General features: G+C 72.4%; 44 protein-coding genes and 1 pseudogene (1 of these 45 only partly in view). 23 read left to right on the top strand and 22 right to left on the bottom strand.

All coding sequences use genetic code 11. The annotated features are described in order from the left end of the window. The first annotated feature begins 158 nt into the window (after positions 1 to 158). Positions 159 to 875 (top strand): RibD family protein, encoded by a 717-nt coding sequence (locus F0L46_RS03505; RefSeq protein ID WP_240539845.1) that lies wholly within the window; start codon positions 159 to 161, stop codon positions 873 to 875. Between the two features lie 29 nt (positions 876 to 904). Then, positions 905 to 1498, top strand: coding sequence for a cytochrome b (locus F0L46_RS03500; protein WP_149815630.1), 594 nt, complete (start codon positions 905 to 907; stop codon positions 1496 to 1498). On the opposite strand, the gene F0L46_RS03495 is transcribed toward F0L46_RS03500, so the two are convergent. Genes F0L46_RS03495 through F0L46_RS03480 form a run of 4 tightly spaced genes read right to left on the bottom strand, consistent with a single transcriptional unit; the run spans position 1442 to position 4645 of the window. After that, positions 1442 to 2284: a class I SAM-dependent methyltransferase gene (locus F0L46_RS03495; RefSeq protein WP_149815629.1), complete on the bottom strand. Its 843-nt coding sequence runs from the start codon at positions 2282 to 2284 to the stop codon at positions 1442 to 1444. The two genes, F0L46_RS03500 and F0L46_RS03495, sit on opposite strands and share 57 nt — an antisense overlap. Further along, positions 2281 to 3327 carry a glycosyltransferase family 4 protein gene (locus F0L46_RS03490; RefSeq protein WP_149815628.1) on the bottom strand — a complete coding sequence of 349 codons (1047 nt, stop codon included), beginning with the start codon at positions 3325 to 3327 and terminating at the stop codon, positions 2281 to 2283. Before F0L46_RS03490 ends, F0L46_RS03495 begins: the two co-directional genes overlap by 4 nt. Beyond that, positions 3320 to 3727, bottom strand: a complete 408-nt coding sequence (locus F0L46_RS03485) for a 6-pyruvoyl trahydropterin synthase family protein (protein WP_149815627.1) — start codon at positions 3725 to 3727, stop codon at positions 3320 to 3322. Before F0L46_RS03485 ends, F0L46_RS03490 begins: the two co-directional genes overlap by 8 nt. Before the next feature lie 48 nt (positions 3728 to 3775). Next, positions 3776 to 4645, bottom strand: coding sequence for a zinc-dependent alcohol dehydrogenase (locus F0L46_RS03480; protein WP_149815649.1), 870 nt, complete (start codon positions 4643 to 4645; stop codon positions 3776 to 3778). A 135-nt stretch (positions 4646 to 4780) separates the two neighbouring features. Between F0L46_RS03480 and mdoH (F0L46_RS03475) the strand changes: the two genes are divergently transcribed. The 8 genes from mdoH (F0L46_RS03475) (at position 4781) to F0L46_RS03440 (ending at position 11636) form a co-directional block, all read left to right on the top strand. Next, the gene (gene mdoH / locus F0L46_RS03475; protein ID WP_240539843.1) at positions 4781 to 6580 is read left to right on the top strand and encodes a glucans biosynthesis glucosyltransferase MdoH; all 1800 of its coding nucleotides are present in this window, start codon (positions 4781 to 4783) and stop codon (positions 6578 to 6580) included. Continuing rightward, entirely contained in the window at positions 6580 to 7332 is a 753-nt protein-coding gene (locus F0L46_RS03470; RefSeq protein WP_149815626.1) for an FkbM family methyltransferase, read from the top strand. The genes mdoH (F0L46_RS03475) and F0L46_RS03470 overlap by 1 nt, the downstream gene beginning before the upstream one ends. Before the next feature lie 181 nt (positions 7333 to 7513). Continuing rightward, positions 7514 to 8467, top strand: a complete 954-nt coding sequence (locus tag F0L46_RS03465; protein ID WP_149815625.1) for a hypothetical protein — start codon at positions 7514 to 7516, stop codon at positions 8465 to 8467. 122 nt (positions 8468 to 8589) lie between these two features. Further along, the gene (locus F0L46_RS03460; RefSeq protein WP_149815624.1) at positions 8590 to 9039 is read left to right on the top strand and encodes a carboxymuconolactone decarboxylase family protein; all 450 of its coding nucleotides are present in this window, start codon (positions 8590 to 8592) and stop codon (positions 9037 to 9039) included. A gap of 26 nt (positions 9040 to 9065) precedes the next feature. Beyond that, positions 9066 to 9482, top strand: a complete 417-nt coding sequence (locus F0L46_RS03455) for a cupin domain-containing protein (protein ID WP_149815623.1) — start codon at positions 9066 to 9068, stop codon at positions 9480 to 9482. A 126-nt stretch (positions 9483 to 9608) separates the two neighbouring features. Continuing rightward, complete coding sequence (gene wrbA, locus F0L46_RS03450; RefSeq protein ID WP_149815622.1) at positions 9609 to 10208, top strand: NAD(P)H:quinone oxidoreductase; 600 nt, start codon at positions 9609 to 9611, stop codon at positions 10206 to 10208. A 70-nt stretch (positions 10209 to 10278) separates the two neighbouring features. Beyond that, positions 10279 to 10884, top strand: coding sequence for a sulfite oxidase-like oxidoreductase (locus tag F0L46_RS03445; protein ID WP_149815621.1), 606 nt, complete (start codon positions 10279 to 10281; stop codon positions 10882 to 10884). A gap of 2 nt (positions 10885 to 10886) precedes the next feature. Beyond that, positions 10887 to 11636 (top strand): FAD-binding oxidoreductase, encoded by a 750-nt coding sequence (locus F0L46_RS03440; protein WP_149815620.1) that lies wholly within the window; start codon positions 10887 to 10889, stop codon positions 11634 to 11636. On the opposite strand, the gene F0L46_RS03435 is transcribed toward F0L46_RS03440, so the two are convergent. Beyond that, entirely contained in the window at positions 11633 to 12565 is a 933-nt protein-coding gene (locus F0L46_RS03435; protein WP_149815619.1) for a LysR substrate-binding domain-containing protein, read from the bottom strand. The genes F0L46_RS03440 and F0L46_RS03435 overlap by 4 nt on opposite strands. Positions 12566 to 12663: 98 nt before the next feature. Here F0L46_RS03435 and F0L46_RS03430 point away from each other — a divergent pair, with 98 nt between their 5' ends. From F0L46_RS03430 to F0L46_RS03420, 3 genes are all read left to right on the top strand, one after another. Then, on the top strand, positions 12664 to 14046 hold the full coding sequence (locus F0L46_RS03430; RefSeq protein ID WP_149815618.1) for an MFS transporter: 1383 nt from the start codon (positions 12664 to 12666) through the stop codon (positions 14044 to 14046). Positions 14047 to 14139: 93 nt separating this feature from the next. Next, positions 14140 to 14637 (top strand): hypothetical protein, encoded by a 498-nt coding sequence (locus F0L46_RS03425; protein WP_149815617.1) that lies wholly within the window; start codon positions 14140 to 14142, stop codon positions 14635 to 14637. Positions 14638 to 14741: 104 nt separating this feature from the next. Then, positions 14742 to 14957: a hypothetical protein gene (locus tag F0L46_RS03420; RefSeq protein ID WP_149815616.1), complete on the top strand. Its 216-nt coding sequence runs from the start codon at positions 14742 to 14744 to the stop codon at positions 14955 to 14957. Positions 14958 to 14977: 20 nt separating this feature from the next. On the opposite strand, the gene F0L46_RS03415 is transcribed toward F0L46_RS03420, so the two are convergent. After that, the gene (locus F0L46_RS03415; RefSeq protein ID WP_149815615.1) at positions 14978 to 17878 is read right to left on the bottom strand and encodes a molybdopterin oxidoreductase family protein; all 2901 of its coding nucleotides are present in this window, start codon (positions 17876 to 17878) and stop codon (positions 14978 to 14980) included. Positions 17879 to 18029: 151 nt separating this feature from the next. After that, positions 18030 to 18281, bottom strand: a complete 252-nt coding sequence (locus F0L46_RS03410) for a hypothetical protein (protein WP_149815614.1) — start codon at positions 18279 to 18281, stop codon at positions 18030 to 18032. Between the two features lie 437 nt (positions 18282 to 18718). Here F0L46_RS03410 and F0L46_RS03405 point away from each other — a divergent pair, with 437 nt between their 5' ends. The 5 genes and pseudogenes from F0L46_RS03405 to F0L46_RS03390 all read left to right on the top strand — a co-directional run bounded on the left by F0L46_RS03405 (position 18719) and on the right by F0L46_RS03390 (position 22117). Next, positions 18719 to 18988: a MoaD/ThiS family protein gene (locus tag F0L46_RS03405; protein ID WP_149815613.1), complete on the top strand. Its 270-nt coding sequence runs from the start codon at positions 18719 to 18721 to the stop codon at positions 18986 to 18988. 4 nt (positions 18989 to 18992) lie between these two features. After that, positions 18993 to 19742 (top strand): annotated as a pseudogene (locus F0L46_RS27625) (HesA/MoeB/ThiF family protein); the annotation flags it as partial. Then, the gene (locus tag F0L46_RS27620) at positions 19725 to 20165 is read left to right on the top strand and encodes a rhodanese-like domain-containing protein (RefSeq protein WP_497849226.1); all 441 of its coding nucleotides are present in this window, start codon (positions 19725 to 19727) and stop codon (positions 20163 to 20165) included. The pseudogene F0L46_RS27625 and the gene F0L46_RS27620, both read left to right, overlap by 18 nt. Positions 20166 to 20216: 51 nt before the next feature. Continuing rightward, on the top strand, positions 20217 to 21722 hold the full coding sequence (locus F0L46_RS03395) for a polysaccharide biosynthesis protein (RefSeq protein WP_149815611.1): 1506 nt from the start codon (positions 20217 to 20219) through the stop codon (positions 21720 to 21722). Between the two features lie 29 nt (positions 21723 to 21751). Then, positions 21752 to 22117, top strand: a complete 366-nt coding sequence (locus F0L46_RS03390) for a hypothetical protein (protein WP_240539842.1) — start codon at positions 21752 to 21754, stop codon at positions 22115 to 22117. A gap of 10 nt (positions 22118 to 22127) precedes the next feature. On the opposite strand, the gene F0L46_RS03385 is transcribed toward F0L46_RS03390, so the two are convergent. The 11 genes from F0L46_RS03385 to F0L46_RS03335 form a co-directional block, all read right to left on the bottom strand. Beyond that, positions 22128 to 22898 (bottom strand): PIG-L deacetylase family protein, encoded by a 771-nt coding sequence (locus tag F0L46_RS03385; protein WP_188311830.1) that lies wholly within the window; start codon positions 22896 to 22898, stop codon positions 22128 to 22130. Then, positions 22898 to 24127 (bottom strand): glycosyltransferase family 4 protein, encoded by a 1230-nt coding sequence (locus F0L46_RS03380; RefSeq protein WP_149815609.1) that lies wholly within the window; start codon positions 24125 to 24127, stop codon positions 22898 to 22900. The genes F0L46_RS03385 and F0L46_RS03380 overlap by 1 nt, the downstream gene beginning before the upstream one ends. A 3-nt stretch (positions 24128 to 24130) precedes the next feature. After that, positions 24131 to 25006 carry a sugar phosphate isomerase/epimerase family protein gene (locus F0L46_RS03375; RefSeq protein WP_149815608.1) on the bottom strand — a complete coding sequence of 292 codons (876 nt, stop codon included), beginning with the start codon at positions 25004 to 25006 and terminating at the stop codon, positions 24131 to 24133. A 286-nt stretch (positions 25007 to 25292) separates the two neighbouring features. After that, on the bottom strand, positions 25293 to 26816 hold the full coding sequence (locus tag F0L46_RS03370) for a YcaO-like family protein (RefSeq protein ID WP_149815607.1): 1524 nt from the start codon (positions 26814 to 26816) through the stop codon (positions 25293 to 25295). After that, on the bottom strand, positions 26813 to 27865 hold the full coding sequence (locus F0L46_RS03365; RefSeq protein WP_149815606.1) for a Gfo/Idh/MocA family protein: 1053 nt from the start codon (positions 27863 to 27865) through the stop codon (positions 26813 to 26815). The genes F0L46_RS03370 and F0L46_RS03365 overlap by 4 nt, the downstream gene beginning before the upstream one ends. 3 nt (positions 27866 to 27868) lie before the next feature. Next, positions 27869 to 29020 (bottom strand): class I SAM-dependent methyltransferase, encoded by a 1152-nt coding sequence (locus F0L46_RS03360; RefSeq protein WP_149815605.1) that lies wholly within the window; start codon positions 29018 to 29020, stop codon positions 27869 to 27871. Further along, entirely contained in the window at positions 29017 to 29925 is a 909-nt protein-coding gene (locus F0L46_RS03355; protein ID WP_149815604.1) for an HD domain-containing protein, read from the bottom strand. The genes F0L46_RS03360 and F0L46_RS03355 overlap by 4 nt, the downstream gene beginning before the upstream one ends. 10 nt (positions 29926 to 29935) lie before the next feature. Next, a complete protein-coding gene (locus F0L46_RS03350; protein ID WP_149815646.1) occupies positions 29936 to 31081 on the bottom strand; it encodes an inositol-3-phosphate synthase in 1146 nt (381 codons plus the stop codon). A 272-nt stretch (positions 31082 to 31353) separates the two neighbouring features. Then, positions 31354 to 33210, bottom strand: coding sequence for a glucans biosynthesis glucosyltransferase MdoH (gene mdoH / locus F0L46_RS03345; protein WP_149815603.1), 1857 nt, complete (start codon positions 33208 to 33210; stop codon positions 31354 to 31356). A 221-nt stretch (positions 33211 to 33431) separates the two neighbouring features. Beyond that, complete coding sequence (locus tag F0L46_RS03340; RefSeq protein ID WP_149815602.1) at positions 33432 to 34295, bottom strand: MBL fold metallo-hydrolase; 864 nt, start codon at positions 34293 to 34295, stop codon at positions 33432 to 33434. A gap of 91 nt (positions 34296 to 34386) precedes the next feature. Beyond that, positions 34387 to 36099 carry an ATP-binding protein gene (locus F0L46_RS03335; protein WP_240539840.1) on the bottom strand — a complete coding sequence of 571 codons (1713 nt, stop codon included), beginning with the start codon at positions 36097 to 36099 and terminating at the stop codon, positions 34387 to 34389. A gap of 290 nt (positions 36100 to 36389) precedes the next feature. Between F0L46_RS03335 and F0L46_RS03330 the strand changes: the two genes are divergently transcribed. The 3 genes from F0L46_RS03330 to F0L46_RS03320 are packed head-to-tail and all read left to right on the top strand — an operon-like array spanning position 36390 to position 38922. Continuing rightward, positions 36390 to 37409, top strand: a complete 1020-nt coding sequence (locus F0L46_RS03330) for an ABC transporter substrate-binding protein (protein ID WP_149815601.1) — start codon at positions 36390 to 36392, stop codon at positions 37407 to 37409. Beyond that, a complete protein-coding gene (locus F0L46_RS03325; RefSeq protein WP_149815600.1) occupies positions 37406 to 38167 on the top strand; it encodes an ABC transporter permease in 762 nt (253 codons plus the stop codon). The genes F0L46_RS03330 and F0L46_RS03325 overlap by 4 nt, the downstream gene beginning before the upstream one ends. After that, positions 38155 to 38922: an ABC transporter ATP-binding protein gene (locus F0L46_RS03320; protein WP_149815599.1), complete on the top strand. Its 768-nt coding sequence runs from the start codon at positions 38155 to 38157 to the stop codon at positions 38920 to 38922. The genes F0L46_RS03325 and F0L46_RS03320 overlap by 13 nt, the downstream gene beginning before the upstream one ends. Here the strand turns inward: F0L46_RS03320 and F0L46_RS03315 are convergent. The 3 genes from F0L46_RS03315 to F0L46_RS03305 form a co-directional block, all read right to left on the bottom strand. Next, positions 38919 to 40400 carry a mannitol dehydrogenase family protein gene (locus tag F0L46_RS03315; RefSeq protein WP_149815598.1) on the bottom strand — a complete coding sequence of 494 codons (1482 nt, stop codon included), beginning with the start codon at positions 40398 to 40400 and terminating at the stop codon, positions 38919 to 38921. The two genes, F0L46_RS03320 and F0L46_RS03315, sit on opposite strands and share 4 nt — an antisense overlap. A 68-nt stretch (positions 40401 to 40468) precedes the next feature. Then, the gene (locus F0L46_RS03310; protein WP_149815597.1) at positions 40469 to 40771 is read right to left on the bottom strand and encodes a hypothetical protein; all 303 of its coding nucleotides are present in this window, start codon (positions 40769 to 40771) and stop codon (positions 40469 to 40471) included. A 102-nt stretch (positions 40772 to 40873) separates the two neighbouring features. Continuing rightward, positions 40874 to 41059, bottom strand: coding sequence for a hypothetical protein (locus F0L46_RS03305; RefSeq protein WP_149815596.1), 186 nt, complete (start codon positions 41057 to 41059; stop codon positions 40874 to 40876). 366 nt (positions 41060 to 41425) lie between these two features. On the opposite strand from F0L46_RS03305, the gene F0L46_RS03300 reads away from it, so the two are divergent. Next, positions 41426 to 41665, top strand: coding sequence for a hypothetical protein (locus F0L46_RS03300; protein ID WP_149815595.1), 240 nt, complete (start codon positions 41426 to 41428; stop codon positions 41663 to 41665). Between the two features lie 135 nt (positions 41666 to 41800). Continuing rightward, complete coding sequence (locus F0L46_RS03295) at positions 41801 to 42226, top strand: organic hydroperoxide resistance protein (protein ID WP_149815594.1); 426 nt, start codon at positions 41801 to 41803, stop codon at positions 42224 to 42226. Positions 42227 to 42282: 56 nt separating this feature from the next. On the opposite strand, the gene F0L46_RS03290 is transcribed toward F0L46_RS03295, so the two are convergent. After that, positions 42283 to 42596: the 3' portion of a hypothetical protein gene (locus tag F0L46_RS03290; protein ID WP_149815593.1), read on the bottom strand. 25 nt of this gene lie beyond the right edge of the window; only the last 314 of its 339 coding nucleotides appear in the window; its start codon lies beyond the right edge, outside the window; the stop codon is at positions 42283 to 42285.

Raw genomic sequence — 42596 nt, 5'->3', positions numbered from 1 at the left:
CGCAAACGCGGAGCACGGCGCCTCTCATCGGCGCCTCGTCCCGTCGAGCCGGATTAAGCCTCGGGGGCTCCCCGCCTACGGTTCCCGACATTAACGCCGGCGTCGTTGGTGGGAAGCGCATTTTGGTGTACGTATGGAACGGAACGGCGGATGAAACGTTGTCTCACCCTTTCGATCCATTTCCCTGCGGCACGGCGGAGCAGCCCTTCGTCATCGCGCAGCTCGGCCAGTCCCTGGACGGCCGGATCGCGACGCCGACGGGCGATTCCAAATACATCAATGGCGGCGCGGCGCTCGATCACCTTCACGCGATCCGGGCCCGGGTCGACGCGGTGCTGGTCGGCATCGGGACGGTGGTGGCGGACGATCCGCTCCTCACCGTGCGCCGCGTGCCCGGCCGCAGCCCCGCCCGCGTGATCCTCGATCCGTCCGGCCGCCTGCCGTGCGATGCCCGGGTGCTCGCGGACGACGGGGTTCCACGCATCGTCATCACCCGCCCAGGCGCGCCCGTGGCGCAAGGCGCCGATTGCATCGCGATCGAGGCGGACGGCGGCGTCATCCCGCCGCGCGCGATCCTGCGGGCGCTTGGCGCCTGCGGCTTCCGGCGCATCCTCGTGGAGGGCGGCGCGCGCACGATCTCGGCCTTCATGGATGCCGGGCTCGTCGACCGGCTGCACGTTCTCGTCGCGCCCCTCATCCTCGGCTCGGGCCGCAACGGGCTCGACCTCGCGCCGATCGGCCCGCTCTCGCAGGCCCTGCGGCCGCGCGCGCGGGCCCATCTGCTCGCCGACGGCAACGTCCTCTTCGATTGCGATCTCTCGGCGGGACGGCTTCCGTCGGAACCTCTGTCGGCCCTCGCGCCCTGGGAGGCCTGAGAGCCGGCCGGCACGGAACGGAGGCAGCGATGGCACGACCCAGGCCCGCGCATTATTCCGGCGCCCAGAAAGCGCTGCACTGGACGATCGCCGCCCTCGTGCTGGCGATGGTGGGGATCGGCCTCACCATGACCGCCATCGGGGAGGGCGCGGCGAGGAACGCGCTCTACGAGATCCACAAGTCGATCGGCGTCATCGTCCTGAGCCTCACCGTCGTGCGCCTGGCCCTGCGGTGGAGGCGCGGCGCGCCGCCCCTAGTGGCCGGGCTGCCGGGCTGGCAGCGGGCGGCGGCGCATGCCTCGCATCTCGCCCTCTACGCCCTTCTCGTCGCCGTGCCGCTCGTGGGCTGGTCGGGCGTCTCGGCCTGCTGCCCGCCCGTGAACCTGTTCTGGACCGTGCCGGTGACGCTTCCCGTCGGGGGCGGCATCGAGGCGGCAAAGCCCATCCTCGCCGTGCACGACGTGCTCGCCCTCTCGCTCGCGGCCGTGGTCGCGATCCACATCGCGGCGGCGCTGCACCATCATCTCGGGCGCCGCGACGAGACCTTGAGGCGCATGCTGCCCGGCTCAGCGGCCGGGCAGCGCCAGGAGGTCGACGTGCCCCACCGTGCAGGCCGCGCCTGAGCGACGAACCGCGAGCCAGCCGGCGATCGTCGCCTCGGGCACGAGCCCCGTCTCGCGCACCGCGCCCGCCGCGCCATCGGCGAGGGCGGCGATGAGGGCAGCCTCGTCCGGCCCGACCCGCCACGGGCTGGGCCCTGTCTCGATGCGGTAGCCCTGCGCCGCGAAGGCTTTCGCGAGCGCCGCCGTCGCCTCGGGCCCGGCGGCCGGGCCGAAGCCCTTGTCGCGGCGCTGGTGAGCGTGGAAGGCGGCGAGCATGGCGGCATCCGCCGGATGCGGCGGGTGCCAGACTTCAGTGCCGTCATAGGTGAGCGCGGTGTGGAACGCCGCCCGGCGCGCCGCCACCGCGCCGGCCACGCGGGCGATCCAGGCCGGGGAGGCGAGGTCGAAGAGGGCCGCGGCCGTGACGAGATCGGGCGCCTCGCCCAGCGCAGCCTCGACATTCGCCGCAAGGTCGGCGCGCATGAACGCCACCTCGATCCGCCGCCCGTTCTTGAGAAGCCGCAGGGTGGCGCCGTCCTCGTGCGCCTCGTCGGCCCAGGCGGAGAGGCGCGCCCGGGCAGCCTCGATCAAGGCCGGGTCATGGTCGACGAGGCGCCAGGACTGGAAGAGCCCGAGCCCCGGTGCCAGCGCCCGCAGGTTCGAGCCGGTTCCGGCGCCGAGATCGACCACGCTCAGCGGAGCGCGGTCCGCGAGCGCCGCGCTTAAAGAGGCGGCGAGCGCGCCGTTACGCGAGCGGTGGTCCACAGGCTCGCGGAGCGCCAGCCAAGCGGGGGAGAAGCCGCTCACGGGGCAACCTCCCGGATGACGTTGGCGATCAGCCGGGCGGTGTCGCTCCAGCGCGGGAGCGCCTGGCCCGCCGCCCAGGCCGCATCGGCGCGGGCGCGGCGCAGGGCCTCGTCCTCGATCATCAACCGCAAGGCCTCCGCCAGCGCGCCCGCATCCCCGGGCGGCACCTTCAGGGCGGCTTCGTCCGGCACCGTGTCGCCCGCCGCGCCGCCTGTCGAGGCGACAAGGGGCAGGCCCCGGGCGAGGGCCTCGGCGAGCGCCATGCCGTATCCCTCGAAGAGGGAGGGCGAGACCATCACGTCGGCGGCGGCGTAGAGCGCGTCGAGGTCGGCGCGCTCGATATTGCCCGCGAGGGTCACACGCTCGCCGAGGCCGGCGGCGCGGATCGCGGCGCGCAGGGCCGCCGCCTCGTCCGGCGCCCGGTCGAGGGCGCCCGCGATGGTGAGCCGCCAGTCGAGATCGCGAACGCCGCTCAGGGCCTCGACAAGCACCCGGAACCCCTTGCGCGGCGAGACCGCGCCGACGGCAAGGAGCCCGACCGGGCTGCCGGTGCCGTGGGCGCGCGGCGCAGGCTCAGTGCCGGGCTCGGCGATGGTGACCCGCGCCATCGGCAACCCGAAATCCTCGACGAGGATGCGCGCCGTCGCGCGGCTCGTGACCACGACGCGAGGCGCGTGGACGAGGGCCGCCCGCTCGCTTGCCAGAAGCGCCGCCGCGCGCCCGGGCGCAAGCCCCGGCTCAAGCCCGAGGGGATGGTGGACGAGGGCGACGATCGGGCGCTCCAGCCCCGCCACGAGGGCCGGGGGGAGGGCGCCGAAGGCGAGCCCGTCGACGAGGAGGACGGCGCCCGCGGGCGCCTCCGCGAGCCGCCGCGCCGTCTCGGCGAGGTCCGCTTCCGAAGGCTCCGGGAAGGAGTCGGGGAGGGGGAGGTGATGCGCCCTCACGCCGAGATCCGGCAGGCGGGCCAGCACCTCGCGGTCGTAGACGTAGCCGCCCGTGGGGCTCGCGAGGTCGCCCGGGATCGCGAAGGCCACCTCAGCCACGGGCGAGCTCCGCCTCGTACCAGGCGCGGGCGACGTGCGACTCGTGCAGGCTCACCCGGATCCGGCTCACGCCCTCCGAGCCCGGCCCCAGGCGCCCCTCGCGGGCCGCCGCCGCCATGGCGTCGAAGATGTGCCGGCACAGGAACTCCGTCGTGGTGTTCTGCCCCGCGAAGGCGGGCACCTCGTCGAGGTTGCGGTAGTTGAGAGGGCCGAGAGTCGCCTTCAGCGCCTCGTGGGCGCGGCCGATATCGACCACGACCGCGTCGGCGGTGAGCTCGGGACGGAAGAAGGCGACGTCGACCACGAAGGTCGCCCCGTGCAGCCCCTGCGCCGGGCCGAACAGCGCGCCCTTGAAGCTGTGGGCGATCATGATGTGGTCGCGGACCTCGACGGCGTACATGGGGATCTCCTTGGGGGCGATGCGAGCGGCGTTCCGGGCCGCGACGGTCTATCCGTAGCGCACGGCGGTGCACAGCCCCGGGGCGCCGGGGGCGAGGAGGCGGGGGAGGGCGCCGGCGAGATCGGCGAAGGGCACCTCCTCGGTGATCAGCGCGTCGAGACGCGGATCGGCGAGGAGCGCCAGCGCCTTGGCGAGGCGGCGGCCGTGGCTCCAGCGTATCCGGCGCGAGGGCGACACCCGCCCGACCTGGGACGAGACCAGGCGCAGGCGCTCGCTGTGGAAGGCAAGGCCGAGCGGCGTCGCCACGGCCTCGCTCCCGTACCAGGACATCTCCAGCACGGTGGCCTCGGTGCCGGCGCAGGCGAGCGCGAGGGCAAGACCCGCCGCGCTCGCGCTCGCATGGACCACGAGATCGGCGCCGCCCGGCGCCTCGGCGGGGGGGCGGAAGTCGCAGCCGAGCGCGCGCGCGACCGCCTCGCGCGCCGGGTCGACGTCCACCACAGTGACCTCCGCTCCCGGCATGCCGGCGGCGAGCGCGGCGACGAGGAGGCCCACGACGCCCGCACCGACGATGGCGATGCGGTCCCCCGGCCCCGCGCCCGCGTCCCACAGGGCGTTCAGCGCCGTCTCCATGTTGGCGGCGAGCACGGCACGGCGGGCGGGCACCCCCTTGGGCACGGGGGCCAGCATCGTGACCGGCGCGTTGAAGCGTTCCTGGTGCGGGTGGAGGCAGAAGACGGTGCGGCGCAGGAGCTCCGGCGGGCCTGCCTCGACGATCCCGACGGCGCAATAGCCATACTTGACGGGAAACGGGAATTCGCCTTCCTGAAGCGGCGCGCGCATCCGCTCGCGCTCGGGGCCGGACACGAGGCCGTTGAACACGAGGCGCTCGGTGCCGCGGCTCACGCCGGTCCACAGGGTCCGCACCTCCGCCTCGTCCGTCGCAGGCGGCGGCAGCGCGACGTCGCGCAGGTCCGCCCGGCCGCGAGCCACGTACCAGAGCGCGCGGGTCACCGCCCCGGTCCCCCGCCGTCCCGCCGCCTCGGACATCCCATGACCGACATGCCAAGCCCCGCTTCCCTCGTGGAGCCCGCCGGGCCCCTGCCGTCCCATACGACGCCGGCGGGGCTCCAGACCATGGCGGAGCTGCGGCGTCGGCGTCTCGTCGTCATCGCCCTGAACCTCTCGACCTACGCGGCGCTCATGGCGGGCCTTGCCGTCGTGCTCGGCGCGGGCGGCTGGAGCATCGTCGATCTCCTGATCCTCGCCTGCGTCGCCGTCGCCGCGCCTTGGACGGTGCTCGGCTTCTGGAACGCGGCGTTCGGCCTGTGGCTCCTCCACGGCGCGGCGGACGGGCTCCAGCGCGTGGCGCCCTTCGCGCGGGCGGGCGATGCGGACGAGCCGCTGCGCCTCTCCACGGCCGTGCTCATGACCCTGCGCAACGAGGACCCGGCCCGGGCCATGGCGCGCCTGCGCGTCGTGAAGGAGAGCCTCGACGCGGCGGGCCACGGCCACGCTTTCGCGTACTTCATCCTCAGCGACACGTCGCGGCCCGAGGTCGCGGCCGCCGAGGAGACCGCCGTCGAGACGTGGCGGCGCTCGACGTCCGATCCTGAGCGGATCGTCTATCGCCGCCGTGCCACCAACGAGGGCTTCAAGGCCGGCAACGTGCGCGACTTCCTCGAGCGCTGGGGCGACGGCCACGACCTCATGCTGCCCCTCGACGCCGACAGCCTCATGACGAGGGACGCGATCGTACGCCTCGTGCGCATGATGCAGGCCCACCCGCGGCTCGGCATCCTGCAAAGCCTCGTGGTGGGCGCGCCGTCCCGCAGCGCGTTCGCCCGGATCTTCCAGTTTGGCATGCGGGCGGGGATGCGGGCCTACACGTTCGGCTCCGCCTGGTGGATCGGCGAGTGCGGGCCGTTCTGGGGCCACAACGCGCTCGTGCGCATCGCGCCCTTCAAGGAGCATTGCCATCTGCCGGTCCTACCCGGCGGACCGCCGCTCGGGGGCGCGGTGCTCTCGCACGACCAGGTCGAGGCGACGCTGATGCGCAAGGCGGGCTACGAGGTGCGCGTGCTGCCTCTCGAGAACGGGAGCTACGAGGAAAACCCGCCGACCCTGTTCGACTTCTCCGTCCGCGACCTGCGCTGGTGCCAGGGCAACCTGCAATATCTGCGCCTCCTCGACCTGCCGGGGCTCCTGCCGATGAGCCGCTTCCAGCTCGTCTGGGCGATCCTGATGTTCCTCGGCGTGCCCGCCATGACGCTCCTCGTGGCGCTCGCGCCGCTGAAACTCCTCGACGGGGAGGATCCGGCGGCCTTCCCCGGGGCGCTCGCGGCGGCGCTCTACGTCGCCTACCTCCTGATGTATCTCTCGCCTAAGCTCGCCGGCCTCGCCGACGTGCTCCTCACCCCTGGCGGGGTGCGGCGCTATGGCGGCGCGGGGCGCTTCCTCGCGGGCGCTGCGGTCGAGATCGCCTTCTCCTTCCTCGTCGGCGCGGTGACGACGTTCCGGCTAACCCTGTTCATGGGCGGGCTCCTGGTCGGCCGCTCCATCGCGTGGGACGGGCAGACGCGGGACGCGTACGGCATCGCCTGGGGCGACGCGGCCCGGGGCCTGTGGGGGCCGACCTTGTTCGGCCTCGCGGTGGGCCTCGGCCTTGCCGTCCTCTCGCCGGCCGCGCTCCTGTGGAGCCTGCCCCTGACGCTCGGCTACCTCGTGGCGATCCCCTTCACGGTGCTCACCGCCTCGCCCGCCATGGGCGAGCGGCTGACCCGGTGGGGGCTTTGCGCCGTCCCTGAGGAGATCGACATGCCGCCCGAGCTCGCCGCCGTGAGGGCCGGCTGATGGGCGCGCTCCCGAAGGGCTCGGCGGCGGCGGTCGGCCGCTCGCTGCGCCTCTATCATGGGCCGGGCGCGCAGCGCGACGCGATGGACGCGCTCTATGCGGGCTTCCTGCGGCCGGGCGACCTCGCCTTCGACATCGGCGCCCATGTCGGCGACCGGATCTCCTCCTTTCGGCGGCTGGGCGCCCGCGTCGTGGCCCTGGAGCCGCAGCCCGCCCCGATGCGGGCGCTGCGCCTCATCCATGGCCGCGACGGGCAGGTGACGCTGATCGAGGCCGCGGCCGGCGCGGCGGAGGGCAGCGTGGAGCTTCGCGTCAACAGCGCCAATCCGACGGTCTCGACCGCCTCCGACGCCTTCGTGCGTGCCGCCGACGGCGCCGCCGGGTGGGAGGGGCAGGCCTGGGACCGGAGCGTCACCGTGCCATGCCTGACCCTCGACGCGCTGATCGCCCGCTTCGGCCGGCCAGCCTTCGTCAAGATCGACGTGGAGGGCTTCGAGGCCGCGGTGCTCGCGGGCCTCTCGACGCCGCTCCCGGCCCTCTCCTTCGAGTTCACCACCATCGCCCGCGCGGTCGCCGCCGAATGCCTCGATCGTCTGGCAGCGCTCGGACCCTACCGCTTCGACGTGGCGCTCGGCGAGAGCCAGCGGCTCACCTTCGGGACCCCGGTGGACCGGGACACCATGGCGGCGCACCTCGCGGGCCTGCCGCACGAGGCGAATTCAGGGGATGTGTATGCGGTTTTGGCTGACTAGCCCCCCTCTCCCGGAGCGGAGAGGGATGCACGGAGTGCCAGGGGGTGAGGGTGGTCAGATGGTGAGGTTCGCTCTGACACCTCCCCTGTCGTGGCCGGGCTTGACCCGGCCATCCCCTCGACGCGTGGGACTGGGTCCCCGGGTCAAGCCCGGGGATGACGGTCGGTGCGGCGGGGACGACGTGCGAACCTTTCGGCGTCCGACCCTCATCACTCTCCTCGCCCTCCTCGCCTTCACCCCCGCCCGCGCCGAAAACCTCGCGGTGGACGTCCAGAACCGGTCCGAGCCGGTGCTCTGCGCCGAGAAGGACAACGTGACCCTGACCTTCGCCTCGCCGCAGGCCCGCGCCTTCCGGGTCGAGGCGGCGCATCCGGCCTATATCGGGATCCTGCGCGAGGACCGCTTCGCGCCGGACTTCACGGCCTGCGGGACGGAGCTGACCCCCGCGACCACGGAGGTGAAGCCGCCCCGGCGCGTGACCTTCTACGAGGACGTGGAGACCTGGCTCACGGGCTACACCTTCGCGAATTTCTGGCGGCCCAACGACGTGCCGTTCCGGGTCGGCGACCGGGTCGAGCGCGGGCTGCACGTGGTGCAGCTCTGGGTGCGCCGCAACGAGCGCGCCGAGGAGGTGCTCGTGATCTATCCGGGCGACGGCTATTGGCGCCTGCGGCCCCTGCCGCCGGCCTATCTCGGCTGGAGCGCCTACGGTTCCTCGGTGCTCATCGGCCCCGTGGAGGACGCCGGCCGCCCGGTGGTGAATCTCGCCTCCATCGACTTCGATCCGGCCGCCAAAGCCTTTCGCCTGCGCTTCGCCCGCGGCGGCGGCGCGACGATCCGGATCGGCGCCCTCGACCGCGACCGGCTCGCCCTCGACGTGGCCTTCGACGAGCCCGTGGGCGACCGGCCGTTCGCGGCGCTGCGCTCGATGTACGTCACGGAGTTCAACGCCGACGTGGCCCGGATCGCCGCCCGCGAGCCGGGCGCGCCGGGCTGGCGCGAGGAGCCCGTCATGGCTTATCGCGGCGGCAAAGCCACGGATCTGTGGACCGGCCGCCTCGTGCCCTCCCGCCACAACACGAGCGCGCCGGACATCCTGTTCGGGCGTTTCGGCGCGGATGGCGCGCCGCGCTGAACCGCGCAACGTCTCACGGCGCCTCCCGACGCCTCACGGGCTTTCGGGCGAGCCCGGCCCCAGGATGAGGATGCGTCCGACGCCGAGCGTCCGGCGACGCGCCCCGAGGGGAGATGCCCGCCATGTCGCTGCGCCTGAACTACAACGACGTCTCGCCCCACGGCATGAGGGCGCTCGGCGGCGCCCACGGCTACGTGGCCCAGAGCGGGCTGCCCAAGCGCCTCGTGGAGCTCGTCTATCTGCGCGTCTCGCAGATCAACGGCTGCTCCTATTGCGTCGACATGCATTCCCGCGCCCTCATGGGCGAGGGAATGCCCGTCGAGAAGCTCTTTCTCGTGCCGGTCTGGCGGGAGAGCGGGTCCTATTTCGACGACAGGGAGCGCGCCGCGCTCGCCTGGGCCGAGACCGTGACCCGCATCGCGGGGACGGGGGTTCCGGAGGCCGCGTACCAGGCCGCCGCCGCGGTCTTCGCGCCGAAGGAGCTCGCCGACCTCACCATCGCGATCGGGCTGATGAACGCCTACAACCGCCTCGCGGTCGCCTTCGGCGCGGGCCCAGCAGGGGCCGCTTGAGCGGTTCGTCCACAGGGAGCATCGCCATGACACGGTTCGTCCTCGCCGCCGCGCTCGCCTTCGGCCTCGCCCTCCCGGCGCAGGCGCACGACCCGGAGGCGCCGCGCGAGACATCGACGCCGATCTTCACCCGCGACCTCCCCAACGTTCCCGGCAAGGCGATGATCGCCGCGGAGGTGGTGTATCCGCCGGGCGGCGCCTCGCCGGCCCACCGCCATCCGGACACGGCGTTCATCTACGCCTACGTGCTCTCGGGCGAGGTCGTGAGCGCCGTCGACGACGAGGCGCCCCGCGTCTACCGAGCCGGCGAGAGCTGGACCGAGATGCCGGGCGCCCGGCATCGGGTCTCGCGCAACGCCAGCGCCACGGAACCGGCGAAGCTGCTGGCGATCTTCGTCGCGGATTCGGGCGGCCGGCAGCTCGTCTTTCCGGAAGACCGGTGATCCGCCCGCGCGGACCCGACAAGCCTTGGTCGCTCCATGCAAGCGGCCGGCCTGGACGGGGGCGATGATGGGCCACACATTCCCGACCGACCACGCCCGAGCCAGGGGCACGCCCAGGAGCACATGATGACGAAGGTTCTGATCCTGTACTACTCGACCTACGGCCATATCGAGACCATGGCGCACGCGGTGGCCGAGGGCGCGCGCCAGGCCGGCGCCGAGGTGGCGGTCAAGCGCGTCCCTGAGCTCGTGCCCGAGGACGTGGCCCGCAACGCCCATTTCAAGCTCGACCAGCAAGCCCCGATCGCCACGGTCGCCGAGCTGCCCGACTACGACGCCATCATCGTCGGCGTGCCCACCCGCTACGGCCGCATGGCCTCGCAGATGGCGAACTTCTGGGATCAGGCCGGCTCGGTCTGGGCGTCGGGCGCGCTCACGGGCAAGGTGGGCTCGGTGTTCACCTCGACCGCCACCCAGCATGGCGGGCAGGAGACGACGCTGTTTGCGGGCATCACAAACCTGATGCATTTCGGCATGGTGATCGTGGGCCTGCCCTATTCGTTCCAGGGCCAGATGACCATCGACGAGATCACGGGCGGCGCGCCCTACGGCGCCACGACCATCGCCGGCGGCCAGGGCCAGCGCCAGCCCTCGGCGAACGAGCTCGACGGCGCCCGCTTCCAGGGCCGCCACGTGGCCCAGATCGCCGCGAAGCTGAAGGGGTGAGGCGGGCCTCCCCTCTCCCATCCGGGAGAGGGGAGTTGCATCCGCTCCGCCACGAGAAGGAACCCACACCATGGCGACACGAGGTTTCGAAGGCAGGCGGCCCCCGGCGGAGCTCGCCGACCGGATCCCGCCGGGGCAGTCGCTCACCGACGGCTTTCCCGTCCTCTCGGCCGGGCCGACGCCCCGGATCGCGACAGCGGACTGGGCGTTCACGCTGAAATCCGGTCCGCGCCCGATCAAGAAGTGGAGCTGGGCGGAGTTCCAGGCGCTGCCGCAGACCAAGATGACCCGCGACATCCATTGCGTGACCAAATGGTCGAAGCTGAACACGCCCTGGGCCGGGGTCACGGTGGACGATCTCCTGGCGGATGCCGGGATCGAGCCCGCGACGCCGTTCATGCTCGCCCATTCCTACGACGGCTACTCCACCAACGTGCCGGCGGCGGACCTCCTGGACGGGAAGGCGATGGTGGCGACGCACTACGAGGGCAAGCCGCTCACGCCTGAGCACGGCGGCCCGGCCCGGCTCCTCGTGCCGCATCTCTATTTCTGGAAGTCGGCCAAGTGGGTGAACGGGCTGCAGTTCACGGAGCGCGACGAGCCCGGGTTCTGGGAGCTGCGGGGCTACCACATCCATGGCGACCCCTGGCGCGAGCAGCGCTTCCGGGGCGATTGAGGGTGGACGCCCCCGAGGAGGCCGCCCACGTCGCGTGGCAGACCGCGACGATCGAGGCCCTGACGCCTCTCTCGGCGCGGGTGAAGAGCATCGTCCTGCGGCCCGAGCGCTGGCGCCCGTTCCAGGCCGGCCAGCATCTCGACATCCGCCTGACCGCGCCCGACGGATACGCGGCGCAGCGCAGCTACTCGGTCGCCTCGGCGCCCGAGACGGAGGGGGTCTACGAGCTCGCGGTGGAGCGGCTCGAGGACGGCGAGGTCTCGCCCTATCTCCTGGACATCGCGGAGCCCGGGGACGCTGTCGACATCCGCGGCCCGTTCGGCGGCCATTTCGTCTGGGACGCGGCCGACGGCGGGCCGCTCCTCCTGGTCGGCGGCGGGTCGGGCGTGGCCCCGCTGATGTCGATCCTCCGCCACCGGGTGGCGGCGCGCAGCGCCGTGCCGGCCTGCCTCGTCCACGCGGCGCGGCTCTGGGACGACGTGCTCTTTCGCGGCGAGCTCCTGGCGCTCGACGAGGACGACGCGGCGTTCCGCCTCCTCGCAGCCCTGTCGCGCGACACCCCGCGCCGCCCGCAGGACACGGGGCGGCGGATCGACGCCGCGCTGCTGGCTGACGCGATCACGGGCCTCGGCGCGCGACCCCGCCTCACCTTCGTCTGCGGCGCGAATCCCTTCGTGGAGAGCGTCACGACCCTCCTCGTCGGCCTCGGCCTCGATCCGGCCTCGATCCGCACGGAGCGGTTCGGCGGTTAGGACGGGTGCGCCCCACCCGTGATCTCGGCCTGCCCGACGAGCCATGTGACGAAGGCTGAGACGCGGGCGTCGCCGATCAGCGCGGGCGGCCAGCGCACCACGTGGGCCTTCGAGGAGCGCATATCGAGGCTCGGGTCGAGGACCCGCGACAGGCGCCCCTCATGCAAGGCGTCGTGGACGAGGAGGGAGCGGGCGATCACGGCCCCAGCGCCCTGGAGCGCGGCGGCGATCGCGGTCCCGAGCGTCTCGAAGCGCAAGCCCGCAGGAGGCTCCGACCCGAGGCCGAGGCGCTCGAACCAGGTCCGCCACAGCCACTCGGCCCCCGTCTCCGGCCGCCCGAGCCCCTTGTGGAGGAGCGGCAGCCGGAGGAGGGCGCCGGGGTCGTCGAGGGGCCGACCCCCGGGAAGGTGATCCGGCGCGCAGACGGGAAACACGCTCTCGACGAACAGGACGCGCTGCGTCGAGGCGTTGCGGGCGGCGTCGGGGGGAAGCCAGCGGATCTGCACGTCGGCGTCGGCGCGCCGGGCCTCCGGCTCGGAGGCGAGAACGACGAGCTCCACCGCGACCCCGGGATAGGCCGCGGCGAAAGCCGGCAGGCGGCGCACGAGCCAGAGATCGGCCAGGGCGGCCCCGACGGCCACCTTGAGGACGCCCGTGCCCGCGGCGGCCCGGCACCGGGCTCGAAGGCTCGACAACTCCTCGAAGAGCCCGTCCAGCTCCGCCGCGAGAGCAACGCCAGCCGGGGAGGGCCCGAGCCGGGTGCCTGCGCGCACGAGGAGGGGCGTGCTGAAGAACGCCTCCAGCCGGCGCAGGCGGTGGCTCACCGCGCTCTGGGTGATGTCGAGCTCCACCGCTGCCCGCGTCGCCGACCCGTGCCGGACGACGGCTTCGAACGCCACGAGACCGTCGAACGGGGGGAGGGTGCGCATCGGCGGACTATGAACCAAATTCATGCGGGCGTGAACCCGGCCGCATCGACGGAGGAAGCCTACGCGCCCAGACTGGCCTTCGGTCGACGGGGGTGATCATGGCGGGGACGAACGAGGCAGCGGGCGAGATCGCGGACGCGCCGGCCGGGGCGAGCCTCCCGGCCCTGGCCCTGGGGCTCGGTGCCTTCCTCACGCAGTTCGACGTCACGGCCGTCATCGTGGCCCTGCCGGCGATCGGGCGCGATCTCGGCTTCGGCACGGCGGGCTACGCATGGGTCATGGACGCCTACAGCCTCGTCTTCACGGGCACCCTGCTCGCGGCAGGCGCGCTCGCCGACCGCTGCGGCCGGCGCCGGGCCCTGCTCGCCGGAAACCTCGTCTTCCTCGCGGCCTCCCTGGCCTGCGGCCTGGCGGGAAACGGGCCGTGGCTCTGGCTTGCCCGGGGCGCGCAGGGGTTCGGGGCGGCCTTCGTCGTCACCGGCGCCATCGCGCTGGTCTCCACCGTCTATCCCGGCGCGCGGGAGCGGGCGCGGGCCTTCGGCCTCGTCGGCGTCGTGTCGGGGATCGCCATGGCAGCGGGCCCGAGCCTCGGCGGGTTGATCGCCGGCACGCTCGGCTGGCGCTGGATCTTTCTCGTGAACATCCCGCTCTGCCTCCTGATCGCCGCCGCCGTGCCCCGCCTCGTGCCCGAGGCCCGCGCCGGGGGCGAGCGCTCCATCGACGCACTCGGCATCGTCCTCCTCACCCTGGCGCTCGGCGCCCTGATCGAGGCCCTCCTGCATCTTTGCGAGCACCCCGCCTGGGCGGTCGGCGGGGTCGCGGCCTGCCTTGCGGCGGGTGCGCTTTTCGTCGTGAGGCAGCGGCGCTGCCGCCATCCGGTCCTCGATCCGGCCGTGTTCGCGCGTCCCGCCATGGCGGCCGTCGCGGGGCTGCTGGTCGCCCTGTCGGTCTCCTATTGGGCCGTCCTCGTCTATCTCCCGATGTTCCTGCGCGCCGCTTTCGGCTGGGGCGACGACACGGTCGGCCTCGCGCTCCTTGCCGCCACGCTGCCGATGCTCGTCCTGCCGGCCCGCGGTGGCCCCCTCGCGGCGGCGTGGGGCTTCAGGCGGTTCTTCGCAGGCGCGCTCGCCGTGACGGGCGCGGGAGCGCTCGTCCTCGCGGCAGCGGCGGGCGGAGCCGGCTCGGCGTCCTTGGTCCTCGCCGGGATGGTCCTGCTCGGCGTCGGCGCGGCCCTGGCCCATCCGCAGCTCTCCGGCGCCGTCGTGGCCCTGGCGCCGCCCGAGCAGGCCGGCATGGCCTCGGCCGTCACCGTGGTGATGCGCCAGGGCGGCTTCGCGCTCGGGATCGCGCTGCTCGGCGCGACGCTCGGGCCCGCCCCGTCCCTGGAGGCCTTTGCGTGGCTGTTCGGCCTTGGCGCCATGGGCGCCGCGGCCGGGATCGCGGCTGCCGGGTGCCTGGAGCCGAAGCCGGCCGGTGGATAGGGCTGACGGGGGCCTTTCACTCCCTACGGCCCGGGTGCCACGGTTTGGCCGTCAAAAGCGGGCATCTCTGGCGCCATCAGCCCGGGGGAGACCATGGAACGCGCCGACATACCCTTTCACCTCATGGCGATCGGTTTTTCGATCTCGCTCGTCGCTGCCCTCGTCTTCACCGTCGTCGCGGTCGGTCCGCGCTCCTGGGCGGAGGCCCGGCGGTGGTGGGCGTCGCTCCGGCCCCGCACGCCCGAGCAGGCCGAGCTCGTCGTCCAGCATATCGCCGCCCTGCGCCGCGATCCCGAGATGGCGAACATGTACTTCCTCTCGCGCTTCATCGTGATTGCCGTGTCCGACAGCTTCGGGCAGCTGATCAGCGGCGTGCTCGCGATGCTTCCTGGCCTGAAATTCGTGCCCGACCGCATCCTGAGCCTGCCCTTCGCGCTGATCTCGCTCTGGCTCGCCGCCGAGTGCCTCATCGCCTATCGCCGGATCACCACCTTCGAGGCCTTCCGCGCCTCCATGGTCGAGCGGTTCTCCGGCCGGTGCTCCGCCGAGGAGCTCGACCGGCTGAACGGCATCAGCGTCCAGCAGGCCTGAGCGCATCCAAGGCCGGGATGCGGGCGGGCTCCGCGTCCTTACGGAATTGCCATCCCCGTGGGTGAGATGGCACGAAACAGCCAATTCAGGGGGAGGAGATCGCCATGCCAGAGATCATGCGTCCGAAGAGCCCGGCCGACCTGTGGGTCGACCGCCTCGAGAGCCTGCTCGACGGCGCCGAGGTCGCCCTGGAGCAGCACCTCGCCGACCCGGAGCGCAGCGAAGGGGACGAGGCGACCTTGCGCGGGACCATCCGCCTCCTGCGGCTCGACCTCGCCCAGGCCCACGAGCGTCCCGAGACGACGCGGTTGGCGGCCTGACGCCTCGCCCGCCGGCATGATCAGCTCGGCACGTTGAGCGCCTGGGGCGCGGCCTGCTTGATGCGGGTGAGAAGCCAGGTGCGCTGGCGCTTGTTCTGGGCGTCCATGCGCTCGACGAGCCCCATCATCTCCTCGTCACGGAGCCCCTTCGCGGCCTGGTCGAGCACCACGAGCGACATGTGGGTCTCGTTGGCGAGAAGCCAGCAATCGTGCAGATCGCGCACGAGCCCGAAGCCGGAGGCCTTGCCCTGCGGCGACACCGCCTTCCCCAAACGCTTCGGCTCCGCCTCCCGGGCCTCGCCGTAGCGGGCGATGAGGCCGGCGATCGCGTCGAGCTCGCTTCGTGACCACTCCGCCAGCAAATGGCACTCGTTGCGGATGTCGGGCTCGCGGGGATGCGCCTCGGCCACCTTGTCGAGCGCGTCGGCCAGCGCCCGCTCGCTGCCGTCCATGAGCCCCAGATAGTCGCGCACATGCGCGCGAGCGGGCTTCACCATCGCGACCGCGGCGTCGGCGAGATGGCGGGCGCTCTCGATCGCGTCCGAGACGAGGGACGGCGCCGTGTCGGGCTGGCTCGTGGCGGGCGCGTCGATGCGCTCGAGCGACACGGCGGCATATTTGAAGTGCGGCTGCTTCGAGACCGGGTCCCACTCGAACAGGGTGAGCTCGTTCGCCGCCCGCATGCGGCCGGGATCGTCGAAATAGCCGTAATGGAACGGCACGAAGACCCGGCCCGGCGCGATGTCGCCGATGCGGGCGGGCACCTCGATGCGGCCCCGGCGGGAGTCGACCCGCACCCAGTCGCCCTCCGCGATCCCGAGCCGCGCCGCGTCGTCTGCGTTCATCTGGACATAGGCCTCGGGCGCCGCCTCGTGCAGCGCCTGCGAGCGGTCGGTCCGGGTTCGGGTGTGGAAGTGATAGACGAGGCGGCCGGTGGAGAGCCAGAACGGGTAGGCCTCGTCGGGCGTCTCGTGCGGCGGGTGGTAATGCGCGGCCTTGAGGATCGCCTTGCCCCGCGGGTCGCGTGCCTTGTACTCCTCGGGCGTGACCACGCCGCCGGTGACGAGGTCGTGGCCGAAGCTCTCGCAGGTCTCAAAGGCGGAGGGGAAGACGTGGTCCTCGTAGAGGCGCTTCGTGCCCTCGGGGCGCCGCTCGTTGCACGGCCATGGGATCCCGGAGCCGCCCGTGAGCTTGGCGTAGGTCAGGCCCGTATAATCGCAGGGCCGCCCGGCCGAGCACGCCTTCCAGGCCTCGAAGGCGCTCTCGGGATCGTGCCACTTGATCAGGGGCGCCCCGTCCCGGTCGCGGAAGTCCATGCGCCGGGCGTAGTCGAGGAAGATGTCGAGGTCGGAACGCGCCTCGCCCGGGGGCTCGACGGCCTTGAGGGCGATGTGGACCGTGCGGTCGACATTCGTGAACGTGCCCGTCTTCTCGCCCCAGCCCGCGGCGGGCAGCACCACGTCGGCAAGTGCCGTGGTCTCGGTGGGGAAGATGTCCTGGGCGACCACGAACAGGTTCGGGTTCTGGAGGATCGCGCGCACCCGCGCGAGGTCGGGCAGCGACACGGCCGGGTTGGTCGCCTGGATCCAGAGCATGCGGATCGAGCTCTGCTCGGCGTAGTGAAAGATCTGCATCGCGTGGGTCGGCGGCGCCCAGTGCGGGATCGTGTCGACGTCCACGTTCCACAGCCGCGCGAGCTCGGCGACATGGTCCGGATTGTCCCAGTTGCGAAAGCCCGGCAGGTCGCCGTCGGCGCCGCATTCGCGGTTGTTCTGCGCGGTGGGCTGGCCGTTCATCTGCAGGATGCCGCAGCCCGGGCGCCCGATCATGCCGCGCACGAGGTTGAGGTTGTTCACCTGGCATGCCACGGCGGTGGCCTGCATGGACTGGTAGACGCCCTGGAGCACCGTGGAGACCAGCGACTTGGCCTCGCACAGGATCCGCGCCGCCGCCCGAAGATCGGCCGCGGGCACGCCCGAGATCGCCTCGACCCGCTCGGGCGGATATTCGGACACGACCTCGCGTAGGCTCTCGAAGCCCATGGTCCGGCCCTCGACGAAGGCGCGGTCGACGGCGCCGCCCTCGATCACGAGGTTCAGGAGCCCGTTCATCACGGCCATGTTGGTGCCGGGCTTCGGCGCGAGGTGGATGTCCGCCTCCCGGGTGGTCGCGGTCTCGCGCATGTCGATCGCGATCATCCGGGGCGGGTTCGGCCCGCGGCGGCGGTCGAGCACCTTCATCCACAGCACCGTGTCGGTCTCGGCGATGTTGTGGCCGACATGGAGGATGCAGTCCGTGGTGTCGACGTCCGAATAACCCCCGGGCTGGCCGTCGGCGCCGAAGGTCTCCTTCAGCGAGGCCGCGGCCGTGGCGGTGCACAGCCGCGTGTTGCCGTCCATGTGCGGCGTGCCGAGGCCCGCCTTCCCGATCACGCCGAGCGTGTAATACTCCTCCAGCATGAGCTGGCCCGTGGTGTAGAAGCCGATCGAGGATGCCGTGTAGCGCTCCACGAGCTCCTTCGAGCGCGCGACGATGAGGTCCATGGCCTCGTCCCAGCTCGCCTCGCGAAAGCCCGAGCGGGTGCGGATCAGGGGCTTGGTGAGGCGGTCGGCGCTCGCCATGGCCTGCCAGCCATGCAGGCCCTTGGGGCCGAGCCGGCCGCGGTTGACCCGGTCGACGGCGCGCCCGCGCACGCCCACGATGCGTCCCTCCTTCACGCCGATGTCGAGGGCGCAGCCGTTGGAGCACAGCGTGCAGGCGGATTGCACCCAGCGGTCCGGCTCCGCCGTCAGGAGCTCGTCGACCCTCTCGGCCCATTGTCCCTCGCCGTGGAAGGGCGTGCGCTCGCCCCAGACGTCCGCGATGCTGTCGCGGCTGCGGCGTGCGATGGCGGTGAGGGACTGACGGCTGGGCCGACGCATGGGGCACCTCTCGCATTGAGGTACTCTCAACGCGGGACGCGGCCCACCGTTCGGGGGCGCGAGGGCGCCTGTAGGCTTTCGAATATTTGCACCGCCCGTGCCCGGCTGAGCATGCCCGGATTTCAGGCGGGTCGGTCGCCGCGATGGCGCCTCAGCGCCTCAGGCGCGCCGCAAGGGGAGGGCCGAGCACCTTCAGGGACTCGCGCAGGCGGAGCTCAGCCGCGTCGGCGCGAGCCTCGGCGGCGGCAAGGTCCGCCGCCCGCCGGACCACATGCAGCTGGAGGATCTCGTAGCGCTCCTCGAAGTCCCGGGCCCGCGAATGGGCCGCCAGGATCTGGTCGTTGGCCTGCCTCAGCCGCTCCCGGGCGACGGGATCGATGGCGCCTTGCTCTCGTCGCGTCATGCGCTCTCCAGGGGACGCGGGCCGCTCGGCCCCGTCCCGGAATGGTTCGTCTGGTGGAGCCATGGCGCAGCCTGATCCAATCCGGCTCAGGCGACCCGACCGCCCCTGTCCCATCGAGGGCTCCGAACCCGCTCGCGCAGTCCCGGCTCGTGTGGACGGGGGATGATCCACGGGCGACGTGAACTCACGGTAAAGATCCCGCTGTTCCCAAGGCGCGCCAGGGCCGGACCCCGGGCGCCGGGCGCCGATGCGTAGGCGCGCGGGCCCGCGCCTCGGCGCAGCGCGTCTCCCCGGTCCCAGACGGCACGAGCTTTGCTACCCGCCATGCGTCGATCCGATGGGGGCCGCTGCCCACGACTACCTGAACGGGCAAGGAACCGGGCAGGGTTGACACCGTTGTAGCCAAGCTTAGCAGTTGCGTGACGTAAGGTGATGATATGGCGACCGTTTACCTCCCCAGTTCGCTTCGACGGTATGTCGACCAGCGCTCCACGATTGCCGTGCCGGGCGAGACCGTGTCTGCGGTGCTGACGAATCTCGCCGCCACGGCTCAAGGCCTTCATTGCCACCTCTTCGCCGCCGATAAGCTGCGCAGCTTCGTCTTCGTGTCGAAGAACGGCCAGGACATCCGGCTGCTGAACGGGCTCGAGACGCCCGTCGAATCGGGCGACCAGATCCGTATCCTGTCCAGCATCGCCGGGGGTTGATCCGATGGCGGTCCAGGATCTGCCGGAGTTGAGCCCCAGCGAGATGCGCCGCTTCGGCCGCCATCTCGTGCTGCCGGAGTTCGGGCTGGAGCGGCAGCGCCGCCTCAAGGCCGGAAGCGTGCTGCTCGTCGGCGCGGGCGGCCTCGGCAGTCCGACCGCGCTCTACCTCGCCGCCGCGGGCGTCGGCCGCATCGGCCTCGTCGATCCGGACGTGGTCGAAGAGACGAACCTCCAGCGGCAGATCGCGCACGGCCATTCCACGCTGGGGCGCCAGAAGACCGAGAGCGCCGCGCAGCGGATGCGCGATCTCAATCCCGACGTGGTCGTCGAGCGCCACGACGTGTTCCTCACGGTCGAGAACGCCCTGGAGATCATCGCGGGCTACGACGTGGTGGTCGACGGGACGGACAACTTCCCGACCCGCTACCTCGTGAACGACGCCTGCGCCAAGCTCGGCAAGCCGAACGTGTTCGGCGGCGTGCTGCGCTTCGATGGGCAGGTCAGCGTGTTCGACGCCAGCCGGGGGCCCTGCTACCGCTGCGTCTTCCCCGAGCCGCCCCCGTCCGAGCTCGCGCCCAATTGCGCCGAGGCCGGGGTGCTCGGGGTGCTGCCCGGCGTCATCGGAGCGCTCCAGGCGACCGAGGCGATCAAGCTCCTGTCGGGCCTCGGCGAGCCCCTGATCGGCCGGCTCCTCGTCTATGACGGGCTCGACCTGAGCTTCCAGACCGTGGACTTGATGAAGGCGTCAGGCTGCCCCTGCTGCTCAGGCCGGCCCGAGGACATCGTGCTGCGCGAGACCCGCATGGTGTGCTCCGCCCCGACGGTGGGGGGCAGCCTCAGCGCCGACGAGCTGCAGACCCGCCTCGACGCCGGAGAGCCCATCCTGCTCCTCGACGTGCGCAACCCGCCCGAATGGGCCGGGGGAACGATCCCCGGAGCGCTCCAGCTCTCGAAGCCCGACATCGACCAGGCCGTGCAGGCGGTGCTGCACGAGGGCGCGGCCCGCGAGGGCACGAGCCTTGCCGCGATCCCGCGGGACCGGGACGTGGTGGTCTATTGCCAGTCGGGCATGCGCAGCAGCGCCGTGATCCGCGAGCTCGTCGCGGCCGGCTACGAGGCCTCCCGCCTCCTCAATCTCGACCGCGGCTTCTCGGCCTGGGTCGGGCGGAACACCTAGAAACCTCGCGCAGCCGAGGCGCGGCAACGCCGCAAGCGTCAAGAGGGCACCATGCAGCTTCAGTCCAGCGCCGACCTCATCCGGCGGATCCAGACCCTGGCTCCGCCAGGCTCCGTGCCGGACGAGGGCGTCATCCAGGCGCTTCGGGCGGCGACGCGGGAGCTGATCCGCGCCAAGCGGGCCGAGGGGTGCCTCGACGAGAGCCCCATGCATCTCGCGATGACGCGGACCGTCGCGCTGCACGAGGAGGCGGCGCGCGCAAGGCTCGCGGGGCGCCGCGTGCTGGTGACGGGCGGCTCGGGCTGCGTGGGCACGCGCCTGCGCACGCTCCTCCAGGGCTTCGGGCCCGCCGCGCTCGTCAACCTCGACATCGCGGCGCATCATGGGCCGGGAACGGGCATTCGCGCCGACATCCGCGATCCTGACGCCCTCGATGCCGCCTTCGCCCGGTTCCGGCCCGAGGTGGTGTTCCACCTCGCGGGCATCCGCGAGCCCGGGCGCGCCGAGCTCGTGGTGCGGGAGGCAATCGACACGAACGTCTTCGGGACGGGCAACGTGATCGAGGCGTGCCGCCGCCATGGGGTGGCCCAGGCCGTCTACTCGTCGACGGGCAAGTGCTTCGCCTACATCACCGACCACGTCTATACGGGCACGAAGAAGCTCGCCGAGGCCCAGTGGATGGCAGCCGCGCGCCAGGGCGGCCCCACCGCCTTCGCCATGACCCGCTTCACCCACATCCTGGAGAACGGCGTCGTCAGCAGGGACATCGCGGACGGGATCCGATCCGGCATCGTCAGCCTTCATGGGGCCGACCGCCACTTCAACCTCCAGAATCTCGGGCAGGCGACGCACCTCCTCGTCAACGCCCTGGCCCTCGCAGGCCGCCACGAGCCCGACACCTTCTGGGCCGCCGCCGATCTCGGATGGCCGGTCAACACGCTGGAGCTGGCGCTCGACGAGATCGAGCGGTCCGGCTCGGACGCCGCCGTCCGGTTCCTCGGCGTGCCGAAGGGCTATGACGAGCAGTTCTTCCGCGGGCAGTTCGACTGGAGCGGCGACTACGACCACCATCCCCTGGTGAACGCGTTCGAGGCGCCGACGGCCGCGCTCGACGAGACCGGCACCATGCTCCGGGTCCAGGTTCGGCACGCGGGCGAGGGCGTCCTCCAGGCGGAGCTCGGCGCCTTGCGCGCGGCGCTCGGGCCCGAGGCGGCCGGCCAGAGCGCCAAGGCGGCCCTGCTCACGGCCGTGGAGAACGTGGCCTCCGACATCTTCGGGGCGACGGATCCGGCCCGCTTGGCGGACGTGCTCTGGTGGGGCGCGGCGCCTGCCTGGGCCGGCCCCGACGCTGCCGGCGCGGCACGCTTCGAGCGGCTGATCGGCCTCCTGGCCGATGCGCTGCTCACGTCGCTCCCGCCCGGGGCTGCGGCCCGAGACGAGGCGCTGGGCGCGAGGCTCGACGACATCGCGGCGACCCTGGATCGCATCCCGGCCCTCGCCCGGCGGGCGCGGCGCATGCGGGAGAGCCTGCGTTCCCTCGCCGAAGCCGGCGCCTGACCCCGCCCCACGACGGACCTGACGATCCCATGACCGAGTTCCGCTTGACGCGACTCCTGTGCTGGCTCGCCTGGCTCCTCTTCGGGCTGGTGCTCCTGTCGACGCTCTCGCCGATCGAGCTGCGGCCGGAAACCGGCCTGTCGCCCAATCGAGAGCGGTTCCTCGCCTTCGCGATGCTGGGCGGCGCGTTCTGGCTCGCCTATCCGCGCCACCGGCTCCTCGTGGTCGTCCTGCTCCTTGGCGCTACGGTCAGCCTGGAGCTTCTTCAGCATCTCGCGCCCGGCCGGCACGGCGTGATCAAGGACGCGGTCGTCAAGGCCGCGGGCGGGATGCTCGGCTGCATGGGCGGCATGGTAGCCGACCGTCTCCTCCAGAGCGCCGAGAGGCGGGGCTGAGGGCTCTCCCTCACGCCCGTTGCGCTTCGCGCGCCGTCACAAGGCCCCCCAGAACCGCCCGGCCGCTCGCCGACCTGAAGGTCTCGGCTGCGCCGCTCCGCGCGAAGGCGCTCGCGGCGCTCTCGGCGCCGCCGAACTGGAAGCCGATCTGGGAGGCATAGGCGAGGGAGGCCCGGCAGCGCCGGGTGAGCGCATCCGGTCCGAGCGGGACCACGATCTCGTCGAGCGCGGCGAAGGCCTCCCCGAACGGCTCGGGCGGGGTCGCAGCCCGCGCGACGTAGGGATAGTCGCGCCACCAGAGGACCGGCGCAGGCGGGTCGACCCGCCGCAGGGCCCGCACCGCCGCCACATGATCGACATGCCCGCCGACGGCCTGGGGCGCGAGGATCAGGTCCGGCGCGAGACCGTCGAAGAGTTCGCGGAACGCGGGCGCGAGGGCTTCCTCGACGCGGTCGGCGGCGAGCGGCGGCGCGAAGAGGGCGGGAGCCGAATGGTAGCCGCGGTGGGGCGCCTCCGGGAACGGGAGCCACAGCGCCTCGGCACCGAGGATGGCGGCGGCGCGGGCGTCCTCGGCGCGGCGCAGCGCCATGTAGTCGACCTCCGGGCCGAGGCCCTTGTCGAGCTGGCAGGCAAGCGCGAAGCCCCCCGGGTCGGGCACGCTCGCGGTGAACATTGTCGCGATCACGACCCGCCACCCGGTGTCGCTCAGGGCCGCGAGGGTCCCTCCGCAGGAGAAGGCCGCATCGTCGAGATGGGGCGAGAGGGCGAGGGCGGTCGGCATCACAGGAGGTGCGGCTCGGCCCGGAAGCGGCAGGGGTGGATGGGCACCTCGGGCTCGAAGGAGAGGTCAGGTCGGGCCCCGCGGAGCGAGGCATAGAGGCCCACGATCTGCGCGCCCACTGCCTCCCAGGAATAGACCCGGCGGCACTCGTCGAGGGCGGCCGCGGCAAGGCGGGCGCGAAGGGGCTCGTCCCGGATGATCCGCTCCAGCGCGTCGGCCTGGGCCGCGATGTCGCCGGGCTCGATCAGAAGCCCGTTCTCCCCGTCGCGCAGGCAATCCACCACGCCCACCGTGCGGCAGGCGACGACGGGCAGCCCCGACGCCATCGCCTCCAGGATCGTGTTGGAGAACCCTTCAGCGTAGGTCGGTGACACGAACACGTCCGCCCCGCGATAGAGCGCCGGCACGTCGCCATAGGCCGCGTAGCCCGTGAACTCGACATGGGGCGTCAGGTGCAGGGCAGAGGCACGCTCGCGGGCGGGGTCCACGTCGGGGCCGATGCCGGAGATCGCGCAGGCGAAGGGCGTGCCGCGGTCGCGCAGGAGGGCGAGCGCGTCGAGCATGTCGAGCACGCCTTTCCGGCGGTCGACGCGGCCATGGTAGAACAGGCGCACGGGGTCGCGGGCCCGGCCGGGGCTCCAGTCGTCGGCGGGATGGAAGGTACCCGTGTCGACGGCGCCGGGCACGATCGTGAAGCGCTCGCGCGGGGTGCCGAGGCGTTCCGTGACCTCGCCGATGAAGCTCTCGCCGCCGATGAGGAGGGCGTTGGCGTGGTCGAGGACGCGCGTGAGGGCGAGGCGGTGCGTCTCGCAGCACGAGCCCACCCAATGCCCGTCCCCGCCCTGGATCGAGACCACCACGGGCACGCCGATGCGGCGCGCCGCGAGCAACGCGGCCCAGCCGTTGGGATAGCCGTATTGGGCATGCAGGATGTCGAAGGGCGCGCGTTCGTGCTCGGCCACGATCGTCTCCACCATGGCGTCGACGTCGCGCTCGAAGTCGCCCCCGTTCTGCTCGCCGTGCGCCTCCAGGCCGATGACGCGCACGCCCTCCACGGGCGGGGGCGGGCCGCCGCCATAGACGCGCATGCCACGCTCGTCGCCGCGGTACTGGCTGATCATCGTGACGTCGATGCCGTGCGCCACGAGCTGGCGCAGCAAGTTGATGGCGTAGACGCTCATCCCTGAGATGGCGGGGAAGAAGCGGCGGCTCACGAAGCAGACGCGCATGGCTCAGGCTCCGGCCGAGAGGGCGAGGCTCGCGGTCCGCTCCACCTCGACGCGGCAGGAGCGGAGATAGCGTAGCGCCTGGGGCACCATGGTGTCTGCTCGGTGGCTGTCGCGGGAGAGCTCGACGCAGACGAGGCGCTCGAACGCGATCTCCTCCAGGGCGTCGAGGATGCCGGGGATGTCCATGTCGCCCTCACCGAAGGCCAGATGGATGTGCTCGCCCCGCTTCATGTCCTCGATCGACACGGTGCCGATGCGCCCATCGAACTCGCGGGCCGCGGCGGCCGGGTCGCGCTCGCCCGTCACGAGGCAATGGCCGAGATCGAGCGCGAGCGTCAGGTTCGGCAGGTCGCGGGCGACCGTCGCGTAGTCGTCCACGGTCTCGACCAGCATGCCGGGCTCCGGCTCCAGCGCCACCGTGACGCCCCGGTCCTCCGCGTGGCGGCAGACGGCCTCCAGGCCCTGCCGCAGCCAGCTCCAGGCCTCGTCGCGGCCCACCCCCGCCTTGGGCACGCCGGCCCAGAACGACACCGCCTCGGAGCCCAGCGTCGCGGCGATGTCGACGGCGCGGCAGAGGAAGTCAACGCGCCGCGCGCGGCCGGCGGGATCGCGGGTGAGGAGCGTCGGCTCGTGCTTGGCACGCGGGTCGAGGAGGTAGCGGGCGCCGGTCTCGATCACGCTGCCGAGGCTGAGCCCGTCGAGGCGGCGGGCCAAGCGCTCGGCGCGGGCCGCGCAATCGGGCTCGAACGGGTCGAAATGCTGGTGGTCGAGGGTGAGGGCGACGCCGTCATAGCCCGAATCCGCGATGAGCGAGAGCGCATCGTCGAGCCGGTGATTGGCCGTTCCGTTGGTGTTGTAGGCGAACCTGAGGCGGGTCATGGGCTCCTCCGTGGGATTGGGCTCTTCGCGTGATGGCCGTCATCCTCGGCCGGAGCCGGCGTCGGCCAGCGCAGGGGACGGGGATCCTGCGCTGCTTGCTGCGCCGTCGGCGCACGTCTGGCCCGTCGAGGGCTCCTGACGGGCCAGAATGAGCCGCTGCGCGGCAGAATTGCTGCGGCTGGATCCCCTTCCCCTGCGTGCGACAAGCGCGCTCCGGCCGGGGATGACAGCGTTGCGGTTGAAGCCACGAGCTGCGGGCTCTTGATCAACAGACCGGCGGGCAAGGTCACGCGCTCCTCCGCAGCGCCGGAACCTGACCCAGCCGATACGCGACGTGATGCGCCTCGGGCTCGCGGTAGAGGGGGTAGAGGGGGCCGACGATGCGGTCGGCAAGGGCCGTGTCGAACAGGGGCTGCCCGCCCAGGCGCTCCACCGCATCGGGCGTCAGGCGCACGGGGCGGAGGGCGTCGGTGGGCTCGCCGAAGCGGATGAGCGGGTGGTCGCGCTCGATGAGCTTGCGGGCGTTGCGCTCGCCGATGCGGTGGTAGCTCATGGTCTCGACCTCGAGCGTCGGGGCCACCACCTTGGCGACGCCGACCCCCGGCAGCGAGCAGTCGACGGCGAGCACGTCGATACCGGCCGCCGCCAGGCGCTCCCGGGCGAAGCGCCCGCGCTCGCGGGTGTCCTCCAGGGCGGTCCTCGGCAGGCTCGCGAAGGACTTCGAGGTGCGGCGCGAGAACACGGTGTCGGAGAGGTGGCGGCGGAGGGTCGGGCCGTCCATGCGGGCCCAGTCCATCATCGCCCGCAGCGCCCGGGTCTCCTCGCCCTCCAGGCTCGGCAGCGCGCGGGTGAGGAAGTCCTCCACGTAGCGCGGCGGCGCGACCTGGAGCGCGCCTGTGAGCGGCCCGTGGCCATAAGCCTTGCGCACCCGCGCCGAGCAGAACTCAAGCAGCGCCTTGCGCAGCGCCCGGTCCCGGTCCGGATCGCAGGCCTCGCCGCAGCCCGAGAGCATGATGGCGGTATGCGGCTCGTCGGCCGCCCGGTCGTAGCCCACCACGTAGAGGTTGGTGAGCCCGAACTCGTCGGTGGCGAATTTCGGCAGGACCTCGATGCCGAGCTCGTCGAGGCGGGCGAGCAGCGCCCGGGTGGCGGGCTCCAGGCTTTCGGGCAGGTCGAGGGTCACGCCTTGATCAAGGGCACGGAACAGGAGGCCGTTGCCGTCGCGCTGGAGGCATTCGAGGAGGCCGTGGGCGATGGCCCAGTCGAGATCGGGGCCGGCGCCGAGGCCGTTGGTGATGAGGGTCGTGAAGGGCGTGTAGCCCGGCGGCAGCTCGAACACGTCGCAGGCCGCGACGTCGAGGGGGATCAGCACCGGCTCGCCCGTGCCGACGCGAAACCCTTCCGTCCAGGCGAGCGGCGTGTCGCGCCCCACGGGGCTGCCGGCGGGCAGGCACAGGGTCAGCGGGTCTGCGACGGCGCCCGCGCCGCGCTCGCGTACCAGCGCGTCATAGGATCCAAGGATCCGGGGACGGTCCACCATCGCCAGGGTCGGGCCGATCATCTCGGCGATCTCGGCGAGCGCGCCGACGATCGCCTCGCCGTCCGTCGCGCCGTAGCCGTAGCCGGACGGCATGGCGCCGGGAAAGCGCGGGTCCTCCAGGAAGAGCGCCGCCTTCCAGGCCGGCACCCCCGTGCGGTCGAGGGGCGTCATGGGGAAGGCGACGACGCGGCCGGGCGGCAGGGCCTCGAGATAGGCGAGCGCCGCGTCGGGGAGATCCGCGGGGAGGTCCTGGGTGCTGCGCTTCGTCATGGGGCGGTCTCCGTGGGGGAGGAGGTCGATCGGTGCCATCCCTTCGGCCGCACCGGAACGGCGGTCGGCTCGGATCCGTAGGCCGCCATCAGGCAGCGCATGCCGTGAAGGTCGCGGGTGGCGTCGAAGGCGCGGTGGTCGCCCGAGCGCAGGGCGTGCCCGAAAGCGAGGATCTGCTCCAGGAAGGGCGAGCGCTCGGCGCCCGGCACGGGGAGGGGGCGGGAGGAGCCCGTGCGGGCGTCGGTGAGGGTGACCCTGCCGCCCGGGTCCTGGCCCATCGTGTTCTCGGCGACGATGAGGCCCTGGTCGCCGACGATCTCCAGGCGGCGGCGGGGCAGCGTCTCGGGATGGTTGTAGGCGACATGCAGGGTGAGCAGCGGCCCGCCGGAGAGGCGCGCGATCAGGACCGCGCCGTCGTCGACGGCGTAGGGCTGGATGCGCGTCTGGGTGAGCGCCGCGACGGCCTCGATGCTTGAGTCCGTCAGGAAGGAGGCGAGGTCGAGGCCGTGCGGGGCGAGGTCCATGAGGGCGCCGCCGCCGGCCTTGGCCCCGTCAATGCGCCAGTTGTCGCCCGCGCCCCAGTCCGGCCCGAGCCAGCAGGCATAGACGATGCGGACCGCCGTCACCGCCCCCACCGCGCCCTCGCGCAGGGCGGCCCTGATGGCGCGGTGGGCGGGGTGGTGGCGCTGATCGAAGGCGGTGCCGTAGAGGATGCCGGCCCGCTCCACGGTGCGCACCATCGCCTCCGCGTCGTCGAGGCCCGCCGCCATGGGCTTCTCGCAGAGCACGGCCCGGCCCGCCCGCGCCGCCGCCTCGACGCCAGCGCGGTGCAGGTGGTTCGGCGTCGCGACATAGACGGCCTCGACGCTCTCGTCCGCGCACAGCTCGTCGGCGGTCGCGTAAGCCCGCGCGCCGAGGCGCTCGCCCGCCGCGCGGGCGGCCGGATCGGGATCGCAGACCGCGGCGAGGCGGTGGCCGGCATCGCGGATCGCGGGCGCGACGAAATCGCGGGCGACCCAGCCGAACCCGATGATGCCCCACGCCACCATGGGCTACCACCGCTCCGGCAGGGCGACGAGCTCGCGCCGGCGCGCGAGCGCCTCCACGGCGGGCCCCGCCACCGCGCGAGCCGGGGCCTGCGGGCGGGGCGGATAGGTGGCGCTCGCCGCGTATTCGGCCTTGTAGCGCTCGGACGGCCAGGCGATCTCCGGACCTCGGGGGCCATCGCGGTAGAGCGGGTTGCGCACGAGGGGAGCGCCATCCGGCGGCAGGATGAGGCCGCCCGTGAGGGCGCGCGGCTCCCGCTTCAGGCCAGGCCCGGCCGCGAGGGCGAAGGCCTCGACGGCGCGCAGCTCTCCCAGCGGTCGAGGCCGGGGTGCGCGGGCCTCGACGAGGGCGCGGGTGAGCTCGGCGTCGTCATAGGCCACCGCGTCCGGCAGGAGAACCGCCACCTCCGCGGCCGTCATCGCGGCGCCGGCCGAGAAGCCGGGATTCTCGCGGTTGTGGACGTGGCCCACGGCAAACCAGCCCGTCTCGCCCGCGATCTCGCGCAGGCGCTCCACGATCTCAGGTTTCGGCTCGAGGAAGTAGAGGGCGTCGTGGCACAGGGCGAGGTCGGCGCGCGGGCGCACGGGCCAGGGGGCGCCGGCATCGAAGCAGACGAGAGCGGCGGGGCGGGGGAGCACCCAGTGGCGCGCGATCCAGAGCTTGGCGAAGACCACGTCCGCGCCGCCAGCCTCCAGGCCGCGCAATTGCAGCTCGCGCAGGTAATGCCCGATGCCGCAGGCAAGCTCGAAGGCGGTCCGCTCCTCGCCCCGGTGCGCCTCCAGAAGGGCGAGGCCCGCCAGGTAGGTCGGGTCGCTCCAGCGGTGGACGAAGTAGTCGCCGACGCGGCCGAAGGCGAGGAGGGTCAGCGCGTCGCGCAGGGTGAGACGCGAGCGCTCTCGCACCAGACGACGCAGGTCCGCCTCGTCGGGGGCGGGGCCGGTCCACCAATCGTCCTGGTCGGCGAGCAGGAGGAGAAGGGCTGATTCCGTATCGCCGCGGTCGAGGGCGGCAAGCGTGTCCCGGACCAACGCCTCACGCCCGACCCGCAGATAGGGGATGCCGTCGACGACGGGCCAGCGGCCGGCGGGGCCAGCCAGCGCGTGCGGGCCCTCCTGGCGCAGGGGCGCGCCGCTGACGGGGCAGAGGAGGGCGCTCATGCCAGGCCGAGCTCCCGCAGCACGCCGTCGTGGAAGGCCTTCACGGGGCCATCGTGGACGAGCTCCATATCGTCGAGGACGACGTCCATGGTGAGGCTCGCAGCCGCGAGGTGCTGCGCGATCTGGAGGACGCGATCGGCCACGTCGGCGGCGTGGAAGGCTCGCCCCTCGGGCGTGTCGGCGTCGGGCAGGATCGCGCGGGCGCGCTCGACGGTCGCGCGCAAGGCGGGCGGCAGCTCGTCGAGCGCCCGGGCGGTGGCGCGGGCCATCACGGGCTCTAGATGGTCGCCGAGCAGCATCTCGCCCGTGAAGCCTGAATCCGGCATCGCCGCGTTGTGGAGATGGTGGGCGAGGCCCACCAGGAAGACGGTCTCCGGGTCGGCGTCGTAGAACGGCGAGAGGATCACGCCGTAGACCGCCACCATCAGGCAGTGCTCGGCATGGTTCTCCGGCGGCTCCAGCATGATGCGCGACTTGCCGGGGCAGGTGACGCCCGCGCGGGGCTGCCGGGCCAGCGCCTCGACGAATGGCGGCGGGGCGCCGACAGGGAGCTCGCGGGCGAGAGCTGCGCGCAGGCGGGCGATCAACGCCTCTCCCCGCCCGCCCGGAGAGGAGAGGGGCGCGCTCACCTCGGCGAGCGCCCCCTCCAGCACCGACACGCTCTCCTCGAACGTGAGCCCCAGCAACCGCAGCGTCGGCCCATCGAGATCGCCGAGGCGCGCGGCGGCGAGGCAGGCGGCGTTGGTGGCCTCCATGACGACCGCCGGGTCGGCGCCCGCCACGAGGGCACCCCACGCCGCGCGGAAGCGGCGCTCGGCGATGGAGCCGGGGGCCCCGGCGGAGCGGATGCGCTTGAGGTCGCCGAGCTCCTTCAGGAGCGGGACGAGACCGGGCGAGGCGCCCATGGCGGGCCCCTCAGTGCTTGTTGAGCCAGTCGGCCAGCATCTGCTCCTGGACGTGGAAGGCATGCTCCGGCGGGTGCCCGTTCGCCACCATCGGGGCCTTGAAGAACACGCCGAGCTGCTCCTGCACGCCGCCCTCGCCGCGCCGGTCGGCAAGTCCCATGACGCGGGCGATCTCGATGGCGAGCGGCGCCGCCAGGATCGAGTCCTTGCACAGGAAGTTCACCTTGATCTGCATGCGCTTGCCGAGGAACCCGGTGATGTCGATGTTGTCCCAGGCTTCCTTGTCGTCGCCGCGCGGGCGGTAATAGCGGATATCGACGAGGTGGTCCTCGACGGGGTAACCCAGGATCTGCTCCAGCACGCAGCCCTTGGTGTTGAGCTTCGATTGCAGGGAGGCCGGATCGTCGAGGGCGAGGCCGTCGCGGTTGCCGAGGATGTTGGTGGAGAACCAGCCGTCGACGTGGAGCGAACGGGCGCGCAGGGCCGGCGCGATTACGGTCTTCATGAAGGTCTGGCCCGTCTTGCCGTCCTTGCCGGCGACGCCGACGTTGCGGCGCTTGGCGAGCTCGATGAGCGCCGGCACGTCCGCCGCGACGCTCGGGGTGAAGTTCGCGTAAGGCACGCCGCTCGTGATGGCCGCGTAGGCGTAGAGCATGGCGGGACCGATGGCGGGATCGTTCTCGTCGAGCCCGCGCTCGAACGCCTCCACGGTGGCGAGCACCGGCAGGGAGAGGTCGGGCCACACCTCGGTAGAGGCGAGGTTGAGCATCACGACGCGCTCGGCATCCGACTCCTTGCGAAAGCGCGCCAGGTCGGCGGCGATAATCTCGACGGCCTCGCGGTGCGATTTCGCCGCGATGAGGTGCCGGCCCTGGATGTTGCGGCAGAAGCGCTCGTTGCCCACCGCCGCCCAGGGGCGCATGGACTTGAGGGCGGAGGCGCCATCGTTCAGCTCGTCGCGGGAGAGCACGCCGTGCTCCTGCGCGGCGGAGCCCAGGTCCTCGCCATTGAGGTCCCAGCCGCCGAAGACGAGGTCGCGGTAATGGGAGAGGCCGGGCACGGCCACGTCGGCCAGGGGCAGACCGTCGAAGCGATTGGCGCCGGATTTGATCATCTCGATTCCGGCGATGGCGGTGGTCGCGACGGCGCCCCCCATCCCGACGATCGCGACGCCGAGACGGTCTTTCGGATTGGCCTGAATCACGGGTTGCTCCTGAAGCTCGCAGAGATCGGCCCACTTGCGGCGGGGCCTGTTCTGGTCCGCGGCTCGAACGCGGCTTCCCTTGCGTCAGTTGCCCAGCGTGGCCGTGGCAGGCTGTCGCAGAATGGGACAGCCCGACCCGCCGGCGCTCAGGGGCGCGCGCCGCCGAGGCTGGAGCTTCGTACGTTCATTCAACATCTTAGCGCAGGTTAAATCCGTCGCGCCGCTCAGGGGCGCTCCTCCGCGCCCTCGAGGGGAGCGCCCTGCGACATAGTTGCGTCCCCGTCCCAGGCCGGCGCGGCGCCGGGGCCGGTGAAGCGGCGCAGGTCCTGGAGCTCCGGCGCCGCGCAGGTGTCGTCGGCCGTGAGGAAGAGGCCCAGGCGCCGGGACGCGACCCCGAGGTCGACCCGGCTCAGGAGCGAGGCGATCACGGGCGCCAGGATGAGGCCGAGCGCGGTGGGCGCCATCCAGAGCCCGTACCAGCCGCCCACCGTGAGCGCCGCGGCCGCGAGGGCAAGCCCCACCCAGACCGTCCAGCCGAGCCGCGCCCAGGCCTCGGACAGGGGCACGAGCCGGTCGGTGCGCGGCTGCGAATCCCAGGCGACGACGCGGCCCATGAGGGTGGTGAGGACGAAGCCGGAATTCACGAGGGAGAGGACGGGCCCGAGCAGCACCCAGAGCACCTGCTCGATCGTCGCTCCCGCGAGGAGCCGCCGCACGCCCCCGAAGCCCCGCCGGGCCGGCGCCTCGATGAGGGCGCGGGCGAGGTTGAGGACGCGGGGGAGACCGATGAGGAGCGCCGCGACGGTGACCAGCGCGGTCGCGGCCCAGCCGGTCTCGGTGAGGCCGTAGGCGAGCACGCCGAGGCCCCCGCCCTCGTCCGCCGTCACGGCCCGCACGGCGCCGACGAGCAGGAAGGCCCACCAGAGCGGGGCCGTGAGATACCCGCCGATGCCGAGCAGGATATGGGCGCGGCTCGCGGGCTTGAGCCCCGGCATGCGCAGGACGCCCGCGTGCTGGAGGTTGCCCTGGCACCAGCGCCGCTCGCGGCCCATGAGGTCGATGACGTTGGTGGGCATCTCCTCCCAGGTCCCGTCGATGTCGGGCAGGAGGTGGACGCCGTAGCCCGCCCGGCGCATGAGCGCCGCCTCGACGATATCGTGGCAGAGGATCTCGCCGCCGAAGGGCGGCTTGCCCGGGAGCACGGGCAGCTTGCAGTGCTCGCGGAAGGGCGCGATCCGGATGATGGCGTTGTGCCCCCAATAGTTCCCGTCCGGCCCCTGCCAGAACTCGAGCCCGCGCAGGGCGAGCGGCGCATAGAGGCGCACGGCGAATTGCTGGATGCGGGCGAAGAGGGTCTGGCGCCCCGTGGCGTAGCTCACGGTCTGGATGATGCCGGCGTCGGGCATCTCCTCCATGAGCCGCACGAGGCGGCGCATGGTGCGGCCGGACATGAGGCTGTCGGCGTCGAGCACGATCATGAAGTCGAAGGCATCGCCCGCGCGCTCCATCCACTCGGCGATGTTGCCGGCCTTGCGGCCCTCGTTGCGCGTGCGGCGGCGGTAATGGACGGGCGGCAGGCCCTCCTGGTCTCCCGCCCAGGCGAGGTACGCGGCAAGCGCCTGCTCCTCCTCGGCGGCGATGCCGGGGTCGCCCGTGTCGCTCAGGACATGGATCGCCATGTCGTCAGCGCGGCCGGTGGCGCGCAGGGAGCGGGCCATGACCCGCACGCCCGCGAAGACCGCCTCGGCGTCCTCGACGAAGATCGGGATGAGCACCGCCGTGCGGCTGCGGCCCGTGGCGACCGGCGCGAGGCTCAGCGCGCGCCGCTCCAGGGCCGTCATGGCCCCGCGCGAGGCGGCCCAGGCGCTGAAGCCGAGCACCAGCTGCCAGACCACGAAGCATTCCCACGCCATGAGCGGCACGAAGAGCGCCACGAGGACGGCGTCGAGCACGCCCCGTTCGGCCCGCCCGTAGATCTCGATCGAGAGCCAGGCGACGCCGAGCGCGCCGAGCAGGGAGGGCACGAGGAGAAGGGCACGGCGCGCGGCGAGCGCGCTCGGCTGCGACGAGGTCAGGAACATAGGAGCCTTCCGTAGCACCGGCCGTGGAACGACCCGGCAAAGTTTTAGAGGCGCGACCGTTGCGGGGCGGCAAGAGCAGCCGACCTCTGCGACCGAACGGCCCGACGCACCTCATGAAGGCGGAAAATCAAGATGTTGCAACGACTTGTTGGAAGTGCGGCCGCTCCGGCCGCGCTGCGTCCGCCTCTGCCGCGCGACCGCGTGTCGCGCGGGCCGCGCGGTCAGCCCAGGCTGCTCAAGGGGACCGGCGCCGCGTGGGGCCGGGTCGCGAGCATCGAATCGATGAGGGCCAGGACCTCCCGCCGCCCGCTGTTCGCCGCCTGCTCGAAGGGTGTCCAGGTCTGCTCGAAGTCGAGGGCGGCGAATACCGCGCGATAGCGGCGCAGCTCGTTGGGGGTGAGCGGCACCCCGCGCACGAAAGCCTTGTGGGCCGAGATGGTGAGGGCGCGGCGCGGGTTCGCGGGGTCGAGCTCGAACTTGAGGGCGTCGCCGCAGAACAAGATCCGCCTGCGGGCGTCGTGGAGGACGGCGTGCCCGTCGAAATGGCCCGCGGTGAGATGGAGCGTGAGGCCCGGCATCGCCTCCAGGCTGTCGTCGAAGGGCCATGTGACGCGCAGCGCGCCCGTCCAGGCGAGGTCGCCCGGGTGGAGCGCCACCTCCGGGTCGAACCGGTCCTGGATCTGGAACAGGGCGCCGTAGCTGTGGGGATGCGAGGCGGATGCCACCGCGACGCCGCCGAGCGCCTCGATGTGCGCCAGCGCCTCGAGCGAGAACACCGCGCCGCCCTCGAACAGGAGATTCCCGTCAGGCCCGGCAATCAGGTAGGCGCTCGGCCCAATCCCCGTGACGGGGTCGTTCCAGAAGCGCCAGACGCCGCTCTCGACCTCGGTCCAGTGCATGGGCGAACGGGCCTGCTTCTCGGCGACGTCCAGGAACTCGAACGGGCCCTGCGGCATCACGTGCCGGGCGTCGGCGCACATGGGGCAGTCGCGGGGGCGGTCGGACCGGCGCTGCCAGAAGCCGCAATTCTCGCAGCAGAACGCCGGCAGCTTCAGGGCGTCGGCGAAGGGGAGATAGCCGGGCATGGCGCGTCGCTCGCGATGGGACCCTTGGGGCGGGCGGAGGGGGTGAGATGTCCGCTCCCCCGCCGCCGTCAAGGCGGGCCCCGGCGATCCGTCAGCGCGAGCCGGAGCGGATGGAGGGGTACCAGGGGCGCGCCCCGGGCGCGAGGACGCCGTCGTCGAGCACGGGCGGGCGCTCCTGCGCGGGCATGAGGGGCGCGGTCGGCCTCTCGCCGATCGGTGCCGTCGGGCCCTCGTCGAGCCCCAGGGGGCGCACGCCGCCGCCGCGCCAGCGCTCGACCATGCCGGCGATGTAGGTGCGGTCGATGGCCGCGCCGGCTGCGTGGTCCAGGCCGGTCGCCTCGCTGCGCGGGATGCGGGCGGCGGGGAGCTCGGAGAAGCGGATGCGCATGGGCAGCGGCATGCCCTCGCCGAAGCCGAAGGCCTCGCGGGTGCCCAGCGACGGCAGGAAGCCGAGGAGCCCGCCCGCGGCCTCCGACACCGCCGCGCGCAGGATGGCCTGGTCGCGGTCGTTCATCAGGCGCATGGCGAAGACGGTGCTGCACTGGGACAGGATCGTCGGGTCGAGCTCGGCCGGGCGCTGCGTCACGAGGCCGAGATAGATGCCGTATTTGCGCCCCTCCTTCGCGATCCGGGAGAGCGCCTTGCGGGTGGGACCGAAGCCGAGGCCGCGATCGGCGGGCGCGTAGCGGTGCGCCTCCTCGCAGACGAGGAGCATGGGGAGCGCGCCGTCGCTCCACAGGCCGATCTCGAAGGCCATGCGGCACAGGACCGACACCACCGAGTCCACCACCTCGGAGGGGAAGCCCGCGAGCTGCATCACGGTGACGGTCTTGCCCCGGCCCGGATATTTGAAGATCTCGCCGATGACGTCGACCATGGTGTCGCCGCCGACATTCGCGTTGTCGAACATGAAGGCGTAGCGGGTGTCGAGGCGAACCGTCTCGATCCGGTTGAGGAGGCGGGTGTAGTTGAACACCAGCGCCCGGTTCTCGAGCTTGCCGCGCCGCTCCTCGATGAGCGCCACGAGGTCGGCCAGGCGGTAGGGGATCGGCGTGTCGGGGCCGATGCCGGCCGCCTTCGCGTCCATGCGCTTGAGGGCCGAGCGGTCGTGCGACGCGCGCGAGGCCGCGAAGGCGGCCTTCGCGGCGGGGATGAGCTCGGCCAGGATGTCGATCTCCTCGTCGACCCCCGGGCGGCCCCGGAACAGCACGTCGACGAATTCCTCGAAGCTGAACAGCCAGAAGGGCAGGCGGAGATTGGCGGGCCGCAGCACGTCGGCGCGGGGGTGGAAGCAGGAGCCGTACTCGTTGTGAGGGTCGATGAAGAACACCCGCAGATCGGGCTTGGCGTCGAGGATCGCGCCCACCAGCACGGAAATGCCGCTCGACTTGCCGGCGCCCGTCGAGCCCAGGACGGCGAAGTGCTTGGTGATCAGGTCGTCGATGCGGGCATAGGCGCCGATCGCCGCGTTCTGGTGCAGGTCGCCGATGCGCATGCCCGTCGCGCCGGGCAGGCTGAAGAGCGAGGCGAGCTCCTCCCGCGTGAGCGCGAGCACGGCCTGGCCGAGCCTCGGGAGCTGAGCGGCGCCCCGGATGAGCGTCGGCCCGTGCCGCCCGTCGTCGCGGATCTCGCCTAGCAGGTTGACGATGCAGGTGGCGGGCGTCCCCTGGCCGGACAGCTCCGTCGCGATGCCGATGACGGTGGTCTCGGGCAGCGGGATCCCGACCATCTCGCCCACGCTGAGGGCGGCGGTTCCGCTGGCGCGGAGCTCAACGACGAGCCGGACGCCCGTGGTCGCGGCCACATGCCCGATCACCGGCCCTGCAACTGTCCCGACGCCCACTACAACCCCCTGGCCCGAACCCCGAGCGCAGGGTTGCACGCAGGCGTAAAGACTCCGCAAAGGCGGGCAGGGCGGACGGCGCGCCGGCACGAGGGAACGCGGTTCTCCATCATGCCAGCTGGACGAAAGCCGGTTGTCGCGGCGGGCGTTCCCGGTAGAACAGGGTTCTTATTTCCGGCACGAGATTGCGGCTCCCGAGAAACATTTTCTATCTCAGGCCTATCGACCTCGCCCGAACCGGACCCCTCGCCATGTGGATGTCACGCCGCTCCCTCGTCGCCGGAGGCCTCGTTGCCCTGGCTGCCCCCGCCGTGCGGGCGCAAGCCGCAGCCGTGCCGATGCGCATCGGCGTGATCCCGATTCTCGCGGCGGCGCCGATCTACCTGGCCGAGCGAGAGGGCTGGCTCAAGGCGGCGGGGCTCGCTCCGACGATCACCACCTTCGAGTCCGGGCCCAACATGATCCAGGCGCTCGCCTCGGGCACCCTCGACGTCTATGTGGCGGGCGTCGCGCCGCTCGGCGTCGCCCGCTCCCGGGGCATCGACGTGAAGGTCGTGGCGGCCACTGCGGTGGAGGAGAACGTCTTCGTCGCAGGCGGCAAGCTCGCCCGCTTCTTCGAGCCGAACCTGCCGAAGGCGGAGGCCTTCCGGCGCTATCGCGCCTCCGCCGGGGCGCCCGCGCGGCTCGCCACCCAGCCGCTCGGCTCCGTGCCCAACACCACGCTCCAGCACTGGCTGTGGGAGGTGGTGAAGGCCGACAAGGCGGACGTGACGGTCGTGCCCATGGGTATCGACGCCACCCAGCAGGCGATCGCGGTCGGCGCGGTGGAGGGCGGCGTGATGCGCGAGCCCGCGGTCACCATCGTGACCCGTCGTGACCCGTCCATCCGCCTCCTCGCGCTCGGCGGCGAGATGTTCCCGAGCCAGCCCGGCACGGTGATCGCGCTCACGCAAGCCTTTCTCCAGCGTAACCCGGAGGGCGCCCAGGGGCTCGTGACGGCGGCGGTACGGGCCGTGGCAGGCATTCTGGAGGCGCCGGACCGGGTGGCGCCGCAGCTCGAGGCGTCGCTCGGCCGCGGCCTCGTCGATGCGGCGACCTTGCGCGCCGCGCTCACCTCGCCCGCCTCCCGCTTCGTCGCCGACCCGCGCGTCATCGTCGAGGCGACCGCCGCCATGCAGCGCTATCAGGTCTCGATCGGCGCCCTCGACAAGGAGGTGCCCCTCGACGGCCTGTTCGACACCCGCCTCTACGAGCGCGCGGTCGCCCGGTGAGACGAACCGGCACGCTCGACGCGTTCGTCCTGCCGCTCGCAGGGCTCGTCGCCTTCCTGGCGCTGTGGGAGGCCGTGCCGCGGGCGGGGCTCGTGAACGCGGCGTTCCTGCCGCCGCCCTCCGAGATCCCCGCCGCGTTCCTCCGCGAGTGGCGCTCGGGCCAGTGGACGATCGCGATCGGCAACAGCCTCGGGCACTACGTGGCGGGGCTCCTCACGGGCGTCGGGCTCGGCGTCGCGCTCGGGATCATGACGGGCATGGTTCGGGCGGCGGAGCGGGCCACGTCCTGGATCGTGCGGGTCCTGCGACCGGTGCCCGGCCTCGCCTGGGTCCCGTTCGCGATCATCTGGTTTGGGGTCAGCCCCTCGGCGGCTTTGTTCATCATCGCGATCGGGGTGTTCTGGATCGTGTTCTTCGCCACCCACGGCGCCATCCGCGCCGTCGACCGAGACCTCGTCGAGGTGGCGGAGGCCTTCGGTTTCCGCTCCGGACCGGAGCGCCTCGTCAAGGTGCTCCTGCCCGCCGCGACGCCGGGCATCCTGGTGGGCGTGCGCACCGCCATCGGCCAGGCCTGGATGGCGGTGGTGGCGGCCGAGATCTTCGGGGTCGCCGGCCTCGGCCAGCGGATGATGCAGGCCTCGACCCTCCTCGCGACCGACATCGTCGTGGTCTACATGCTCACCATGGCGGCGCTCTACGGCCTCCTCGACAGCGCGTTCATGGCCCTTCAGGGATGGTGGCTGCGATGGAAAGCGTGATCACGATCCGCGATCTCTCGCTCGCCTTCAATCGCGAGGGCCGGACCACGAGGGTGCTGGAAGGCCTCGACCTCGATGTCGGCCGCGGCGAGTTCGTGGCCCTCGTCGGCCCCTCGGGCGTGGGCAAGTCGACCCTGCTGCGGGTCCTGGCGGGCTTGGCGACGGGGGATGGCGGCACGGTCGAGATCGCGCCGGCGCAGCCCGGGCGGCGCGCCGTGGCGCTGGTGTTCCAGGACGCGCGGCTGCTGCCCTGGCGCCGGGTGATCGACAACGCCGCCTTCGGCCTGGAGAAGATGCGCCTGTCCCGCACCGAGCGCCGCAGCCGTGCCCGCGCCGCGCTGGAGGTCGTGGGCCTCGCGGACCTCGCCGAGCGCTGGCCGTTCCAGCTGTCGGGCGGCCAGCGCCAGCGGGTCGCGTTGGCCCGGGCGCTCGCGGTCGAGCCCGACGTGCTCCTCATGGACGAGCCGTTCTCGGCCCTCGACGCCATCACCCGGGAGGCGCTCCAGGACGAGCTCATCTGCGTGCGGGCCGCCACGGGGCGGACCATCCTCTTCGTCACCCACGACATCGAGGAGGCCGCCTATCTGGCGGACCGGATCGTCGTTCTGGCCGGCAGCCCCGGCCGCATCGTCGCCACCCACCGCATCGAGACGCCCCACCCCCGGGACCGCGCGGGGCTCGGCCTCCAGCGGGCGTCGCGTGCGGTTCGGGCGAGCCTCGACGAGGAGCGTCTCGTCGACGGCGCAGCGATTTAGACGCCGTCGTTCACGTACCGCGCGAGCGTCGCCCGCACCCCGTCGCGCCACAGGCCCCCGAGGGCTTGCCCGAAGGCGGCGCGGAAGGGGGGCGCCTCCTCCAAGTCCCCGAACACCTCGCGCAAGCTGAGGAACGCCCGGGGATCGTTACGTGCGGCCCAGGCGGCGGCGCGAAGGCGCTCGGCCCGCGCGTCCTCGACCGCCAGCGGCTCGCCCGCATCGGTGGTGCCGGCGCAGGCCCGGCACCACAGGGCCGAGACGAGGGCGAGGCCCGTCACGCCTGCGCCCGAGGCGAGCCGGTCGCGGGTGGAGGGCAGGATGAATTTCGGCTGCCGGTTCGAGCCGTCCATGGCGAGGCGGGCGACGGTGTCGCCGATCTCCGGGTTCTCGAAGCGGCGCGCCACCGCCTCCCAATAGGCCGCCAGATCCACCCCCGGCACAGGCGGGACGCAGGGGATGATCTCCTCCGTCTCCAGACGGTCGAGGAATCCCCGCACGAGCGGGTCGGCCATGGCCTCGTGGACGAGGCTGAGGCCGAGGAGCGCCGCCGGGTAGGCCAGCGCCGCATGGCCGCCGTTGAGGATGCGGATCTTCATGAGCTCGTAGGCCGCGACGTCCGGCGTGAAGGTGACGCCTGCCTCCTCCAGGCGCGGGCGCCCGGCCGGGAAGCGATCCTCGATCACCCATTGCCGGAAGGGCTCGCAGGTGACGGGCCAGGCATCCGCGATCCCGAACTCCGCCGCGACCCGGGCGCGCTCGCGGTCCGTGGTGGCGGGCGTGATCCGGTCGACCATCCCATTCGGAAAGGCGACGGACCGGCGCACGTGCTCGCCGAGGGCGGGATCGACGAGGTCGGCGAGCCCCGCCACCGCGTCATGGGCGGCGTGCCCGTTCTCCGGAAGGTTGTCGCAGGACAGGACCGTGAACGGATCGAGGCCGCGCTCCCGCCGCCGCTGCAGGGCAGCGACCAGCACGCCGAAGGCGCCGCGCGGCGCGTCCAGGTGCGCGGCGTCGTGGCGGATCTCGGGATGGGTTGGATCGAAGGCGCCCGTCGCCGGGTCGATGCAATAGCCGCCCTCGGTGATGGTAAGCGAGACGATGCGGATGGCGGGATCGTCGAGGGCCGCCACGATCGCCTGTCCATTCTCGGCGACGGGCAGGAAATCGATCATGGAGCCCACGACCCGCGCCCGCCTCGCCTTGGGTTCGAGCTCCACCACGGTCGTGAGCCAGTCCTGGCCCGCCAGCGCGTCCCGCATGGCCCGGTCGGCGGGGCGCAGGCCCGCGCCGATGACCGCCCAGTCGTGGTCGCGCCCGGCATTGAACAGGTCGTCGAGATAGACCGCCTGATGGGCGCGGTGGAAGTTGCCCACGCCGAGATGGAGGATCCCCGGCCGCAGGGCCCCGTGATCGTAGGATGGCCGGGCGACCTCCTGCGGGAGATCGGCAAGGCCCCGGAGGGTCAAGCGAGAGGGCATCGGCGGTCTCGGGTCGTGCGCGGTGGCAGGACCTTAGCCCGCGGCCGCGGTGGGCGCGAGGGCGGCGCTCAAGGCGTCGCCGGGCGCCGCGCGTCGTCCGGCCGCCAATCCTCCATGAGCGGCGCCTGCGGCGAGGGCAGGCGGGCGCTGCGCCGCAGCGTCCCGAGGAGGCGCGTGAGGTTGATGGGGATCAGGACGAGGTGGAGGAGCAGGATCGGGTAGAAGCCGCCCGCGAAGCCATAGGCGATGAACAGCACGTTGGCGCCTACCGCCGACAGGCGCATGGGCAGCATGCGTTTTTGCGCGAAGGTGATCACGGTCATCCCGGCCGCCGCGAAGCCGATCAGGTCCAGCGCGTCGGTGCCCATCATGGCCGCTCTCCGGGATGCGAGGAAATCTCACCGGAAAGGGTAGGGGCGTTCGTTCCGCTGGGGCATCCGCCAGATGGAGGAGAGCCGGTGCCGACCGGCGCGTCAGTCCGGCTCGTGGGAGGCGGACGCCTCCAGTTTCTCGGCGAGCTTCTCGTATTGGTCGGCGAGCGCCTGCTTCTGCAGCCGGCGGTATCGCGGCCGGGTGTCCTGCGCGGCGGTGCGCGTCTCCTCGGCGCTGCGGCGCAGGCGACGCGCTCTGCTCGATCCCACGTCCCCGTCACCGCTCATCGGCTATTCCCCTGTGAGAGGGACCATAGGAGCCCGAGCGGCCAGACCTCAAATTAAAGTATGTTAAGTCGGGTATCGGCAGTCCCCGCCCGCGACGACCTGTCGCGAGGGGCACCGGTCCCTCCGCTCTCCCGGCGCCCGCGCGTAACGGTCAAGTCATCATGCGGATGTCGAGCTGTCGACGCAAAGCCGGCAAGTCGGCGGTCCACACGCTCATGGTTGACGACAGCATCCGACGAAAGAGCCATCCTTGCGCGTGGCACCGAACTTGACTGCCCTTGGGATATCAGGGACAGGCTCCTCACGTGCGGGGCGGTTCTTTGCCTTGCAAGGGTTCGATTCGGACCCGTTGCCGCGAGTGCCGACGTGCCAGAACGAGACGATACTGTCCTGAACTACATCGAAGCTGTCTACGCCGCGGCCGATCAGCTTGCGGATGGCGGACAGGCTTACGACCTCGCGTCGGCCATGGAGCGCCTGCGTCGGCTCGACGCGAATCACCCGATGCTGCCCGCGCTCCAGGCGAAGCTCGACGCGCTCTCCGCCGACGGCGCGGTACCGACACCCGCTCCGCGCGTGGCCGGCGCACGGCGCCGGTTGCACTGACATAACCCATCCCAGCGAGCGCCGGCATGCCCTTGCTCGGGTCGATTTATATTGCGCACGATTTAATAACGCGTTATATAAATCGCGTGCCGGCCGGATGGCCGGCGGTCCGAAGCAGCGATCAGGAGAGAGCCGATGTCCGTCGACGTGAAATACACCACGCAAGCCACCGCCAATGGCGGCCGTGACGGCCGGTCCACCACCGCCGACGGCGCGCTGGACGTTCGGCTCACGACACCGAAGGAGCTCGGCGGGGCGGGCGGCGACGGCAACAACCCGGAGCAGCTCTTCGCGGCGGGCTACGCGGCCTGTTTCCTCGGCGCCCTGAAGTTCGTGGCCGGGCAGGAGAAGGTGCGCGTTCCCAACGACGCCACCGTGACCGCGAAGGTGGGCATCGGCCCGCGCTCCGAGGGCGGCTTCGGCATTACGGCGGACCTCACGGTCTCGCTGCCCGGGATCGAACGCGCCCAGGCGCAGGCGCTGGTCGAGAAGGCGCACCACGTGTGCCCCTATTCGAACGCCACCCGCGGCAACGTGGATGTCGGCCTGACCGTCGCCTGAACCGGCGAGACGGGGCGGGCGCTCTCCCGGGCGCCCGATCCCGGTCGCTCGGCGCGTCAGTTCCGCCGCATGCCGCGCGGGAGGCCGGCGCTGGGCATCGGGAAGCCGTCGTCGTTGTCGGCGCGGGCCGTCCAGACCTCCTGGGCGAGCGCCAGCATGTAGGAGGCGGCTGTGAGCATGGCGCGATTGGCGCTGGCCTCCGCCTGGGCCTGGGCGGCTTGGAGCATGAGGCTCGCTCGGCGCCGCGCCGGAAAGGGGAGCGCGCCGAGCGCGCCTTCCACGTCGACGCAACGATGGCCCTCGACCCCGCTCTCGAGGGCGATCTCGTCGATCTTCTCCTCGAGGACCGCGATGCTGCGGGTGATGTCCG

Origin of the sequence: Salinarimonas soli (assembly GCF_008386575.1) — a bacterium.
Taxonomy (GTDB): domain Bacteria; phylum Pseudomonadota; class Alphaproteobacteria; order Rhizobiales; family Beijerinckiaceae; genus Salinarimonas_A; species Salinarimonas_A soli.
The sequence above is the reverse complement of the archived record's forward strand: the minus strand, read 5'-3'. Positions and strand labels throughout refer to the sequence as shown.

Bases quoted from the DNA above. Each gene is read 5' to 3' on its own strand.
- F0L46_RS03485 (WP_149815627.1), bottom strand. From the start codon at position 3,727: ATGTACGCCGTCGAGGTCCGCGACCACATCATGATCGCCCACAGCTTC.
- F0L46_RS03395 (WP_149815611.1), top strand. From the start codon at position 20,217: ATGCAGCTTCAGTCCAGCGCCGACCTCATCCGGCGGATCCAGACCCTG.
- F0L46_RS03500 (WP_149815630.1), top strand. From the start codon at position 905: ATGGCACGACCCAGGCCCGCGCATTATTCCGGCGCCCAGAAAGCGCTG.
- F0L46_RS03330 (WP_149815601.1), top strand. From the start codon at position 36,390: ATGTGGATGTCACGCCGCTCCCTCGTCGCCGGAGGCCTCGTTGCCCTG.
- F0L46_RS03360 (WP_149815605.1), bottom strand. From the start codon at position 29,020: ATGAGCGCCCTCCTCTGCCCCGTCAGCGGCGCGCCCCTGCGCCAGGAG.
- F0L46_RS03375 (WP_149815608.1), bottom strand. From the start codon at position 25,006: ATGACCCGCCTCAGGTTCGCCTACAACACCAACGGAACGGCCAATCAC.
- F0L46_RS03455 (WP_149815623.1), top strand. From the start codon at position 9,066: ATGACACGGTTCGTCCTCGCCGCCGCGCTCGCCTTCGGCCTCGCCCTC.
- F0L46_RS03425 (WP_149815617.1), top strand. From the start codon at position 14,140: ATGGAACGCGCCGACATACCCTTTCACCTCATGGCGATCGGTTTTTCG.
- mdoH (WP_240539843.1), top strand. From the start codon at position 4,781: ATGACCGACATGCCAAGCCCCGCTTCCCTCGTGGAGCCCGCCGGGCCC.
- F0L46_RS03370 (WP_149815607.1), bottom strand. From the start codon at position 26,816: ATGACGAAGCGCAGCACCCAGGACCTCCCCGCGGATCTCCCCGACGCG.
- F0L46_RS03410 (WP_149815614.1), bottom strand. From the start codon at position 18,281: ATGACGCGACGAGAGCAAGGCGCCATCGATCCCGTCGCCCGGGAGCGG.
- F0L46_RS03470 (WP_149815626.1), top strand. From the start codon at position 6,580: ATGGGCGCGCTCCCGAAGGGCTCGGCGGCGGCGGTCGGCCGCTCGCTG.
- F0L46_RS03435 (WP_149815619.1), bottom strand. From the start codon at position 12,565: ATGCGCACCCTCCCCCCGTTCGACGGTCTCGTGGCGTTCGAAGCCGTC.
- F0L46_RS03460 (WP_149815624.1), top strand. From the start codon at position 8,590: ATGTCGCTGCGCCTGAACTACAACGACGTCTCGCCCCACGGCATGAGG.
- F0L46_RS03340 (WP_149815602.1), bottom strand. From the start codon at position 34,295: ATGCCCGGCTATCTCCCCTTCGCCGACGCCCTGAAGCTGCCGGCGTTC.
- F0L46_RS03390 (WP_240539842.1), top strand. From the start codon at position 21,752: ATGACCGAGTTCCGCTTGACGCGACTCCTGTGCTGGCTCGCCTGGCTC.
- F0L46_RS03385 (WP_188311830.1), bottom strand. From the start codon at position 22,898: ATGCCGACCGCCCTCGCCCTCTCGCCCCATCTCGACGATGCGGCCTTC.
- F0L46_RS27620 (WP_497849226.1), top strand. From the start codon at position 19,725: ATGAAGGCGTCAGGCTGCCCCTGCTGCTCAGGCCGGCCCGAGGACATC.
- F0L46_RS03405 (WP_149815613.1), top strand. From the start codon at position 18,719: ATGGCGACCGTTTACCTCCCCAGTTCGCTTCGACGGTATGTCGACCAG.
- F0L46_RS03350 (WP_149815646.1), bottom strand. From the start codon at position 31,081: ATGGGGGGCGCCGTCGCGACCACCGCCATCGCCGGAATCGAGATGATC.
- wrbA (WP_149815622.1), top strand. From the start codon at position 9,609: ATGACGAAGGTTCTGATCCTGTACTACTCGACCTACGGCCATATCGAG.
- mdoH (WP_149815603.1), bottom strand. From the start codon at position 33,210: ATGTTCCTGACCTCGTCGCAGCCGAGCGCGCTCGCCGCGCGCCGTGCC.
- F0L46_RS03315 (WP_149815598.1), bottom strand. From the start codon at position 40,400: ATGCCCTCTCGCTTGACCCTCCGGGGCCTTGCCGATCTCCCGCAGGAG.
- F0L46_RS03365 (WP_149815606.1), bottom strand. From the start codon at position 27,865: ATGGTGGCGTGGGGCATCATCGGGTTCGGCTGGGTCGCCCGCGATTTC.
- F0L46_RS03445 (WP_149815621.1), top strand. From the start codon at position 10,279: ATGGCGACACGAGGTTTCGAAGGCAGGCGGCCCCCGGCGGAGCTCGCC.
- F0L46_RS03380 (WP_149815609.1), bottom strand. From the start codon at position 24,127: ATGCGCGTCTGCTTCGTGAGCCGCCGCTTCTTCCCCGCCATCTCAGGG.
- F0L46_RS03430 (WP_149815618.1), top strand. From the start codon at position 12,664: ATGGCGGGGACGAACGAGGCAGCGGGCGAGATCGCGGACGCGCCGGCC.
- F0L46_RS03295 (WP_149815594.1), top strand. From the start codon at position 41,801: ATGTCCGTCGACGTGAAATACACCACGCAAGCCACCGCCAATGGCGGC.
- F0L46_RS03415 (WP_149815615.1), bottom strand. From the start codon at position 17,878: ATGCGTCGGCCCAGCCGTCAGTCCCTCACCGCCATCGCACGCCGCAGC.
- F0L46_RS03310 (WP_149815597.1), bottom strand. From the start codon at position 40,771: ATGATGGGCACCGACGCGCTGGACCTGATCGGCTTCGCGGCGGCCGGG.
- F0L46_RS03420 (WP_149815616.1), top strand. From the start codon at position 14,742: ATGCCAGAGATCATGCGTCCGAAGAGCCCGGCCGACCTGTGGGTCGAC.
- F0L46_RS03305 (WP_149815596.1), bottom strand. From the start codon at position 41,059: ATGAGCGGTGACGGGGACGTGGGATCGAGCAGAGCGCGTCGCCTGCGC.
- F0L46_RS03355 (WP_149815604.1), bottom strand. From the start codon at position 29,925: ATGGGCGCCTCGCCCGGTCTCGTCCCGCTCCTGAAGGAGCTCGGCGAC.
- F0L46_RS03320 (WP_149815599.1), top strand. From the start codon at position 38,155: ATGGAAAGCGTGATCACGATCCGCGATCTCTCGCTCGCCTTCAATCGC.